The 56389-nt window shown below is 58.3% G+C and carries 52 protein-coding genes and 1 riboswitch (2 of these 53 running past the window's edge); of the genes, 35 read left to right on the top strand and 17 right to left on the bottom strand.

Features of this window, described 5'->3' with window-relative positions; all coding sequences use genetic code 11:
* The 3 genes from LOY56_RS18515 to gcl all read right to left on the bottom strand — a co-directional run.
* A protein-coding gene (locus LOY56_RS18515; RefSeq protein WP_258616335.1) for a 2-hydroxy-3-oxopropionate reductase crosses the window boundary here: on the bottom strand, positions 1 to 624 show its 5' portion. It extends 267 nt beyond the left edge of the window; 624 of the gene's 891 nt are visible here — the first part of the coding sequence; its start codon is at positions 622 to 624; the stop codon falls past the left edge of the window.
* Positions 625 to 775: 151 nt separating this feature from the next.
* Positions 776 to 1558 (bottom strand): hydroxypyruvate isomerase, encoded by a 783-nt coding sequence (gene hyi / locus LOY56_RS18510; RefSeq protein ID WP_258616334.1) that lies wholly within the window; start codon positions 1556 to 1558, stop codon positions 776 to 778.
* Positions 1559 to 1704: 146 nt separating this feature from the next.
* Positions 1705 to 3480 carry a glyoxylate carboligase gene (gcl, locus tag LOY56_RS18505; RefSeq protein WP_258616332.1) on the bottom strand — a complete coding sequence of 592 codons (1776 nt, stop codon included), beginning with the start codon at positions 3478 to 3480 and terminating at the stop codon, positions 1705 to 1707.
* Between the two features lie 266 nt (positions 3481 to 3746).
* Here gcl and LOY56_RS18500 point away from each other — a divergent pair, with 266 nt between their 5' ends.
* The 5 genes from LOY56_RS18500 (at position 3747) to LOY56_RS18480 (ending at position 8715) form a co-directional block, all read left to right on the top strand.
* Positions 3747 to 4187 (top strand): heme-binding protein, encoded by a 441-nt coding sequence (locus tag LOY56_RS18500; protein WP_258616330.1) that lies wholly within the window; start codon positions 3747 to 3749, stop codon positions 4185 to 4187.
* 344 nt (positions 4188 to 4531) lie between these two features.
* The gene (kynB, locus tag LOY56_RS18495; protein ID WP_258616328.1) at positions 4532 to 5197 is read left to right on the top strand and encodes an arylformamidase; all 666 of its coding nucleotides are present in this window, start codon (positions 4532 to 4534) and stop codon (positions 5195 to 5197) included.
* Positions 5194 to 6048 carry a tryptophan 2,3-dioxygenase gene (gene kynA, locus LOY56_RS18490; protein WP_258616327.1) on the top strand — a complete coding sequence of 285 codons (855 nt, stop codon included), beginning with the start codon at positions 5194 to 5196 and terminating at the stop codon, positions 6046 to 6048. Before kynB ends, kynA begins: the two co-directional genes overlap by 4 nt.
* A 98-nt stretch (positions 6049 to 6146) precedes the next feature.
* A complete protein-coding gene (locus LOY56_RS18485) occupies positions 6147 to 7550 on the top strand; it encodes an amino acid permease (protein ID WP_258616326.1) in 1404 nt (467 codons plus the stop codon).
* Positions 7551 to 7701: 151 nt separating this feature from the next.
* Positions 7702 to 8715: a helix-turn-helix domain-containing protein gene (locus LOY56_RS18480; protein ID WP_258616324.1), complete on the top strand. Its 1014-nt coding sequence runs from the start codon at positions 7702 to 7704 to the stop codon at positions 8713 to 8715.
* A gap of 117 nt (positions 8716 to 8832) precedes the next feature.
* Here LOY56_RS18480 and LOY56_RS18475 read toward each other — a convergent pair whose 3' ends face one another.
* A complete protein-coding gene (locus tag LOY56_RS18475; RefSeq protein ID WP_258616323.1) occupies positions 8833 to 9306 on the bottom strand; it encodes an Lrp/AsnC family transcriptional regulator in 474 nt (157 codons plus the stop codon).
* 209 nt (positions 9307 to 9515) lie between these two features.
* Between LOY56_RS18475 and kynU the strand changes: the two genes are divergently transcribed.
* The 3 genes from kynU to LOY56_RS18460 all read left to right on the top strand — a co-directional run bounded on the left by kynU (position 9516) and on the right by LOY56_RS18460 (position 13653).
* The gene (gene kynU, locus LOY56_RS18470; protein WP_258616321.1) at positions 9516 to 10766 is read left to right on the top strand and encodes a kynureninase; all 1251 of its coding nucleotides are present in this window, start codon (positions 9516 to 9518) and stop codon (positions 10764 to 10766) included.
* Between the two features lie 104 nt (positions 10767 to 10870).
* Complete coding sequence (locus LOY56_RS18465) at positions 10871 to 12184, top strand: OprD family porin (protein ID WP_258616320.1); 1314 nt, start codon at positions 10871 to 10873, stop codon at positions 12182 to 12184.
* Positions 12185 to 12243: 59 nt separating this feature from the next.
* A complete protein-coding gene (locus tag LOY56_RS18460; RefSeq protein WP_258616316.1) occupies positions 12244 to 13653 on the top strand; it encodes an amino acid permease in 1410 nt (469 codons plus the stop codon).
* Positions 13654 to 13791: 138 nt separating this feature from the next.
* Here LOY56_RS18460 and LOY56_RS18455 read toward each other — a convergent pair whose 3' ends face one another.
* The gene (locus LOY56_RS18455; RefSeq protein WP_258616313.1) at positions 13792 to 14397 is read right to left on the bottom strand and encodes a TetR/AcrR family transcriptional regulator; all 606 of its coding nucleotides are present in this window, start codon (positions 14395 to 14397) and stop codon (positions 13792 to 13794) included.
* 134 nt (positions 14398 to 14531) lie between these two features.
* Here LOY56_RS18455 and LOY56_RS18450 point away from each other — a divergent pair, with 134 nt between their 5' ends.
* Entirely contained in the window at positions 14532 to 15446 is a 915-nt protein-coding gene (locus tag LOY56_RS18450) for a DUF808 domain-containing protein (RefSeq protein ID WP_258616311.1), read from the top strand.
* A gap of 85 nt (positions 15447 to 15531) precedes the next feature.
* Here the strand turns inward: LOY56_RS18450 and LOY56_RS18445 are convergent, their stop codons facing one another.
* The gene (locus LOY56_RS18445; protein ID WP_258616309.1) at positions 15532 to 16320 is read right to left on the bottom strand and encodes a VacJ family lipoprotein; all 789 of its coding nucleotides are present in this window, start codon (positions 16318 to 16320) and stop codon (positions 15532 to 15534) included.
* Complete coding sequence (locus tag LOY56_RS18440; RefSeq protein ID WP_258616307.1) at positions 16313 to 17611, bottom strand: serine/threonine protein kinase; 1299 nt, start codon at positions 17609 to 17611, stop codon at positions 16313 to 16315. Before LOY56_RS18440 ends, LOY56_RS18445 begins: the two co-directional genes overlap by 8 nt.
* A gap of 223 nt (positions 17612 to 17834) precedes the next feature.
* On the opposite strand from LOY56_RS18440, the gene LOY56_RS18435 reads away from it, so the two are divergent.
* The gene (locus LOY56_RS18435; RefSeq protein WP_258616304.1) at positions 17835 to 18203 is read left to right on the top strand and encodes a hypothetical protein; all 369 of its coding nucleotides are present in this window, start codon (positions 17835 to 17837) and stop codon (positions 18201 to 18203) included.
* Between the two features lie 150 nt (positions 18204 to 18353).
* Here the strand turns inward: LOY56_RS18435 and LOY56_RS18430 are convergent, their stop codons facing one another.
* Entirely contained in the window at positions 18354 to 19949 is a 1596-nt protein-coding gene (locus LOY56_RS18430; protein WP_258616301.1) for a beta (1-6) glucans synthase, read from the bottom strand.
* Positions 19950 to 20235: 286 nt separating this feature from the next.
* Between LOY56_RS18430 and LOY56_RS18425 the strand changes: the two genes are divergently transcribed.
* The 3 genes from LOY56_RS18425 to LOY56_RS18415 all read left to right on the top strand — a co-directional run bounded on the left by LOY56_RS18425 (position 20236) and on the right by LOY56_RS18415 (position 23305).
* Positions 20236 to 21087, top strand: a complete 852-nt coding sequence (locus LOY56_RS18425) for a glycine betaine ABC transporter substrate-binding protein (RefSeq protein WP_258616300.1) — start codon at positions 20236 to 20238, stop codon at positions 21085 to 21087.
* 251 nt (positions 21088 to 21338) lie between these two features.
* Positions 21339 to 21650 (top strand): DUF485 domain-containing protein, encoded by a 312-nt coding sequence (locus LOY56_RS18420; protein ID WP_258616299.1) that lies wholly within the window; start codon positions 21339 to 21341, stop codon positions 21648 to 21650.
* Positions 21647 to 23305: a cation acetate symporter gene (locus tag LOY56_RS18415; protein ID WP_258616298.1), complete on the top strand. Its 1659-nt coding sequence runs from the start codon at positions 21647 to 21649 to the stop codon at positions 23303 to 23305. The genes LOY56_RS18420 and LOY56_RS18415 overlap by 4 nt, the downstream gene beginning before the upstream one ends.
* Positions 23306 to 24206: 901 nt before the next feature.
* Here LOY56_RS18415 and gltA read toward each other — a convergent pair.
* Positions 24207 to 25496 (bottom strand): citrate synthase, encoded by a 1290-nt coding sequence (gene gltA / locus LOY56_RS18410; protein ID WP_007898998.1) that lies wholly within the window; start codon positions 25494 to 25496, stop codon positions 24207 to 24209.
* A 363-nt stretch (positions 25497 to 25859) separates the two neighbouring features.
* On the opposite strand from gltA, the gene sdhC reads away from it, so the two are divergent.
* The 12 genes from sdhC (at position 25860) to LOY56_RS18350 (ending at position 40276) form a co-directional block, all read left to right on the top strand.
* The gene (sdhC, locus tag LOY56_RS18405; protein WP_258616296.1) at positions 25860 to 26234 is read left to right on the top strand and encodes a succinate dehydrogenase, cytochrome b556 subunit; all 375 of its coding nucleotides are present in this window, start codon (positions 25860 to 25862) and stop codon (positions 26232 to 26234) included.
* Positions 26228 to 26596 (top strand): succinate dehydrogenase, hydrophobic membrane anchor protein, encoded by a 369-nt coding sequence (gene sdhD / locus LOY56_RS18400; RefSeq protein ID WP_007977503.1) that lies wholly within the window; start codon positions 26228 to 26230, stop codon positions 26594 to 26596. The genes sdhC and sdhD overlap by 7 nt, the downstream gene beginning before the upstream one ends.
* A gap of 3 nt (positions 26597 to 26599) precedes the next feature.
* On the top strand, positions 26600 to 28372 hold the full coding sequence (sdhA, locus tag LOY56_RS18395; RefSeq protein WP_258616294.1) for a succinate dehydrogenase flavoprotein subunit: 1773 nt from the start codon (positions 26600 to 26602) through the stop codon (positions 28370 to 28372).
* An 11-nt stretch (positions 28373 to 28383) separates the two neighbouring features.
* Positions 28384 to 29088, top strand: a complete 705-nt coding sequence (locus tag LOY56_RS18390; RefSeq protein ID WP_038980237.1) for a succinate dehydrogenase iron-sulfur subunit — start codon at positions 28384 to 28386, stop codon at positions 29086 to 29088.
* 259 nt (positions 29089 to 29347) lie between these two features.
* Complete coding sequence (locus tag LOY56_RS18385; protein ID WP_258616293.1) at positions 29348 to 32179, top strand: 2-oxoglutarate dehydrogenase E1 component; 2832 nt, start codon at positions 29348 to 29350, stop codon at positions 32177 to 32179.
* A 42-nt stretch (positions 32180 to 32221) separates the two neighbouring features.
* Complete coding sequence (odhB, locus tag LOY56_RS18380) at positions 32222 to 33439, top strand: 2-oxoglutarate dehydrogenase complex dihydrolipoyllysine-residue succinyltransferase (protein ID WP_258616291.1); 1218 nt, start codon at positions 32222 to 32224, stop codon at positions 33437 to 33439.
* A gap of 99 nt (positions 33440 to 33538) precedes the next feature.
* A complete protein-coding gene (lpdA, locus tag LOY56_RS18375; protein WP_258616290.1) occupies positions 33539 to 34975 on the top strand; it encodes a dihydrolipoyl dehydrogenase in 1437 nt (478 codons plus the stop codon).
* A gap of 183 nt (positions 34976 to 35158) precedes the next feature.
* Complete coding sequence (sucC, locus tag LOY56_RS18370) at positions 35159 to 36325, top strand: ADP-forming succinate--CoA ligase subunit beta (RefSeq protein ID WP_008148602.1); 1167 nt, start codon at positions 35159 to 35161, stop codon at positions 36323 to 36325.
* Positions 36325 to 37206: a succinate--CoA ligase subunit alpha gene (gene sucD / locus LOY56_RS18365; protein ID WP_007898976.1), complete on the top strand. Its 882-nt coding sequence runs from the start codon at positions 36325 to 36327 to the stop codon at positions 37204 to 37206. Before sucC ends, sucD begins: the two co-directional genes overlap by 1 nt.
* Positions 37207 to 37626: 420 nt before the next feature.
* On the top strand, positions 37627 to 38940 hold the full coding sequence (gene brnQ / locus LOY56_RS18360) for a branched-chain amino acid transport system II carrier protein (RefSeq protein ID WP_258616285.1): 1314 nt from the start codon (positions 37627 to 37629) through the stop codon (positions 38938 to 38940).
* Between the two features lie 197 nt (positions 38941 to 39137).
* Positions 39138 to 39875 (top strand): DUF599 domain-containing protein, encoded by a 738-nt coding sequence (locus LOY56_RS18355; RefSeq protein ID WP_258616282.1) that lies wholly within the window; start codon positions 39138 to 39140, stop codon positions 39873 to 39875.
* Positions 39875 to 40276, top strand: a complete 402-nt coding sequence (locus tag LOY56_RS18350; protein ID WP_258616279.1) for an MAPEG family protein — start codon at positions 39875 to 39877, stop codon at positions 40274 to 40276. Before LOY56_RS18355 ends, LOY56_RS18350 begins: the two co-directional genes overlap by 1 nt.
* Positions 40277 to 40342: 66 nt before the next feature.
* Here the strand turns inward: LOY56_RS18350 and LOY56_RS18345 are convergent, their stop codons facing one another.
* Positions 40343 to 40606 (bottom strand): hypothetical protein, encoded by a 264-nt coding sequence (locus LOY56_RS18345; RefSeq protein ID WP_258616271.1) that lies wholly within the window; start codon positions 40604 to 40606, stop codon positions 40343 to 40345.
* Between the two features lie 157 nt (positions 40607 to 40763).
* On the opposite strand from LOY56_RS18345, the gene LOY56_RS18340 reads away from it, so the two are divergent.
* The 3 genes from LOY56_RS18340 to htpG all read left to right on the top strand — a co-directional run bounded on the left by LOY56_RS18340 (position 40764) and on the right by htpG (position 43675).
* A complete protein-coding gene (locus LOY56_RS18340) occupies positions 40764 to 41240 on the top strand; it encodes a PaaI family thioesterase (protein ID WP_258616268.1) in 477 nt (158 codons plus the stop codon).
* A complete protein-coding gene (locus tag LOY56_RS18335; RefSeq protein WP_258616260.1) occupies positions 41237 to 41689 on the top strand; it encodes a PaaI family thioesterase in 453 nt (150 codons plus the stop codon). The genes LOY56_RS18340 and LOY56_RS18335 overlap by 4 nt, the downstream gene beginning before the upstream one ends.
* Before the next feature lie 81 nt (positions 41690 to 41770).
* Positions 41771 to 43675 (top strand): molecular chaperone HtpG, encoded by a 1905-nt coding sequence (htpG, locus tag LOY56_RS18330; RefSeq protein WP_258616257.1) that lies wholly within the window; start codon positions 41771 to 41773, stop codon positions 43673 to 43675.
* 150 nt (positions 43676 to 43825) lie between these two features.
* Here htpG and LOY56_RS18325 read toward each other — a convergent pair whose 3' ends face one another.
* The gene (locus LOY56_RS18325) at positions 43826 to 44713 is read right to left on the bottom strand and encodes a pirin family protein (RefSeq protein WP_258616255.1); all 888 of its coding nucleotides are present in this window, start codon (positions 44711 to 44713) and stop codon (positions 43826 to 43828) included.
* Positions 44714 to 44774: 61 nt separating this feature from the next.
* Entirely contained in the window at positions 44775 to 45191 is a 417-nt protein-coding gene (locus LOY56_RS18320) for an OsmC family protein (protein WP_258616252.1), read from the bottom strand.
* Between the two features lie 176 nt (positions 45192 to 45367).
* Here LOY56_RS18320 and LOY56_RS18315 point away from each other — a divergent pair, with 176 nt between their 5' ends.
* Positions 45368 to 45832, top strand: a complete 465-nt coding sequence (locus LOY56_RS18315) for a DUF3859 domain-containing protein (protein ID WP_258616251.1) — start codon at positions 45368 to 45370, stop codon at positions 45830 to 45832.
* 70 nt (positions 45833 to 45902) lie between these two features.
* Here LOY56_RS18315 and LOY56_RS18310 read toward each other — a convergent pair whose 3' ends face one another.
* The 3 genes from LOY56_RS18310 to purM are packed head-to-tail and all read right to left on the bottom strand — an operon-like array spanning position 45903 to position 48333.
* The gene (locus LOY56_RS18310) at positions 45903 to 46616 is read right to left on the bottom strand and encodes a DUF3108 domain-containing protein (RefSeq protein WP_258616249.1); all 714 of its coding nucleotides are present in this window, start codon (positions 46614 to 46616) and stop codon (positions 45903 to 45905) included.
* Positions 46617 to 46624: 8 nt separating this feature from the next.
* Positions 46625 to 47275, bottom strand: a complete 651-nt coding sequence (purN, locus tag LOY56_RS18305; RefSeq protein WP_258616247.1) for a phosphoribosylglycinamide formyltransferase — start codon at positions 47273 to 47275, stop codon at positions 46625 to 46627.
* The gene (gene purM / locus LOY56_RS18300; protein ID WP_258616246.1) at positions 47275 to 48333 is read right to left on the bottom strand and encodes a phosphoribosylformylglycinamidine cyclo-ligase; all 1059 of its coding nucleotides are present in this window, start codon (positions 48331 to 48333) and stop codon (positions 47275 to 47277) included. Before purM ends, purN begins: the two co-directional genes overlap by 1 nt.
* A 390-nt stretch (positions 48334 to 48723) precedes the next feature.
* On the opposite strand from purM, the gene LOY56_RS18295 reads away from it, so the two are divergent.
* The 5 genes from LOY56_RS18295 to LOY56_RS18275 all read left to right on the top strand — a co-directional run bounded on the left by LOY56_RS18295 (position 48724) and on the right by LOY56_RS18275 (position 53382).
* Positions 48724 to 49776, top strand: coding sequence for a DUF2066 domain-containing protein (locus tag LOY56_RS18295; protein ID WP_258616244.1), 1053 nt, complete (start codon positions 48724 to 48726; stop codon positions 49774 to 49776).
* A 30-nt stretch (positions 49777 to 49806) separates the two neighbouring features.
* On the top strand, positions 49807 to 50880 hold the full coding sequence (locus tag LOY56_RS18290; protein ID WP_258616241.1) for an AI-2E family transporter: 1074 nt from the start codon (positions 49807 to 49809) through the stop codon (positions 50878 to 50880).
* Between the two features lie 230 nt (positions 50881 to 51110).
* Positions 51111 to 51815: a DnaA regulatory inactivator Hda gene (gene hda, locus LOY56_RS18285; RefSeq protein WP_007898944.1), complete on the top strand. Its 705-nt coding sequence runs from the start codon at positions 51111 to 51113 to the stop codon at positions 51813 to 51815.
* Between the two features lie 226 nt (positions 51816 to 52041).
* On the top strand, positions 52042 to 52680 hold the full coding sequence (locus LOY56_RS18280; protein ID WP_258616237.1) for a C40 family peptidase: 639 nt from the start codon (positions 52042 to 52044) through the stop codon (positions 52678 to 52680).
* 165 nt (positions 52681 to 52845) lie between these two features.
* Positions 52846 to 53382 (top strand): C40 family peptidase, encoded by a 537-nt coding sequence (locus LOY56_RS18275; protein WP_258616235.1) that lies wholly within the window; start codon positions 52846 to 52848, stop codon positions 53380 to 53382.
* A gap of 103 nt (positions 53383 to 53485) precedes the next feature.
* Here the strand turns inward: LOY56_RS18275 and LOY56_RS18270 are convergent, their stop codons facing one another.
* Together LOY56_RS18270 and LOY56_RS18265 are read right to left on the bottom strand one after the other, a co-directional pair.
* Positions 53486 to 54799 (bottom strand): sorbosone dehydrogenase family protein, encoded by a 1314-nt coding sequence (locus LOY56_RS18270; protein WP_258616234.1) that lies wholly within the window; start codon positions 54797 to 54799, stop codon positions 53486 to 53488.
* A 68-nt stretch (positions 54800 to 54867) separates the two neighbouring features.
* Positions 54868 to 55452 carry a hypothetical protein gene (locus tag LOY56_RS18265; protein ID WP_258616231.1) on the bottom strand — a complete coding sequence of 195 codons (585 nt, stop codon included), beginning with the start codon at positions 55450 to 55452 and terminating at the stop codon, positions 54868 to 54870.
* A gap of 156 nt (positions 55453 to 55608) precedes the next feature.
* A riboswitch (cobalamin riboswitch) is annotated at positions 55609 to 55843 on the top strand.
* 80 nt (positions 55844 to 55923) lie between these two features.
* Between LOY56_RS18265 and cobO the strand changes: the two genes are divergently transcribed.
* Positions 55924 to 56389, top strand: partial view of a cob(I)yrinic acid a,c-diamide adenosyltransferase gene (cobO, locus tag LOY56_RS18260; protein ID WP_008071512.1) — the 5' portion only. It continues 146 nt past the right edge of the window; the window shows 466 of its 612 coding nt (coding positions 1–466); its start codon is at positions 55924 to 55926; its stop codon lies off the right edge, out of view.

Raw genomic sequence — 56389 nt, 5'->3', positions numbered from 1 at the left:
GCCCATCAGCGCTTCACGGACCTTGGCCGGGTCGGCACCGTTTTTCGAGGCGAACAGCAGCGCTTCGGCCACAGCCTGGATGTTCAGGGCGACGATGATCTGGTTCGCCACTTTCGCGGTTTGACCGTCGCCGTTGCCACCGACCAGGGTGATGTTCTTACCCATGGCCTGAAACAGCGGCAGGGCGCGTTCGAACGCATCGGCATCGCCACCGACCATGATGCTCAGGGTCGCGGCTTTGGCGCCGACTTCACCGCCGGACACCGGCGCGTCGAGGTACTGAGCACCTTTCTCGTTGATTTCGGCCGCGAAGGTTTTAGTGGCGCTCGGCGAGATCGAGCTCATGTCGATCACGACTTTGCCTTTGCTGACACCGGCGGCAACACCGTCGGCGCGAAACAGCACGTCATCGACCTGCGGGGTATCCGGGACCATGACGATGATGAACTCGGCTTCCTGGGCCACTTCTTTCGGGCTCGCCAGCGCGACGGCGCCAGCGGCGACCAGATCGGCAGGGGCAGGGTCGTGGTGTGCCGACAGGAACAGGCTGTGACCGGCTTTCTGCAGGTTCAACGCCATTGGGTGGCCCATGATGCCGGTGCCGATAAATCCGATTTTAGCCATGAGAAAATCCTCTTGTTTTTATTGCTGCTTCAAGCAAATAGGGGACTGCTTTTGTAGGAGCCGGCTTGCCGGCGAAGAGGCCATCACATCCAGCCTCTTTGTTGGCAGTTACATTGCCTTCGCTGGCAAGCCAGCTCCTACAGGAGTTTCATTAGATTGCGTTATGGGTTTTCAACCAGCTCAGACCCGCCTCAGTGGTGGTCAGCGGCTTGTATTCGCAGCCAACCCAACCCTGATAACCGATGCGGTCCAGGTGTTCGAACAGGAAGCGGTAATTGATTTCACCGGTGCCCGGTTCGTTGCGCCCTGGGTTGTCGGCCAACTGGATGTGGTTGATCTCGCCCAGATGCGCAGCCATGGTTCGGGCCAGGTCGCCCTCCATGATTTGCATGTGATAGATGTCGTATTGCAGGAACAGATTGGCGCTGCCGACCTGTTCGCGAATCGACAGGGCTTGCGCCGTGTTGTTCAGGTAGAAGCCGGGGATATCACGGGTGTTGATCGCTTCCATCACCAGTTTGATGCCCGCCGCTTGCAGCTTGTCGGCCGCGTACTTGAGGTTGGCGACAAAGGTCTTTTCCACGGTGGCTTCGTCGATGCCTTGTGGACGAATACCGGCCAGGCAATTGACCTGGGTGTTGCCCAGCACCTTGGCGTAAGCGATGGCCAGATCGACACCGGCGCGGAATTCTTCGACCCGATCCGGCAGGCACGCGATACCGCGCTCGCCCTTGGCCCAGTCACCGGCCGGCAGGTTGAACAGCACCTGGGTCAAGCCATTGGCATCGAGCCTGGCCTTGATTTCGGCGGAGCTGAAATCGTAGGGAAACAGGTATTCGACACCCCTGAAGCCGGCCTTGGCGGCAGCGTCGAAACGGGCAAGAAAATCCTGCTCGGTGAACAGCATGGACAGGTTGGCTGCGAAACGCGGCATGGTGGTCTCCCGTATATGTGTGAGGGCTGATCGTTCCCACGCTCTGCGTGGGAATGCCGCCCCGGACGCTCTGCGTCCAGCCGTTATGTGACGCGGAGCGTCACTGGATGCATTCCCACGCAGAGCGTGGGAACGATCAACGATCATCAATCGAGCAGCGAAATCGCCGTTGGCGCATCGTTGCCGACCAACGCCAGGTCTTCGAATTCGTTGACGGCGTTGATCTCGGTGCCCATGGAAATGTTGGTCACGCGCTCCAGAATGATTTCGACGATCACCGGCACCTTGAACTCCTCGATCAGCTCCTGGGCCTTGCGCAGGGCAGGCTGGATCTGATCTGGTTCGAACACCCGCAGTGCCTTGCAACCCAGGCCTTCGGCAACCGCTACGTGGTCAACCCCGTAACCGTTGAGTTCCGGAGCATTGAGGTTGTCGAAGGACAGCTGCACGCAGTAGTCCATGTCGAAACCGCGTTGGGCCTGACGGATCAGCCCCAGGTACGAGTTGTTCACCACCACGTGGATGTACGGCAGCTTGAACTGCGCGCCCACCGCCAACTCTTCGATCATGAACTGGAAGTCGTAGTCGCCCGAGAGCGCCACCACCTTGCGGGCCGGATCAGCCTTGACCACGCCGAGCGCCGCCGGAATGGTCCAGCCCAACGGGCCGGCCTGACCGCAGTTGATCCAGTGACGCGGTTTGTAGACGTGCAGGAACTGTGCGCCGGCAATCTGCGACAGACCGATGGTGCTGACGTAGCAGGTGTCTTTACCGAACACCTGGTTCATCTCTTCGTAAACGCGCTGCGGTTTGACCGGCACGTTGTCGAAGTGGGTCTTGCGCTGCAGGCTGGCTTTGCGTTGCTGGCAGTCTTGCAGCCAAGCGCTGCGGTTTTTCAGCTTGCCGGCGGCTTGCCATTCGCGAGCGACTTCGATGAACACGGTCAACGCGGCAGCGGCGTCGGACACGATACCCAGGTCCGGGGTGAACACGCGGCCGATCTGGGTCGGTTCGATGTCGACGTGAATGAACTTGCGGCCTTCGGTGTAAACGTCGACCGAACCGGTGTGACGGTTAGCCCAACGGTTACCGACGCCCAGCACCACGTCCGACTTCAACATCGTCGCGTTGCCGTAACGGTGCGAGGTTTGCAGACCGACCATGCCCACCATCAGCGGGTGATCGTCCGGGATGGTGCCCCAGCCCATCAGGGTCGGGATCACTGGAATACCGGTCAGCTCGGCGAACTCCACCAGCAACTCGCTGGCGTCGGCATTGATGATGCCGCCACCGGCGACCAGCAATGGGCGCTCAGCCTGATCGAGCATGGCCAGAGCCTTCTCGATCTGCACGCGGTTAGCGGTCGGCTTGGCCAGCGGCAGCGGCTCATAAGCGTCGATGTCGAATTCGATTTCAGCCATCTGCACGTCGAACGGCAGGTCGATCAGCACTGGGCCTGGGCGGCCGGAGCGCATTTCATAGAAGGCTTTCTGGAACGCGTAAGGCACCTGGCCCGGCTCCATAACGGTGGTCGACCATTTGGTGACCGGCTTGACTATGCTGGTGATGTCGACGGCCTGGAAGTCTTCCTTGTGCATCCGGGCCCGCGGTGCCTGGCCGGTGATGCACAGGATCGGGATCGAGTCGGCCGAGGCGCTGTAGAGCCCGGTGACCATATCGGTACCGGCCGGGCCGGAGGTGCCGATGCACACACCAATATTGCCGGCCTTGGTGCGGGTGTAGCCCTCGGCCATGTGCGAGGCGCCTTCAACGTGGCGAGCGAGGACGTGATCGATGCCACCGACCTTCTGCAAGGCGGAGTACAGCGGGTTGATCGCGGCGCCCGGGATGCCAAAAGCGGTATCAACCCCTTCACGGCGCATCACCAGAACGGCGGCTTCGATTGCTCTCATTTTGCTCATTGCTTTGTGCCTCTTACGTTTTGTAATTGTATACAAGTGGCTTTGCGCAGAGTGTATTCACGGCGGACGGCGCAGGTCAATCCATTTTCTCAAGCAGCTGTTTCATTCGTCGGAAGCTCGAAGAACTGTTACTTTTCGTCTAATGTGGCGATTTTCGATAATTATTGTATACAAAAAAATAATCTATTGTGTTCTATTTGTCGCATCGGATTGCGCAACAGAAAGCAATCCAACGGCTTTCCCAATAACAAAATGAGGACGGCACCATGAGCGCTTTAACCTTGAACGTCGCAGTCAACCTGGCCACTCAGGCCCTCTGCGCAGGTCGCGCAATCTCTGCCGCGCCCTTGACCGTTGCCGTGCTGGACGCCGGCGGGCACTTGATAACGCTGCAACGCGAAGACGGCGCCAGCCTGTTGCGCCCGCAGATCGCCATTGGCAAGGCCTGGGGCGCCATTGCCCTGGGCAAGGGTTCACGTCTGCTGGCCCAGGACGCCCAACAACGCCCGGCCTTCTTCGCCGCGCTGAATAGCCTGGGGCAGGGCTGCGTCGTCCCGGTACCGGGCGGCGTGTTGATTCGGGATCAGGATGGGAATGTATTGGGGGCGGTCGGTATTAGCGGTGATTTGTCTGATGTTGATGAGCAATGTGCGATCCGCGCGATCGAGGGGCAGGGGTTGAAGGCGGATGCGGGGGTGGTTGGTTGATCTTCGGCGTCTGATTTACCGCTTTCGCGGGCTTGCTCGCGAAAGCAATCTCCCAGACTCGTCCAGCTAAAAGTCTGCGCCATTTCACGCAGCCATTCGCGAACTACTTTCCTCCGCGCTTTCGCCCAGGCTCCAGAAACGCAGCGGCCGGCATGCAATTGCGCAATGCCTTGCGGATGAGAACAGCTTTTTAGCTGCCTTCTTTTTTCGTTGAAATTTCCATCCGGTAAATTCCTGTTTTTTAGAATTTTGTGCGAAATATTTGGGTGCTGCTGAATATTTTCGCAAGAATATTCACAGGTATCACTCGTATCATTCTCTCGGAACAGGCCGAGAGTTTCGCAATGAAAACAACACTGTCGTGGTGGGATATCAGCCCGCCTTTGAGCACCGCTACACCTACCTGGCCGGGTGACACACCTTTTCAGGAAGAGCGCGTTTGGACGTTCGGACCAGAGTGTCCGGTGAATGTCGGGCGTATCACCCTGTCCCCTCACACGGGGGCCCATGTCGACGCGCCGCTGCATTACAGCGCTGATGGCGCGGCCATTGGCGATGTGTCACTCGATGTCTATATGGGGCCTTGCCGTGTGCTGCATTGCCTGAACAGCGGTCGGCTGGTGCACCCCGAGCAGCTTGAAGGTCGCTTGCAAGACCTGCCTGAACGGGTGCTGCTGCGCACCTGGCGACAAGCGCCGTTGAGTTCCTGGGATCCGGATTTCACCGCAGTCGCCAAAGAAACCGTCGACCTGCTGGCGAGCCTCGGTGTGCGCTTGATCGGTATCGATACGCCGTCGCTGGATCCTCAGCAATCCAAAACCATGGATTCGCACAATGCCGTAGCCCGACATGGCATGGCCATCCTCGAGGGCATCGTGCTCGATGACGTCCCGGAAGGGGACTATGAATTGATTGCGCTGCCACTGCGTTTTGCCAATCTGGACGCCAGTCCGGTCAGGGCAATTTTGCGTCCACTGAATAAACCGCAACTTGAGGAGTCGACTCAATGAACCAATGCCCCTATTCACCTGCAAACCAGACGGAAGAATGGCATAACGCCGAGCTGAATTTTTCCGACTCCATGAGCTACGGCGACTACCTGGATCTGGGGCGCATTCTCAGCGCACAGCACCCTTTATCTCCGGACCATAACGAAATGCTGTTCATCATCCAGCATCAGACGTCAGAGCTGTGGATGAAGCTGATGCTGCACGAGCTCAAAGCCGCCCGTGAACACATTCGACTGGGAGAGTTGCCACCCGCTTTCAAGATGCTGGCGCGGGTCTCGCGGATTTTTGATCAGCTGGTGCATGCCTGGACGGTACTGGCCACCATGACACCCACCGAGTACCACGCGATACGGCCCTTTCTGGGGCAGTCATCAGGCTTCCAGTCGTTCCAGTACCGCGAGATCGAATTCATTCTGGGCAACAAAAGCGCGACCCTGTTGCGCCCCCATGCGCATCGGCCGGAACTGTTGCAGGCGCTTGAAAAGGCGATCGCCACACCGTCGCTGTATGACGAGTCGATTCGCTTGATGGTCAGCGCAGGCTTGACCATCGACCCACAGCGTTTCGAGCGCGATCCGACCAGTCCGACGACGCATGATGCGTCGGTCGAAGCGGCTTGGCGCGAGGTCTACACCCACCCTTCGCGGTATTGGGATCTCTATCAGCTGGCGGAGAAACTCATCGACCTTGAGGATTCATTCCGTCAATGGCGCTTCCGGCATGTGACCACCGTCGAGCGGATCATTGGCTTTCAACCAGGGACCGGCGGCACAGAAGGTGTCGGTTATCTGCGCAAGATGCTCGATACCGTGCTGTTCCCGGAGTTGTGGCGAGTGCGCTCCACTCTCTGATTTGCCAAGCGTAATGTCTGAACGCTTGAACCGATCGGCAATTGAGTAAATTGATGCATTCAAACCATGCCTGACCATAACAATTAGAAGGTAACCAGATGGCGGATGAAATCTTGCGACAAGGCGAGCTCGAGCGAGGGCTGAAAAATCGTCATATTCAGCTGATCGCATTGGGCGGAGCGATAGGTACCGGGTTGTTTCTAGGCTCTGCCGGAGTACTCAAATCGGCCGGGCCGTCGATGATCCTCGGCTATGCGATTGCCGGGTTCATCGCCTTTCTGATCATGCGCCAGCTGGGCGAGATGATTGTCGAGGAACCGGTGGCCGGCTCCTTCAGTCATTTTGCCCACAAATACTGGGGCGGCTATGCCGGCTTTCTGTCCGGCTGGAACTACTGGGTGCTGTATGTGCTGGTGGGCATGGCCGAGTTGACGGCAGTCGGCAAGTACGTGCAGTTCTGGTGGCCGCAAGTCCCCTCCTGGGTCAGTGCGGCGGTGTTCTTCGTCCTGGTCAATTTGATCAATACGATGAACGTCAAAGTCTTCGGCGAGATGGAATTCTGGTTTGCAATCATCAAGGTCGTAGCGATCATTGGCATGATTGCCCTGGGCTGCTACATGTTGTTCAGCGGAACGGGCGGCCCGCAGGCCTCGGTCAGCAATCTGTGGAGTCACGGCGGTTTCTTTCCCAACGGCACCACTGGATTGCTGATGTCCATGGCATTCATCATGTTTTCCTTCGGCGGTCTGGAGCTGGTCGGCATCACCGCCGCAGAAGCCAGCGAGCCGGGAAAGGTGATTCCCAAGGCGATCAACCAGGTGGTTTATCGCGTGCTGATCTTCTACGTCGGTGCACTCACCGTGTTGCTGTCGCTGTATCCGTGGGATCAACTGCTACAAACACTGGGCGCTTCGGGCGATGCCTATGGCGGCAGCCCGTTCGTGCAGATCTTCTCCTTGATCGGCAGCGACACCGCAGCGCACATCCTCAATTTCGTGGTACTCACCGCGGCGCTCTCTGTCTATAACAGTGGCGTTTACTGCAACAGCCGTATGCTCTATGGCCTGGCCGAACAGGGTGATGCGCCCAAGGCGCTGATGAAACTGAACAAGCAGGGCGTGCCTCTACTCGCGCTGGGCGTATCTGCGTTGATCACCATGCTGTCCGTGCTGGTTAACTACCTCGCCCCGCATGAAGCGCTTGAGTTGCTCTTTGCTCTGGTGGTCGCATCGCTGGTAATCAACTGGGCGATGATCAGCCTGACGCACCTGAAGTTTCGCAAAGTCATGGGCCAGCAAGGCATCGTGCCGGGCTTCAAGGCGTTCTGGTTCCCCTACAGCAATTACCTGTGCCTGGCCTTCATGGCCATGATCATCTGCGTCATGCTGATGATTCCAGGGGTGCGTGCTTCAGTCTTCGCCATACCGGTGTGGGTGTTGATCATCTTCGGCTTTTACCGGATGCGTATGGCCAGGGATCGGGCCTTGCCGGTGGTTCAATAGCCTTCCCCCTGACAAAAGTCCCGACATTCAATGAGTGATGGGGCTTTTTTAAACGGATAAAACAGCCGTTTTGTGGTGTGGATCTTGCTCTTTTCAAGCCTGATACGCGCCATCAGAGCGCGCTGAAGAATATTGCCGTGGGTGCGCCGTGATGAGTAGCAACGCTGATCCGCAGTTTCGCGACATTCGTATCGATCACTATGACCTTGAGGGTGCGAGAAACTGGATGTCTGGTATCTGCGGGCCGCACCGCCTCCAGACCTCGTCGCCCGAGCGGATCCGCTTCCATCACAGCGCCAATGTGTTCAGGTCGATGGCCACGACCCTGGGCACTCTCTCATACGGCACCGATGTCACCATCGATATCGAAGACGCCGAACATTTCAGCAGCTACAGCCTGAGTTTGCCGCTGGTGGGCGAGCAGGAGCTGAGCAAGAACGGCACCCTGTTGAAATCCAACCGCGATCAAGGGGTGATCATTTCCCCGAATGAGAACCAGGTGCTGGCGATCTCCGGCGACTGTCGCAAAGTCCAGGTGGTGATCACCCGCGCCGCCATGAACGAGTCGCTGGAAGGCATGCTGCAGCGACCGCTGGATACGCCGCTGCGTTTCGAGCCGGTGATGGATGCGGTGGGCGGCGCGTCGGCCTCGTGGTGGCGCATGGCGCGTTATTTCATCGCGGAGCTGGAACGCAGCAATGAACTGTACGAACAGGTGGCTTTCACTCGGGACATCGAAAGCTCATTGATCAAAGGCTTGATCCTCGCCCAGCCGAACAACCACTCCGAAGAATTGCGTAACGTGCTCGGCGTGAAACTGCCGCACTACTTGATCAGGGCCAAACAATACATTCACGACAATGCTCGCGAAGCTTTGCACCTGGAGGACATCGAAGTCGCGACCGGGGTCTCGCGTTTCAAGCTGTGCGAGGCGTTCAAGAAGCATTTGGGCCTATCGCCGATGGTTTACCTGAAAAAGTACCGGTTGAACGCTGTGCGCCAGGAAATCCTCGAACACGGCTCGGCGCGCAATATTTCCGCGATCGCCATGGGCTGGGGCTTTACGCATCTCGGACGTTTTTGCGCCGAATACCGCAAGTTGTTCGACGAGTCCCCCAGCATGACCTTGCAGCGTAACGAAGCCCGGCGCATGCGCGGGGTCTGAATATCCCGGCGTCCAGTGTTTCAGGACCGCTTCGCGCTCCAGCGGGACGGTGCGGCGATCCGACAAGCTCCCTCGCCACAGTTCATCACCTGGCCATCGATATCCATTAACCGGCGCTCACTTACGCACCACCAAATCAAGCAACGTCTCCCGCTCCTTGATTTTCTGCAACACGATTTCCGAGCGAATATCAGTCACCCCCGCCGTGCGGTTCAGTTGGTTGACGATGAAGTCGGAGAAGTGTTTGACATTGCGCGCCTGGACCCTCAGCACATAGTTGCTCGCCCCGGTAATCACGTAGGCAGTGACCACTTCCGGCCACAACTGGACCTTCTTGATGAAGGTCTCGTGCCAGTCCTCGACGTCCTGTCGCAATGACACATGGACGATGGCTTCCAGTTCGACTCCCAGCTTTTCTGCGTTAAGCATCGGGCGATAGCCGGTGATGATTCCTTCACTTTCCAGCAGGCGTAAACGGCGCAAACAGGCCGACGGCGACAGGGCGACCTTTTCTGCCATTTCGTGATTGCTGATACGGCCATCCCGTTGCAAAAGATGCAGGATGCGCAGGTCTGTCGAGTCGAGAGTCATGGCTAGAATAAATCCGCGATATTTGGAGTTGGATTCGAATTTTCTTCGAGATAAATACTAGATGGCCGCTTACTTTGCACGAAAATTCTCTAAAACTTCGTTCATTATCTCTTCACCGTGAAGGCGCAAATATCGCCTGAAACACGACACTCACACCCGACTATCGCGATCTGCCCGGATGGCACTTCTTTCAAAAAACAGGACACTCAATGACTACAAGAAACGATTGCCTGGCGCTTGATGCGCAGGACGCTCTGGCCCCTCTGCGTCAGCAGTTTGCGCTCCCCGAAGGGGTGATCTATCTCGACGGCAACTCCCTGGGCGCCCGCCCGGTCGCAGCGCTGGCGCGTGCTCAGGCAGTGATCTGCGAGGAGTGGGGCAATGGCCTGATCCGCAGTTGGAACAGCGCCGGCTGGCGCGACCTGCCTGAACGTCTGGGCAATCGATTGGCGGGGCTGATTGGCGCCGGTGACGGCGAAGTGGTGGTGACCGACACCACCTCGATTAACCTGTTCAAGGTGCTCAGCGCCGCCCTGCGCGTGCAGGCTACGCGGGCGCCGACGCGGCGGGTGATCGTCACCGAGACCAGCAACTTCCCGACGGACCTGTATATCGCCGAAGGTCTGGCAGACATGCTGCAGCAGGGCTACACCCTGCGTCTGGTCGACAGCCCGCAAGAGCTGCCACAAGCGATTGATCAGGACACCGCGGTGGTCATGCTCACCCACGTCAACTACAAGACCGGCTACATGCACGACATGCAGGCCCTGACCGCGCTGACCCACGAATGTGGCGCGCTGGCCATCTGGGACCTGGCGCATTCCGCCGGGGCGGTGCCTGTCGATTTGCATCAGGCGCGCGCCGACTACGCCATCGGTTGCACCTACAAGTACCTCAATGGCGGTCCGGGCTCGCAAGCTTTCGTCTGGGTTTCCCCTGAGCTGTGCGATCTGGTGGCGCAACCGCTGTCCGGCTGGTTCGGTCATTCGCGGCAATTCGCCATGGAGTCGCATTACCAGCCGAGCAGCGGAATCGCCCGCTATTTGTGCGGCACCCAGCCCATCACTTCGTTGGCGATGGTCGAGTGTGGTCTGGAGATTTTCGCCCAGACCGACATGGCCAGCCTGCGCAGCAAATCCTTGGCCCTGACGGACCTGTTCATCCAATTGGTCGAGCAGCGCTGCGCCGCTCACGAGCTGACCTTGATCACTCCACGCGAACACGCCAAACGTGGCAGCCATGTCAGCTTCGAACATCCCCAAGGTTATGCGGTGATCCAGGCCTTGATCGCCCGTGGCGTGATCGGCGATTACCGCGAGCCGCGGATCATGCGGTTCGGCTTCACCCCGCTGTACACCCGCTTCACCGAGGTCTGGGATGCGGTACAGATCCTCGGCGAGATTCTCGATCAGAAAACCTGGTCGCAGGAGCAGTTCCAGATCCGCCACAGCGTCACCTGATATATCCGACGCCCTTGTCTTGCTGCTGAGGTTTCCCGGCGGCAGGGCTTCGGTCGCCTCCAATAAAGAGTTCTGTGAAAACACAATAATAAGGAGCACGCAGAATGAAACTGTCCCTCTGGCCCGCCTTGCCGCTCGCCATCACCGGTTGTCTCGGCCAAGTGGCCTATGCCGTACCCGCCAATGGCTTTGTTGAAGACAGCAGCCTGACCCTGACCCAGCGCAATTTCTATTTTTACCGAAACAACCTTAATAACCCTGGGGGGCAGAACTATCGAGAGGAATGGGCCCACGGGATCATGCTCGATTACCGTTCCGGCTACACCCAAGGCGCTGTGGGCTTCGGAGTCGATGCCTACGCGCAGTTGGGGCTCAAACTCGACAGCGGCAGGGGGCGTACCGGCACCAGTTTGTTGCCGGTCGATTCCAATGGACGCGCCGAGGATGAGTATTCCGAGGCCGGTGGCGCACTCAAGGCGCGGATCTCGAAGACCGAACTCAAATACGGCAACCTGACACCGCTCAACCCGGTGTTCGGCACCGGCTCGGCGCGTCTGTTCACCACCTACGCCAATGGCTTCCAGCTGACCAGCAGCGAGTTGAAAGGACTGCAACTCGATGTTGGGCACTTCACCTCGGGCAATGACAGTGCGTCAACCAACGACGATGGCGCCCTCAAGGCGCTCTATGCCGGGGTCGAGACCCGCAGCGTCGATTATCTGGGCGGCAGTTATGCCCTGAGCGATCAATTGAGCGTCAGCCTGTACGGTTCGCAGTTCACCGATATATGGCGGCAGTACTACGCCAACGCCAACTACAGCTATGCCCTGAGCAAAAATCAGTCGTTGAATCTGGACTTCAACCTCTATCGCACCCACGACGCTGGCCAGCGCCTGGCCGGCAAGATCGACAACACCACCGGTTCGCTGGCCGCCGCTTACAAGGTGGGTGCACACCGCTTGACCCTGGCCTACCAACGGGTCGATGGCGATGAACCGTTCGATTATCTCGGCTTCGATCAGCAGCCGGGTACCTCGATATTCCTTGCCAACTCGATACAGATTCTCGATTTCAACGCGCCCAATGAACGTTCATGGCAGCTGCGTTATGACCTGGATATGGCGCCATTCGGCGTGCCGGGCCTGAGTTTCATGTCGCGCTATGTAAGCGGTGACCATGTCGACGACAGTCACTACGACGGCGGCCCCAAGGGTGCCTATGGACGTTACGGCAGCGACGGCAAGCGCTGGGAACGGGACCTTGAAGCGCGCTACGTGGTGCAAGAGGGCAAGGCCAAGGACCTGTCGATACGGGTGCGTCAGGCCAGTGTGCGCTCCACCGGTCAGGTCGCTCGGGCAGACACCACCGACAACAACGAAGTCCGGGTGATCATCGAGTATCCGCTGAGTATTTTCTGATCCGCTAACCCCCACCGACTTGCTCTCGTCAAGAAAGACAATATTCAGAGGACAGGAAAATGACCGATAACACCGGTTTTGAAAGTATCTCCAAGCGTGAACAGGGCCTCAGGCGCCAACTCACTTCCGGTCAGATGAGCATGATCGCCATTGGCGGCGCGATTGGCACCGGGTTGTTCATGGGCAGTGCCTATGCCATTGGTTATGCGGGGCCGAGTGTTTTGCTCAGCTACGCGATTGGCGCGATCATCACGCTGCTGTTGATGGGCTGTCTGGCGGAAATGACGGTGGCCCATTCGACCTCCGGCTCGTTCGGCGCCTATGCTGAATTCTATGTCAGCCCATTGGCCGGGTTCCTGGTGCGCTATGCCTATTGGGCGGCGATTGTGCTGGCAGTGGGTACGGAGGTGACGGCGGTGGCGATGTATATGAAGTACTGGTTTGCCAACGTGCCGGAATGGATATGGATCGTTTCGTTTTCCAGCATCCTGATCGTGCTCAATGCCATCAGCGTGAAGACCTTCGGCACCTTCGAGTACTGGTTCTCGACCATCAAAATCGGTGCGATTGTCGGCTTCATCATCCTCGCGGTATATGTGGTGTACGGTTCCGGCAACCCGGATTACGGCGTGCACAATTACACGGCCCACGGCGGCTTCTTTCCCAATGGTCTGCAAGGCATGTGGATTGCGGTGATCGTCTCGATCTTCAGCTATCTGAGCGTGGAAATGATCGCAGTGGCCGCCGGTGAGGCGCAGGACCCTGAGCGGGCGGTGAAGAAGGCTTTTCGCGCGACCATCGTGCGGCTGGTGGTGTTCTACCTGCTGACCCTGGCCCTGATGCTGGCGATTGTGCCGTGGGTCCAGGCCGGTCAAGTGCAAAGCCCGTTCGTCACCGTCATGCAGACCATCGGTATTCCCGGCGCAACCGGCGTGATGAACTTCGTGATCCTGATTGCGGCGTTGTCGGCGATGAACAGTCAGCTCTACATCACCACCCGCATGATGTTCAGCCTGTCCCGCGGCGGTTATGCACCCAAGTCCATGGGGGTGTTGAGCAAGACCGGAATCCCGCTGAATGCCTTGTTGCTGTCGAGTTCAGGCATCGCCCTGGCGACGTTGCTCAACGTGCTGGACCCGGAAAGCTCCTTCACCTTGATGATGGCGATCTCGATGTTCGGCGCGATCTTCACCTGGTTCATGATCTTCCTGACCCACTACTGCTTCCGTCGCTACCACGAGCGCAACGGCGAACGGAAACTGTCCTTCCGCATGCGCCTGTTTCCCTACACCACACTGCTGGGGCTGGTACTGATGGGCGCGGTGATGATCACCACCTACTTCACCGAGGCCTTCAAAATGACCCTGGTATTCGGTGTGCCTTTCCTGCTGATCCTCACGGTTATCTACTGGATCTTCTTCAGAAAACCCAAGGCAGCCGTGGCGTTGAATCCGCTGCCGAAGGTTTAGAGGGAGGAAACATGCAATCCCGACCGGCAGTTTTCATGGACTGCCGAGTCGGTGGCGCCCATGTTGGGTGCAAATTGTGTGTGCACTGCACATCCAATGTGTGAGCGGGCTTGCTCGCGAAGGCCGCACCACGGTCTATCAGTCCAGCTCACACCCCTTGAGCACCAACCGGATAATCGTCTGCGCCGCCGCTTCATAGTCGGACTCATCCAGCTTGGCCTTGCCGGTCACCGCAGAGATCTGCCAGTCGAAGTCGGCGTAGGTCTGGGTCGCGGCCCAGATGCTGAACATCAGGTGGTTGGGGTCGATGGGGGCGATCTGGCCGCGGTCGATCCAGGTCTGGATGCAGTCGATGTTGTGCCTGGCCTGGCCGTTGAGCTGCTCGACCAGGTCGGGGCTCAGGTGTGGGGCGCCATGCATGATTTCGCTGGCGAACACCTTGGAGGCGAAGGGCAGGTCACGGGAGATGCGGATTTTCGAGCGAATGTAGCCGCTCAGCACTTCGCTGGGCACGCCGTCGGCGTTGAACGGCGTCGAGGCCTGCAGGATCGGCTCGATGATGCTTTCCAGGACCTCGCGGTAGAGGTTTTCCTTGGATTTGAAGTAGTAGTAGACGTTGGGCTTGGGCAGCCCGGCCTTGGCCGCGATGTCACTGGTTTTGGTCGCAGCGAAGCCCTTGTCGGCAAATTCTTCACTGGCGGCACGCAGGATCAGTGCTTTGTTGCGCTCGCGGATAGTGCTCATAAACCAAGGAGTTCCTTGCCTGTTCTGGCGGTTGCGCATGGTAGCACCGGCCTCGCGCGGCGCTCAAGAATGCCCCGTGTAGCCTCGGGTCGCGCTATGCTGCGCACCATTCATTCAAGAAGGAAACCTGATTCATGGCAGGAAGCAGTTTGCTGGTGCTGATCGACGACATCGCCACCGTACTGGACGATGTGGCGTTGATGACCAAAATGGCCGCGAAGAAGACCGCCGGCGTGCTTGGCGACGATCTGGCGCTCAACGCCCAGCAGGTTTCCGGCGTGCGTGCCGAGCGGGAAATCCCGGTGGTGTGGGCGGTGGCCAAGGGGTCGTTCCTCAACAAGCTGATCCTGGTACCGTCGGCCTTGGCCATCAGCGCTTTCATTCCGTGGATGGTCACGCCATTGTTGATGGTCGGTGGTGCTTACCTGTGCTTTGAAGGTTTCGAGAAACTCGCCCATAAATTCCTGCATAGCAAAGCCGAAGATCAGGCTGAACACGCAGAGCTGGTCGAGGCTGTGGCCAACCCGGCGGTGGATCTGGTGGCATTCGAGAAGGACAAGATCAAAGGGGCGATCCGCACCGATTTCATTCTCTCGGCGGAAATCATCGCCATCACCCTGGGCACCGTGGCTGACGCTTCGCTGACCCAGCAAGTGATCGTGCTCTCGGGCATCGCCATCGTCATGACCATCGGCGTCTACGGCTTGGTGGCCGGCATCGTCAAACTCGATGACCTCGGTTTGTGGCTGACCCAGAAACCTGGGCAGATGGCCAAAAGCATCGGCGACGGGATTCTGCGTGCAGCCCCGTACATGATGAAAAGCCTGTCGGTGATCGGCACCGCGGCGATGTTTTTGGTCGGCGGCGGGATTCTGACCCACGGCGTGCCGGTGGTTCATCACTGGATCGAGGGTGTCAGCGCGGGTGCCGGTGGAGCCGGGTTTATCGTGCCGACGTTGCTGAATGCGGTAGCCGGGATTGTGGCGGGTGCGGCGGTGTTGGTCGGGGTGATGGCTGTTGGCAAGGTTTGGAAAACGGTGAAGCCCTGAACCTGTGGGAGGTGGGTGGTAGTTGATTTACCGCGCATAAAAGAAGGCCATTCGATCTGCATCGAATGGCCTTTTTTGTTGCCGATTACTCGGCAACCTGCAACTTGCGCGACTCGGTGTACACGTAACGCACTTTCTCGTACTCGAACGGCGTGTTCAGCTGGCCGTAGCGGAAGCTGTTCTGATAGCGCTTGTCGATGATACGCAGCGCCAGGACTTCCGGATGGTTGGAGCTGACTTCGGCAACGTTCAGGAAGTTGATCGCCGATTCGCCTGTGTAATCCACTACCAAGCCTGCGGTATCACGCAAGTTTGACGGGCCGAGGATTGGCAGCACGAAATAGGCACCGCCCGGTACGCCATAGAAGCCCAGCGTCTGGCCGAAGTCTTCGCTCTGGCGCGGCAGCCCCATGGCGGTGGCCGGGTCCCACAGGCCGGCGACACCGATGGTGGTGTTGAGCAGCAGACGCGCGGTGGTTTCCAGCGAGCGCTGACCCTTGAATTGCAGCAAGCTGTTCACAAGGTTCGGTACATCGCCGACATTGTTGAAGAAGTTGCTGACGCCAGTGCGCAGGAAGCTTGGGGTGATGTAGCGATAGCCATTGACCACGGGCAGGAACACCCATTCGTCGAAACGGTAGTTGAAGTGATAGACGCGGCGGTTCCACTCTTCCAGCGGGTCGTAGATGTTCAGCGCGTTGAGCGTCGAGCGTTCGAACTCGCGCTGATCCAGCCCCGGGTTGAATTTGAGTTTGCTCAGCGGTTCCTTGAAGCCGTCACTATCGACCACCACAGGTGCGTTGGCTTTGCTGTTGTCGGCATTGGCGACGCCTGCACAGAGTAACGCTGCGATCAGCAGGGGGTATTTAGCCACGGAAAAACTCCAGCATGGCGTCGCTGTTGACGCGATAGTTGAGGTTGCCGCAATGGCCGCCCAATGGATAAACAGTCAAACGGTCGCCGAAGGTACGGCGCAGGAACCCCAGGTCGCCAGGGCCGAGGATCACGTCGTCGGCGTTGTGCATGACGGCGATTTTCGGGCTGTCGTGCAGGTAGTCCTTGAGCGCATACAGGCTGACCTGATCGATCAGTTGCAGCAGGCTGCCGCCATCGGTGCGGGCACGCCACATCGGGATGACCTGTTCGGTCAGGTAGCAGTCGAAGTCGCATTGCAGCGCGCGTTTGAGGAACGGCGTGAGGGTGGTGCCTTCGGTGATCGGGTATTTCGGTGGCGTGATCAGGCCGCGGCGGTTGATCAGGTCCGAGGTGAAGGCAATGTCGGCCGCCGAGAAACGGAACGAAGTGCCAATCAGCATGGCCATCTGCTCGTTGCTCAAGTGCTGCTTGGACTGCTGGAAGTCATAGAGCAGGGCATCGTTGAGGTCGATGTAGCCCTTCTGTTGGAAGTAGCGGGTCAGTTTGTCCAGTACCAGCTCATAGAAGGTGGTGGTGTTGTTGATACCCTTCACTTCTGTCTGGACAAGCTTGTCCAGATTGGTGACCGAGGTGTAAAGGTTGACCGGCGGGTTGAGCAGCAAGACTTTCTTGAAATTGAAGCTGCGACGGGTTTCATCCAGGTGCGCCACAAATGCCGCATCCAGGGCGCCGAGGCTGTAACCGGTCAGGAAATAGTCGGTGACCGGCAGTTTCGGATTCTGCGCCCGCACGGCCTGCATCACCCGGTACATGTCTTCGGCATCTTCCTTGGTCACGCCGGGGGTGGCGAAGCGCGAAGCGGCGGTCATGAAGTCGAAGCTGGTCGGCGACGACAGCTGCACCACGTGATAGCCGGCCTTGTAGTAGAGCTTTTTCAGGTACTCGTTGAGGGTGCTGTCATAGCGTGCACCGGTGCCGGAGATCAGGAAGATCAACGGTGCCGCTTGATCTTGCGTGGCGATGCGGTAGGTGAGTTTCTTCACCGGCCAGAAGTTGTCCGGCAGGCTGAATTCACGCTCCGGGCGCAATGTGACGCTGCGATCCTCCTGATTGATATCGTCGTCCAGCGGCAATTCCGGGCGTAACTCCGGCGGTGTCGTGGCGATGGTCGCCTCGAACGGGTTGGTCAGGGGGTAGCCGTAACTGGCGGCATCAATGTCGGCCGCCAGCGCGGACGCACTTAAAAACAAGCCGCCAAACAGGGCGGCGCAGCGCAAGGAACGGAGCATGACTAGATCCCTTAGAGGAAGGTGCGCAATGAAGTTCGCAGGCTATGACCACAGGATTTGCGCCAAAGTGCCATGACTGGAACCAAACAGGCCTGATTTCGGAGCAACGGTAGCTGGACGATACACTTTGCAGTGATTGGCTGGCCAGTTAACTGTTGTTAGCGCTTGCGTAAGGCTGTCGGGAGATTAAGCTGGCCGCCGATTTCGTTTATTGGAGTGTTTCATGTCCCGCCGTCTGCCCGTGATCCTGTTGCTCGTTCTTCTGCCGTTATGGCTGGCCGCCAGTTATGGCGCGCGTTATGGCTTCATGGAGGATGCGCAATGGGTTGGCATCTGCGTGGATGAGGTCAGTCGTTGGGAATGCCAGATTCGCTCGAACCTGGGCTTGATGATTCATTTCAAGGTGCTGGGCTGGTCGGCAGTGGTCGCTGCCGTGATCGGTTTTGTGCTACCGGGACGAGCGGGGTGGTGGCTGGCGGTGCTGGCGCTGGTGTTCGGGTTGCCGGCGCTGGCGTTGTACACCACCACGTTGGCGGTGTTTGCGGTGGTGATTGCGGCTTTGCGACTGGTCCGGGCGTCCCGTAGCTCCTGATGGGCAGCCTTCGCGGGCAAGTCGGATCGCCGCATCGCTCGCTCCTACAGTTTGAGTCGTTCATAAATAATGAAATCGACGCAACACTGTAGGAGCGAGCGATGCGGCGATCCGACTTGCCCGCGAAGAGGCCCACAAGCACGCTAAAGATCAGCCCTTGCGAACCCGCAAGCAGCGCCACAACGCCGCCACCATCAACCCACTCGCCAGCGCCCAGCCCCAAGCCTGCTGGTTCTGCAAACCTTCTTGATACAGCTGCGGCGCAATGCCGGCGCCGATGATGAAGGTCAGAACGGCGATTTCCCGGCGCGGCACGCTGACCGGGCGGCACAGATACACCAGCGCCGGCAGGATGAGCGCGACACTCGGGAAGCTGCGATAACGCGGGTCGAACACCAGTTCCAGCATCATCACCGCCGCGGCAAAACCTGCCGCTGTCAGACACCAGCCGGCCCGACGTTCCAGTACATTAAAGGCACGTTCACGCCAGCCGGTACGGGCGCTCAACGTTAGCGCGGCATGGGCCAGCACCCACAGATTCAATCCTGTCAGCAAGACGACCCACAGCCATTCACCGGCAAATCGTGTGGTGACGCGGGCCAGGTCACCCCAAGCGCCAATCGAACAGGCCGCCAGGGCACCCAGCAATGGCAGCACCAACGCCGCGCGGGTGCTGCGTACGCGACCGCCGAGGATCAGCGTGCCGATGAAGATCAATCCACCCACTGCCAGCCATTGCGACCAGTACGGCACATTCGAGACTGGCCCGGCGAGTACGCCCTTGTCCTGGCGATCGGCGTCGAACAATCCCCAATAACCCCCGACCGCACCTTCGCTGGCGCGCTTCCAGGGCTGGTCGAACGCCTCAATCAGGTTGTAATGCCAGCCTTGCTGCTCGGCCATGATCACAAAGCTACGAATGAACTTGGCTTCATTGACCCGGCTCGGCAGCGCAGTTTCACGCTGACGGCCTTCGCTTGGCCAGCCGGTTTCGCCAATCATCACGTCCTTGGGCGCAAATTTGTTGCCAAACACCTGGCGCACTTCGGCCACATGCTGCAGTGCGGCGTCGATGTTCGACGGATTGTCTTCCCAGTACGGCAGCAAATGGATGGTCAAAAAGTCCACCGCCGGGGCGACTTCGGGATGTTTGAGCCAGAACTCCCAGACGTCGGCGTAGGTCACCGGCTGTTTGACCTGGCTTTTGACTCTATTGATCAGCGTGACCAATTGCGTGCCGGTGACTTCCTTGCGCAGCAGGGTTTCGTTACCTACGATCACCGAGGTCACTACATCGGCGTTGGCATTGGCTGAGGCAATCAACAGGTCGACTTCCTTGGCCGTGTCCACCGGGTTGCTGTTGACCCAGGCGCCAATCATCAACTTCAAGCCGTGCTTGCGTGCCAGATCGGGCAGGGCCTCAAGGCCGGTCATGGAGTAGGTGCGGATGCATTCGAAACGGGTGGCCAGCAGCGCGAGGTCGGCGTCCATGCGCTCGGGGCGCAATTTGAACGGCACATCGAACGGCGATTGGTCTTTGTCGAACGGGGTGTAGGAGGCGCATTGCAGCTTGTGCGTCGCGCTGGCCACGTCCGGCAGGATCACCGGTTTGCCGAGTCCATACCAGAAGCCACCGAGGGCAAAAAGCCCCAGCAGGCAGGCAAATAAATAAGCAAAAAAAGGAAAACGGGATGTCGCGGGCATGGTCAGGCCGTCTAGGAACAAAGCCGCGCATGTTACCCGCATTTGTCCCGCGCTTGGTGGCCTGCATGATTTTGACATGCAAAGTTCGGGCGGGGTGGCGGATGGAGTTGCGACGGTTGCAATTAATGGCCTTCTGATGTCGTTTCTCGATGCCTTGAGGTCGCTGGCAGAGCAGGTCGTCGTGGGCGTCAGGTTGATCATCCAATCGTCAGTACTCCGCTGATGTTTGAACGAATTTGCAGTGAGGCGTGATGGGGGCGCTGTGCACCATAACAATACGTTGAGCGACTCGGCATCCGTCGAGCGCAGCACTTTCGGGGAAGCAACGATGAAGATGCGACGACTCTTGGGCGCAGGTGCCGCGTTGGTGCTGGCGATCAGCTCTACGGTGGCCAGCGCTGAAGGCAAGGCAGTGACGATCGGTTATGTAGACGGTTGGTCGGACAGTGTTGCCACGACCAACGTGGCTGCCGAGGTGATCCGGCAGAAACTCGGTTATGACGTGAAGCTGCAAGCGGTTGCCACCGGGATCATGTGGCAGGGCGTGGCCACTGGCAAACTCGACGCCATGCTGTCGGCGTGGCTGCCCGTGACCCACGGTGAATACTGGACCAAGAACAAGGATCAGGTCGTCGATTACGGCCCGAACTTCAAGGATGCAAAAATCGGTCTGATCGTGCCGGAGTACGTCAAGGCCAAGTCTATTGCCGATCTGAAAACCGACGACAGCTTCAAAAATCGTATTGTCGGTATTGATGCCGGTTCAGGCGTGATGCTCAAGTCCGAGCAGGCGATCAAGGACTATGGCCTGGACGGCTACACCCTCAAGGCCAGTTCCGGCGCCGGCATGATTGCCGAGCTGACCCGTGCCGAGAAGAAAAACGAATCCATTGCCGTCACCGGTTGGGTGCCGCACTGGATGTTCGCCAAGTGGAAACTGCGTTTCCTGGAAGATCCGAAAGGCGTTTATGGCGCGGCTGAAACCGTGAACAGCATTGGCAGCAAAGGCCTGGACGCCAAAGCGCCGGAAGTGGCGAAGTTCCTGAAGAACTTCCAGTGGGCGTCGAAAGACGAAATCGGCGAGGTCATGTTGGCGATTCAGGAGGGTGCCAAGCCTGAAGCCGCAGCGAAGGATTGGGTGGCCAAACACCCGGATCGCGTTGCCGACTGGACCAAATGATTTGACCTGAAGTGTCTAGTCAGTGCCTCTCGAGGCCCCTTGGCGTAAATGCCAAGGGGCCTTTTGCTTTTCTGTAGGAGCACGGCTTGCCGGCGAAGGCGCCCTCAAGATCGCTATCGCCGGCAAGCCGTGCTCCTACAGAGAGGGAAACCGTCATGTCGTTCTAATACTAAGGTCGTCTGGAACCTGTCCGGCAGCCGCATAGAGTGGATCACGTTCCAACTCAAATCTGTGCTGCGAGGATAAAAACAATGAACGACAGCATTTACCTCTCGATTCAAAACAGCTCGCGCTTCAAAGAGCTGGTCAGCAAGAGAGAACGATTCGCCTGGATTCTTTCAGCGATCATGCTTGGGCTGTACGCCGGATTCATCCTTTTGATTGCTTACGGGCCGCATATTCTAGGCGCGAAAATCAATCCCGAATCTTCGATTACCTGGGGCATTCCGATCGGTGTCGGGCTGATCGTTTCGGCCTTTGTCCTGACGGGCATTTACGTGCGACGCGCCAACGGCGAATTCGACGACTTGAACAATGCGATTCTCAAGGAGGCTCAGCAATGATCCGGCGTCTAATGGCTCTATTGAGCATCGCAGCCTTTGCACCTGGCGCCTGGGCGGCTGAAGCCCTGACGGGGGCGGTACAGAAGCAACCGCTCAACGTTTCCGCGATCCTGATGTTCGTGGCGTTCGTGGGAGCAACCCTGTGCATCACGTATTGGGCATCCAAGCGTAACAACTCGGCGGCCGACTACTATGCGGCGGGCGGCAAGATCACTGGTTTCCAGAACGGCTTGGCGATTGCCGGTGACTACATGTCCGCGGCGTCCTTCCTGGGCATTTCCGCCTTGGTGTTCACCTCTGGCTACGATGGCCTGATCTACTCGATCGGCTTCCTGGTGGGCTGGCCAATCATTCTGTTCCTGATCGCCGAGCGCTTGCGTAACCTGGGCAAGTACACCTTTGCCGACGTGGCGTCTTACCGTCTCGGGCAGACCCAGATCCGCTCGCTGTCGGCCTGCGGTTCGCTGGTGGTGGTGGCGTTCTACCTGATTGCGCAAATGGTCGGTGCCGGCAAGCTGATTCAGCTGCTGTTCGGTCTCGACTATCACGTAGCGGTGATTCTGGTCGGTATCCTGATGTGCATGTACGTGCTGTTCGGCGGCATGCTGGCGACCACTTGGGTACAGATCATCAAGGCGGTGCTGTTGCTGTCCGGTGCCTCGTTCATGGCGCTGATGGTGATGAAGCACGTCAATTTCGACTTCAACGCGCTGTTCTCCGAGGCGATCAAGGTTCACCCTAAAGGTGAAGCGATCATGAGCCCCGGCGGCCTGGTGAAAGATCCAATCTCGGCGTTCTCCCTCGGCTTGGCGCTGATGTTCGGTACCGCTGGCCTGCCGCACATTCTGATGCGTTTCTTCACCGTGAGTGACGCTAAAGAAGCGCGTAAAAGCGTGCTGTATGCAACCGGCTTCATTGGCTACTTCTACATCCTGACCTTCATCATCGGCTTCGGCGCGATCCTGCTGGTCAGCACCAACCCGGTCTTTAAAGATGCGGCTGGCGCGCTGTTGGGCGGCAACAACATGGCGGCGGTGCATTTGGCCAACGCGGTGGGTGGCAGTATCTTCCTGGGCTTCATCTCGGCGGTTGCGTTCGCAACCATCCTGGCGGTGGTGGCTGGTCTGACTCTGGCGGGTGCTTCTGCGGTGTCCCATGACCTGTATGCCAGTGTGATCAAGAAGGGCAAGGCCAACGAGAAGGACGAGATCCGTGTCTCGAAAATCACCACCATCGCTCTGGCGGTGCTGGCGATTGGCCTGGGCATTCTGTTCGAGAAGCAGAACATCGCGTTCATGGTGGGCCTGGCGTTCTCCATTGCGGCGAGCTGCAACTTCCCGGTGCTGCTGCTTTCCATGTACTGGAAGAAGCTGACGACTCGTGGTGCGATGATCGGCGGCTGGCTGGGTCTGGTCAGTGCTGTTGGTTTGATGGTGCTGGGGCCAACCATCTGGGTGCAGATACTGGGTCACGAGAAGGCGATCTTCCCGTATGAATACCCGGCGCTGTTCTCTATGGCCATTGCGTTCGTGGGGATCTGGTTCTTCTCGGTCACTGACAAGTCGGCCGAGGGTGTGAACGAGCGGGCGCTGTTCTTCCCGCAATTTGTTCGTTCGCAGACCGGGTTGGGGGCGAGTGGGGCGGTTTCGCACTAAGGCTTCTATATATAAGCTGCGTTAAAACGAATGCCCCGATCGAGAGATTGGGGCATTTTTTATTGGGCGGTTATCGCACTCTGTATGGTTTTTCCACGGAGGAGGCCTGTTCTTTGATCGTGACATATCCGTTTTTGCAGTAGCGCCGGTTGGCATCGCCCCTTGTAGGAGCGAGGCTGGCCCGCGAAGGCGGCCTGATAGTCCGACCGGGCTCTTTGATCGAGTACATATCCGTTTCTGCGGTAACGGCCACTTATGGTTCCGCTCTTACAGCGGGTCACTTTTGGCAAACGCCCCAAAAGTAACCAAAAGGTCTTGCCCCGCCATTCGGTGCCTCGCCCAGGCTCGGCATGCCCTCACTCCGGCATTGCTCCGGGGGCCCGCCGCCATCGGCCATCCATGGCCGGGGGCGGCTACCGCGGCATCCTTGCCGCGGTGCCCCCTACGCAACGCCTGCGTTCGGCCTCTGGGAAAGGGGCAACAGATCAAGAACAAAAGCCAAAGCAACGGCAAGATCAACAGCTTCGCGAGCAGGCTCCCACAGTTGGGCTAGGTACATCCCGGGAAGGTTAGCCGCGCACGGCCAGGGATGGCCGATCGCGGCGGGCCCACGGAGCAGTACCGGAGCGAGGGCATGCCGAGCCTGGGCGAGGCACCGAACGAAAGGGGCAAGAGCGCTTTGGTTACTTTCCGCCGGGCCGCGCAGGCTTTTCGAAAGTGACCCGCTGTAAGAGCGGAACCGCCAGCAGCCGTTACCGCAGAAAAGGATATGTACACAATCAAAGAGCCCGGTCGGCCCTCAGGCCGCCGTGTCATTCAACATCAGGCACAAACAAAAACGGCCCCTATCCAAATAGAGGCCGTTTCCGGTACAGCTCAAGACGTTATCGCAAGACAGATCTTATTCGCGGTCTTCCAGCTTGGTGATATCACGCGACTCGTAGCCGGTGTACAACTGGCGCGGACGACCAATCTTGTATGGGCTGGAGAGCATTTCTTTCCAGTGGGAGATCCAGCCGACAGTCCGCGCCAGAGCGAAGATTACGGTGAACATGCTGGTTGGAATGCCGATCGCCTTGAGGATGATCCCCGAGTAGAAGTCGACGTTCGGGTACAGCGAGCGTTCGATGAAGTACGGGTCGGTCAGGGCGATCTCTTCCAGGCGCATGGCCAGTTCGAGTTGCGGATCGTTGGTGATGCCCAGTTCTTTCAGTACTTCGTCGCAAGTCTGCTTCATGACGGTGGCGCGCGGGTCGCGGTTTTTGTAAACGCGGTGACCGAAGCCCATCAATTTGAACGGATCGTTCTTGTCCTTGGCCTTGGCGATGTACTTGTCGATGTTCGAAACATCGCCAATCTCGTCAAGCATGGTCAGAACGGCTTCGTTCGCACCGCCGTGGGCAGGGCCCCACAGTGCAGCGATACCGGCGGCGATACAGGCGAACGGGTTGGCGCCCGACGAACCGGCCAGACGTACGGTAGAAGTCGATGCGTTTTGCTCGTGGTCGGCATGGAGGATGAAGATCCGGTCCATGGCCTTGGCGAGTACCGGGCTGATCGGTTTGATCTCGCACGGGGTGTTGAACATCATGTGCAGGAAGTTTTCCGCGTACGACAGGTCGTTGCGCGGGTACATCATGGGTTGGCCCATGGAGTACTTGTAAACCATGGCGGCCAGGGTCGGCATCTTGGCAACCAGGCGGATCGCGGAGATTTCGCGATGCTGCGGGTTATTGATGTCGAGGGAATCGTGGTAGAAGGCCGAGAGGGCGCCCACTACGCCGCACATGACGGCCATCGGGTGGGCGTCGCGACGGAAGCCGTTGAAGAAGGTCTTCAACTGCTCGTGAACCATGGTGTGGTTCTTCACGGTGCCGACGAACTGGGCCTTCTGTTCTGCAGTCGGCAGCTCGCCGTTGAGCAGCAGGTAGCAGGTTTCCAGGTAGTCCGACTTTTCAGCCAGCTGTTCGATCGGGTAGCCGCGGTGCAGCAGAATGCCGTTGTCGCCGTCGATATAGGTGATCTTCGACTCGCAAGAGGCTGTCGACATGAAACCAGGGTCAAAGGTGAAACGGCCCGTGGCCGTCAGGCCCCGAACGTCGATAACATCGGGACCAACGGTGCCGGTTAAAATGGGCAGCTCGACGGGGGCTGCGCCCTCGATGATCAACTGCGCTTTTTTGTCAGCCATGTGGCCTCCTATTTATGCTTGAAATCATCAGACAGACCCCCCACGCAGGGCCCGCACCACTATAGTGAGATAAATTCGAATGTCAATTTGCCTAAAGTCTTGCTCCAGAAGGCTTTAACCGAACTTTTTCCTCGAAATTGACTGCCATTTACGCCTTTTACCTCACTTGTGCAATCAGCTATTAGGGGAAGGTGAACGCGTTGTCATTAGTAGCCTAACTGTCTATACTCGGCCACCGACCGCCAGGGGCTTTTGGGCCTGCTTTATTGGGGGTCGCATCCCTGGGTGGTGGTTACCTGACCAGTGCACTCCCCAACAACTTTGCCCTGATTGTTAGGGGCTCTTCAGTGTGAAAAAAAAGCCGTGAAAAGCCAACGACCTGTAAACCTAGACCTAAGGACCATCAAACTCCCCATCACCGGCGTTACGTCGTTTCTTCACCGTGTTTCCGGCATCATCCTCTTCCTGGGCCTTGGCTTCATGCTGTATGCATTGGGCAAGTCTCTGGATTCCGAGGAAGGTTTTGCCGACGTGAAGGCATGCTTGACCAGTCCGCTGGCCAAGTTCGTAGCATGGGGCCTCCTGTCCGCTCTTCTGTATCACCTGGTAGCCGGTGTGCGCCATTTGATCATGGACATGGGCATCGGTGAGACGCTGGAAGGCGGCCGCCTGGGCTCGAAAATTATCATCGCCGTTTCCGTGGTGTTGATCGTTCTGGCAGGAGTTTGGATATGGTAACCAGCGTTACGAACCTTTCGCGTTCGGGCCTCTATGACTGGATGGCGCAGCGTGTGTCTGCGGTTGTTCTCGCGGCTTATTTCATTTTCCTGATCGGATACCTCGCAGCGAATCCGGGCATTGGCTATGACCAGTGGCACGGCCTGTTCGCCCACAACGGGATGCGTATCTTCAGTCTGCTGGCCCTTGTAGCCTTGGGCGCTCACGCCTGGGTCGGCATGTGGACCATCGCGACCGACTACCTGACGCCAATGGCGCTGGGCAAGTCCGCGACTGCAGTACGTTTCCTTTTCCAGGCAGTATGCGGCGTTGCGATGTTCGCTTACTTCGTCTGGGGTGTGCAGATTCTCTGGGGTATCTGATCCATGGCTAACATTCCAACGATTTCTTTCGACGCCATCATCATTGGCGGCGGCGGTGCCGGCATGCGCGCAGCGCTGCAACTGGCACAAGGCGGTCACAAGACTGCCGTGATCACCAAGGTTTTCCCGACCCGTTCGCACACCGTATCGGCCCAGGGTGGCATCACTTGCGCCATCGCATCTGCCGATCCGAACGATGACTGGCGCTGGCACATGTACGATACCGTCAAGGGTTCCGACTATATCGGCGACCAGGATGCTATCGAATACATGTGTCAGGAAGGCCCTGCCGCGGTGTACGAGCTGGACCACATGGGTATGCCGTTCTCCCGTACCGAGCAAGGTCGTATCTACCAGCGTCCATTCGGCGGTCAGTCGAAGGATTACGGTAAAGGTGGCCAGGCCGCCCGTACCTGCGCCGCTTCCGACCGTACCGGTCACGCGCTGCTGCACACCCTTTATCAGGGCAACCTGAAAGCCGGCACCACGTTCCTGAACGAGTACTACGCTGTTGATCTGGTGAAAAACCGGGACGGCGCATTCGTCGGCGTGATTGCCATCTGCATCGAAACCGGTGAAACCACCTACATCCGTGCCAAGGCCACCGTACTGGCCACCGGCGGTGCAGGTCGTATCTACGCGTCGACCACCAACGCCCTGATCAACACCGGTGACGGCGTTGGTATGGCGCTGCGTGCCGGCGTACCGGTACAAGACATCGAAATGTGGCAGTTCCACCCGACCGGCATCGCCGGCGCCGGTGTACTGGTCACCGAAGGTTGCCGTGGTGAAGGTGGTTACCTGATCAACAAGCACGGCGAGCGTTTCATGGAGCGTTATGCTCCGAACGCCAAAGACCTTGCCGGTCGTGACGTTGTTGCCCGTTCGATGGTTAAGGAAATCATCGCTGGCAACGGTTGTGGTCCGAATGGCGACCACGTAATGCTCAAACTCGACCACCTGGGCGAGGAAGTGCTGCACAGCCGTCTGCCAGGCATTTGCGAACTGTCCAAGACTTTCGCGCACGTTGACCCGGTGGTTGCTCCTGTTCCGGTTGTTCCGACTTGCCACTATATGATGGGCGGCGTTCCGACCAACATTCACGGTCAGGCAATCACCCAGAACGACGAAGGCGTCGACGAAATCATCCCTGGTCTGTTTGCAGTGGGTGAGGTGGCTTGCGTATCGGTTCACGGTGCCAACCGTCTGGGCGGCAACTCGTTGCTCGACCTGGTGGTTTTCGGCCGTGCTGCCGGCCTGCATCTGGAAAAAGCACTGACCGACGGTATCGAATACGACGATGCTACCGACGCCGACATCAATGCTGCCCTGGCGCGCCTGTCCGCTCTGAACGAGCGTACCGAAGGTGAAGACGTGGCAACCCTGCGTCGCGAGCTGCAAAGCTGCATGCAGAACTACTTCGGTGTATTCCGTACCGGCGAATACATGCAGAAGGGTATTGCTCAGCTGGCTGATCTGCGTGGCCGTATCGCCAACGTCAAGATCAACGACAAGAGCCAGGCGTTCAACACCGCGCGTATCGAAGCGCTGGAACTGCAGAACCTGCTGGAAGTGGCCGAAGCCACTGCCATCGCTGCAGAAGTGCGCAAAGAATCCCGCGGTGCTCACGCCCGTGAAGACTTTGAAGACCGTGACGACGAAAACTGGCTGTGCCACACCCTGTACTTCCCGGGTGACAAGCGCGTGACCAAGCGTGCTGTGAACTTCTCGCCGAAGACTGTTCCGACTTTTGAACCTAAGATTCGGACTTATTAAGGGTGGCCGCCATGTTGCAAGTCAGTGTTTATCGTTACAACCCTGATCAGGACGCTGCGCCGTTCATGCAGGAATTCCAGGTTGATACCGGTGGTAAAGACCTGATGGTGCTGGACGTGCTGGCCCTGATCAAAGAGCAGGACGAAGGTTTCTCCTATCGTCGCTCCTGCCGTGAAGGTGTTTGCGGTTCCGACGGCATGAACATCAACGGCAAAAACGGTCTGGCGTGCATCACGCCGCTGTCCGCTGTCGTAAAACGTAACAAGCTGATCGTTCGTCCGTTGCCAGGTTTGCCGGTTATCCGTGACCTGGTCGTCGATATGAGCATCTTCTACAAGCAATACGAAAAGGTTAAGCCATACCTGCAGAACGACACGCCGGCTCCGGCCATCGAGCGTCTGCAATCCCCTGAAGAGCGTGAAAAGCTCGACGGTCTGTACGAGTGCATTCTGTGCGCCTGCTGCTCGACTTCGTGCCCGTCCTTCTGGTGGAACCCGGACAAGTTCCTGGGTCCGGCTGCTCTGCTGCAAGCCTATCGCTTCCTGGCAGACAGCCGCGACAACAAGACATCCGAGCGTCTGGCTTCGCTGGATGACCCGTTCAGCGTATTCCGCTGCCGGGGCATCATGAACTGCGTCAACGTTTGTCCGAAAGGCCTGAACCCGACTAAGGCCATCGGTCACATCCGTAACATGCTGCTTTCAAGCGGCGTGTGATTCAGCTGCTGTACCCGTAGAACCGCTGTGCCGTAGAGGCTGTGGCGCGGGCTTCAACCCGCGTCATGGCTATAACCAGAGCAGTAGCCACAAGCTGCAGCTCTTATTTTGAAGAAATGAGACAAGCAGGGGCATCCGGGCTGGTACCCGGACTATCAGCGTGATCCTAAGTGGCTTGTTTTGGTCGCTGCATTCGGACTTCTGCAAGTTTGCTCGGTGTCGACGCCGGTGGTGTTCCCCTAACCGAGGGTGACCAAGCATGCAAGAAAGCGTGATGCAGCGCATGTGGAACAGCGCCTACCTTTCAGGTGGAAACGCTGCCTATGTGGAAGAGCTCTACGAGCTCTACCTGCACGACCCTAACGCTGTGCCAGAAGAATGGCGCACCTACTTTGAGAAGCTGCCAGCTGATGGCAGCTCTGCCACTGATGTGTCGCACTCTACAATTCGCGATCATTTCGTCTTGCTGGCAAAGAACCAGCGCCGCGCCCAACCGGTTTCCGCCGGCAGCGTGAGCAGTGAGCACGAGAAGAAGCAAGTTGAAGTGCTGCGATTGATCCAGGCCTACCGTATGCGTGGCCACCAGGCAGCCCAGCTTGACCCGCTGGGGCTGTGGCAGCGTCCTGCACCTGCAGACCTGTCAATCAATCATTACGGCTTGACCAATGCCGATCTTGATACGACCTTCCGTGCCGGCGACCTGTTCATCGGCAAAGAGGAGGCGAGCCTACGCGAAATTCACGAAGCGTTGCAGCAGACATATTGCCGCACCATCGGCGCTGAATTTACGCATATCACCGATTCCGAGCAGCGTCAGTGGTTCCAGCAGCGTCTGGAAAGCGTGCGCGGCCGTCCGACGTACTCCGCCGACATTAAGGGCCATTTGCTCGAGCGCGTCACCGCCGGCGAAGGCCTGGAAAAATACCTCGGGACCAAATACCCGGGTACCAAGCGTTTCGGTCTGGAAGGCGGCGAGAGCCTGATTCCGATGCTCGACGAGCTGATCCAGCGTTCCGGCTCCTACGGCACCAAGGAAATCGTGATCGGTATGGCCCACCGTGGTCGTCTGAACGTGCTGGTCAACACCTTCGGCAAGAACCCGCGCGAGCTGTTCGACGAGTTCGAAGGCAAGAAGAAGGTCGAGCTGGGTTCCGGTGACGTTAAATATCACCAGGGCTTCTCGTCCAACGTGATGACCACTGGCGGTGAAGTTCACTTGGCCATGGCGTTCAACCCGTCTCACCTGGAAATCGTTTCACCAGTGGTCGAGGGTTCGGTTCGCGCCCGTCAGGATCGTCGTAACGACCCTACCGGCGAGAAGGTACTGCCGATTTCCATCCACGGTGACGCTGCATTCGCCGGTCAGGGTGTGGTGATGGAAACCTTCCAGATGTCGCAAACCCGCGGTTTCAAGACCGGCGGTACCGTGCACATCGTGATCAACAACCAGGTCGGTTTTACCATCAGCAACCCGCTGGACTCGCGCTCCACCGAGTACGCGACCGACGTTGCGAAGATGATCCAGGCGCCGATCCTCCATGTGAATGGTGATGATCCGGAAGCCGTGTTGTTCGTGACCCAGCTGGCCATCGACTACCGCATGCAGTACAAGCGCGACGTGGTGATCGATCTGGTCTGCTACCGTCGTCGCGGCCACAACGAGGCCGACGAGCCTAGCGGCACCCAGCCAATCATGTATCAGCAGATCACCAAACAGCGCACCACCCGTGAGCTGTATGCCGATCGTCTGACTCAGGGCGGTGTGCTGGATGCAGAGCGTGTTCAGGCGAAAGTCGACGAATACCGCAATGCGCTGGACAATGGTCTGCATGTTGTAAAAAGCCTGGTCAAAGAGCCGAACAAGGAGTTGTTCGTGGACTGGCGTCCGTATCTGGGCCACGCCTGGACCGCGCGTCACGACACTCGCTTCGATCTGAAAACCTTGCAGGAACTGTCCGCCAAGCTGCTGGAAATTCCGGAAGGCTTCGTGGTTCAGCGCCAAGTCTCGAAAATCTACGAAGACCGTCAGAAAATGCAAGCCGGCGGCCTGCCGATCAATTGGGGTTACGCCGAAACCATGGCGTACGCGACCCTGGCGTTCGAAGGTCACCCGATTCGCATGACGGGTCAGGACATCGGTCGCGGTACGTTCTCGCACCGTCACGCTGTCTTGCACAACCAGAAAGACGCGGGTACCTACATCCCGCTGCAAAACCTGTACAAGGGCCAGCCACGTTTCGACCTGTACGATTCGTTCCTGTCCGAAGAAGCCGTGCTGGCGTTCGAATACGGTTACTCGACCACCACGCCTGAGGCGCTGGTGATCTGGGAAGCCCAGTTCGGCGACTTCGCCAACGGTGCCCAAGTGGTTATCGACCAGTTCATCACCAGTGGCGAGCACAAGTGGGGTCGTCTCTGCGGTCTGACCATGCTGCTGCCGCACGGTTATGAAGGTCAGGGTCCGGAGCATTCTTCGGCTCGTCTGGAGCGTTACCTGCAGCTGTGCGCCGAGCACAATATTCAGGTAGCCGTGCCGACCACGCCGGCCCAGATCTACCACTTGCTGCGTCGTCAGGTGATTCGCCCGCTGCGCAAGCCATTGATCGTCCTGACGCCGAAATCGCTGTTGCGTCATAAACTGGCCATCTCGACCCTGGAAGATCTGGCCGAAGGTTCGTTCCAGACCGTTATCCCGGAAATCGATGCCCAAGACCCGAAAAAGGTCGAGCGCGTTGTTCTGTGTAGCGGCAAGGTCTACTACGACCTGCTGGAAAAACGCCGTGCCGAAGGTCGTGACGACATCGCCATCGTGCGTATCGAGCAGCTGTACCCATTCCCTGAGGACGACTTGAACGAAGTCCTGGCTCCGTACACCAACCTCAAACATATCGTTTGGTGTCAGGAAGAGCCGATGAACCAGGGTGCCTGGTACTGCAGCCAACACCACATGCGCCGCATCGTTGGCAATCACGACAAGTCTCTCGTACTCGAGTACGCGGGCCGTGAGGCTTCTGCTGCACCTGCTTGTGGTTATGCATCGATGCACGCTGAGCAGCAGGAACAACTGCTGCAAGACGCCTTTACTGTTTAACGCCTTCGCGCACCTGAAACCGAATTTAAGGACCCACAGATAATGGCTATCGAAATCAAAGCCCCCACTTTCCCGGAATCGGTTGCCGATGGCACCGTTGCCACCTGGCACAAAAAACCGGGCGACGCCGTCAAACGTGACGAACTGATCGTCGACATCGAAACTGACAAAGTCGTACTGGAAGTGTTGGCCACCGCTGATGGCGTGCTGGGCGCTATCGTCAAGAACGAAGGTGACACCGTTCTGTCGGACGAAGTTCTGGGCTCCATCGGTGAGGGCGGTGCTGCTGCCGCTCCAGCCGCCGCTGCTGCGCCTGCTGCCGTTGCCGCTGCTCCTGCCGAAGCGGGCGAAGACGATCCTGTTGCTGCACCGGCTGCTCGCAAGCTGGCTGAAGAAAACGGCATCAACATCGCTTCCGTTGCCGGCACTGGCAAAGGCGGTCGTGTGACCAAGGAAGACGTGGTTGCCGCTGTAGCTGCCAAGAAAGCCGCTCCGGCTGCCGCGCCTGCCAAGGCTGCTGCGCCTGCCGCTGCTGCTCCAGTGTTCGCTGCCGGCGATCGCATCGAGAAGCGCGTACCGATGACCCGCGTGCGGGCCACCGTTGCCAAGCGTCTGGTTGAAGCTCAGTCGAACATGGCGATGCTGACCACGTTCAACGAAGTCGACATGACCGAAGTCATGGCCCTGCGTTCGAAGTACAAAGACCTGTTCGAGAAGTCCCACAACGGCGTACGCCTGGGCTTCATGTCGTTCTTCGTCAAGGCTGCCACCGAAGCGCTGAAACGCTTCCCGGCTGTCAACGCGTCGATCGACGGTGCTGACATCGTTTATCACGGCTACGCTGACGTCGGTGTGGCTGTTTCCAGCGATCGCGGCCTGGTTGTACCGGTTCTGCGTAATGCCGAACTGATGAGCCTGGCTGAAATCGAAGGCGGCATCGCCACCTTCGGCAAGAAGGCTCGTGACGGCAAGCTGTCGATGGACGAAATGACCGGTGGTACGTTCACCATCACCAACGGTGGTACTTTCGGTTCGATGATGTCGACCCCGATCGTCAACCCGCCACAAGCGGCCATCCTGGGCATGCACAACATTCTGCAGCGTCCTATGGCGATCAACGGTCAAGTCGTTATCCGTCCGATGATGTACCTCGCTCTGTCTTATGATCACCGTTTGATCGACGGCAAAGAAGCTGTGACCTTCCTGGTTACCATCAAGAACCTGCTGGAAGACCCGGCTCGTTTGCTGCTGGATATCTGATAGAAGCAGCTGCAGGTTTCAAGCTACAAGCTGCAAGAAAGGGCAGCTTGGCTTGAGGCTTGCGGCTTCAAGTTTGCCGCAAAAAAGAGGATTTTTTGAATGTCGCAAAAATTTGACGTAGTAGTGATCGGCGCGGGCCCTGGCGGCTATGTGGCTGCCATTAAAGCAGCGCAACTGGGCCTCTCCACTGCCTGCATCGAGAAATACACCGACAAGGAAGGCAAACTGGCCCTGGGCGGTACTTGCCTGAACGTCGGCTGCATTCCATCCAAGGCGCTGCTGGACAGCTCCTGGAAATACAAGGAAGCCAAAGAAGGCTTCGCGATCCACGGTATCAACCACGCTGGCGTGACCATGGACGTGGCAGCGATGGTCGGCCGTAAATCCACCATCGTCAAAGGCCTGACCTCCGGCGTTGCGACCCTGTTCAAGGCTAACGGCGTTACTTCCCTGCAAGGCCACGGCAAACTGCTGGCCGGCAAGAAAGTCGAATTGACCAAGCCAGACGGCAGCGTTGAAATCATCGAAGCCGAGAACGTGATTCTGGCTTCGGGCTCGCGTCCGATCGACATTCCGCCGGCTCCGGTTGACCAGAAGGTGATCGTCGATTCGACGGGCGCGCTGGAATTCCAATCCGTACCCAAGCGTCTGGGCGTTATCGGCGCTGGCGTGATCGGTCTGGAACTGGGTTCGGTATGGTCCCGTCTGGGCGCTGAAGTGGTTGTTCTGGAAGCCCTGGAGAAGTTCCTGCCAGCCGCTGACGACGCCGTTTCCAAAGAAGCCTACAAAACCCTGACCAAACAAGGTCTGGACATCAAGCTGGGCGCTCGCGTCACCGGTTCCAAAGTGAACGGCGACGAAGTCGTTGTGAACTACACCGATGCCAATGGCGAACAGAACATCACGTTCGACAAGCTGATCGTTGCCGTTGGTCGCCGTCCAGTGACCACCGAACTGTTGGCTGCCGACAGCGGTGTGACCATCGACGAGCGTGGCTTCATCTTCGTTGACGACCAGTGCGCGACCAGCGTACCGGGCGTTTACGCGATCGGTGACGTGGTTCGCGGCATGATGCTGGCGCACAAGGCGTCCGAAGAAGGCATCATGGTGGTTGAGCGCATCAAGGGCCACAAAGCCCAAATCAACTATGACCTGATCCCGTCTGTTATTTATACTCACCCGGAAATCGCGTGGGTCGGCAAAACCGAGCAGACCTTGAAGGCTGAAGGCGTTGAAGTTAACGTTGGCACCTTCCCGTTCGCAGCCAGTGGCCGTGCCATGGCAGCCAACGATACCGGCGGTTTCGTGAAAGTCATCGCTGATGCCAAGACTGACCGCGTATTGGGCGTCCACGTGATTGGCCCGAGCGCTGCAGAACTGGTTCAGCAGGGCGCGATCGGTATGGAATTCGGCACCAGCGCTGAAGACCTGGGCATGATGGTTTTCTCCCATCCGACCCTGTCTGAAGCCTTGCACGAAGCAGCTTTGGCTGTGAATGGCGGCGCCATCCACATCGCCAACCGCAAGAAGCGTTAAGACAAGACAATAAGAAACCACGGCGGGAGGCCCGTCGTGAGCCTTGCGTGCAAGACTCACCGCGGAATGTCCGCCGGACGCAGCCTTGCGTAGCTCAGCTACGCAAGCAGCAGTCACAGGTGGTGCGGCACTTCAACAAGTGCAGCACCGAATGCGCAGTACCTAACGAAGACGGTAATAAGCATGAATCTTCACGAGTATCAGGGTAAGCAGCTGTTCGCTGAATACGGCCTGCCAGTATCCCAGGGTTTCGCCGTAGACACCCCGGAAGCAGCAGCAGAAGCGTGCGACAAGATCGGCGGGACCGAATGGGTTGTCAAAGCCCAGGTCCACGCTGGTGGTCGCGGTAAAGCGGGCGGCGTAAAGCTGGTTCGCAGCAAAGAAGACGCCAAAGCATTCGCTCAACAGTGGTTGGGCAAGCGTCTGGTGACTTACCAGACTGATGCCAATGGTCAGCCAGTCACCAAGATCCTGGTTGAATCGTGCACTGATATCGCTAAAGAGCTGTACCTGGGCGCTGTCGTTGACCGTTCGAGCCGTCGCATCGTGTTCATGGCTTCCACCGAAGGTGGCGTGGACATCGAGAAAATCGCTCACGACACCCCTGAGAAAATCCTCAAGGCCACCATCGATCCACTGGTTGGCGCTCAGCCATTCCAGGGTCGCGAGCTGGCATTCCAGCTGGGTCTGGAAGGCAAGCAGGTTGCTCAGTTCGCCAAGATCTTCGTAGGTCTGGCCAAGCTGTTCAAGGATCACGACCTGGCTCTGCTGGAAGTGAACCCGCTGGTGATCAAGGCTGACGGCGATCTGCATTGCCTCGACGCCAAGATCAACATCGACGCCAACGCCATGTACCGTCAGCCTAAGCTGAAGACTTTCCACGATCCGTCGCAAGACGATCCGCGCGAAGCGCACGCTGCCAAGTTCGAACTGAACTACGTAGCGCTGGAAGGCAACATCGGTTGCATGGTCAACGGTGCTGGCCTGGCCATGGGTACCATGGACATCGTCAACCTGCATGGCGGCAAACCAGCCAACTTCCTCGACGTGGGCGGCGGTGCTACCAAAGAACGCGTAACCGAAGCGTTCAAGATCATCCTGTCCGACACTAACGTCGCTGCAGTATTGGTCAACATCTTCGGCGGCATCGTTCGTTGCGACATGATTGCCGAAGGCATCATCGGCGCTGTGAAAGAAGTCGGCGTGAAAATCCCGGTTGTTGTTCGCCTTGAAGGCAACAACGCTGAGCTGGGCGCTAAAGTACTGGCAGAAAGCGGTTTGAACATCATCGCTGCTACCAGCCTGACCGACGCTGCTCAACAAGTCGTTAAAGCTGCGGAGGGCAAATAATGAGCGTCCTGATCAATAAAGACACCAAAGTTATCTGCCAGGGTATTACCGGTTCGCAAGGTAGTTTCCACACCCAGCAAGCCATCGAATACGGCACCAAGATGGTTGGCGGCGTAACGCCTGGCAAAGGCGGCACCGAGCACCTGGGTCTGCCAGTGTTCAACACCGTGAAAGACGCTGTAGCTGCCACTGGCGCCACCGCCAGTGTGATCTACGTTCCAGCTCCTTTCTGCAAGGACTCCATCCTGGAAGCAGCCTTCGGCGGCATCAAGCTGATCGTTTGCATCACTGAAGGCATTCCTACCCTGGACATGCTGGATGCCAAGGTCAAGTGCGACGAGCTGGGCGTAGTCCTGATCGGTCCTAACTGCCCAGGCGTGATCACTCCAGGCGAATGCAAGATCGGCATCATGCCAGGTCACATTCACTTGCCAGGCAAGGTCGGTATCGTTTCCCGTTCCGGCACCCTGACCTACGAAGCTGTGAAGCAGACTACTGACGCCGGTTTCGGTCAGTCGACTTGCGTCGGCATCGGTGGTGACCCGATCCCGGGTTCGAACTTCATCGACATCCTGAAGCTGTTCCAGGAAGACCCGAAGACCGAAGCGATCGTGATGATCGGTGAGATCGGCGGTTCGGCTGAAGAAGAAGCGGCTGCCTACATCAAGGCAAACGTGACCAAGCCGGTTGTTTCCTACATCGCTGGTGTGACTGCCCCTGCGGGCAAGCGCATGGGCCATGCTGGCGCAATCATCTCTGGCGGCAAAGGCACTGCAGACGAGAAGTTTGCTGCCCTGGAAGACGCAGGCGTTAAAACCGTGCGTTCGCTGGCAGACATCGGCAAGGCTTTGTCCGAGCTGACCGGTTGGGCGATCAAGTAAGCCTCGCGCTTAACTGACGCTTTACCAGGCAAAGGCCACCTTCGGGTGGCCTTTGTCGTTTCCGGGTGATCGTTCCCACGCTCTGCGTGGGAATGCCGCCAGGGACGCTACGCGTTCCGCCTTTGAATGTGACGCAGAGCGTCAATGGATACATTCCCGCGTAGGGCGTGGGAACGATCTGCGTCGAGGCAGGAAATTTAGATATGTAAAGGCGACATTGAAGTGTCGCGTATCGGATAGATCGCACTGTAACAGTGCGTTTGTCGTGCAAATTCGTTAGGCTAGCAGCCATTTTGCGTTTGCTGCCCACAAGGACGCTGCGCGCTAAACGGGTCAGTCCTATACGGGCCGACAGCATTTCCCTCACCCATAAGGGAAATCCCTCTCTAAATTCCGATTCAGTAGTGTGGTATTTCCTTAATGAAAGTGTTGAAAGGCCAGGACATCCTGGCACTGGGTTTTATGACGTTTGCCCTGTTCGTCGGGGCTGGCAATATCATCTTCCCGCCTATCGTCGGTTTGCAGTCCGGGCCTAATGTCTGGATGGCGGCGCTGGGTTTTCTGATCACCGCGGTCGGTCTGCCGGTGATCACCGTTGTCGCCCTGGCCAAGGTCGGTGGTGCAATGGATGCCTTGAGCAGCCCGATCGGTAAAGTCGCCGGTGGCCTGCTGGCAGCCGCGTGCTACCTCGCTGTTGGCCCGTTGTTCGCGACGCCGCGCACCGCGACCGTATCGTTTGAAGTGGGCTTGGCGCCGCTGACCGGCGAGAGCCCGCTGGCGCTGTTTCTCTATAGTTCGGTGTACTTCCTGCTGGTGTTCTTCATCTCGCTCTATCCGGGCCGTCTGCTGGACACCGTAGGACGTTTCCTTGCACCGCTGAAGATCATCGCTCTGGCCGTTCTCGGCATCGCGGCATTCGCATTGCCAGCCGGGGATATCGGCGTTGCTACCCCTGAATATGTCGCAGCACCGTTCTCTCAAGGGTTCATCAATGGTTACCTGACCATGGATACCCTGGGCGCATTGGTGTTCGGCATTGTCATCGTCAACGCGATCCGTTCCCGGGGCGTCGAGTCGCCAGCCTTGATCACCCGCTACGCGATCATCGCCGGGCTGATTGCCGGGGTGGGCCTGGCGCTGGTCTACGTCAGCCTGTTCCGCCTGGGTTCGGGCAGCCATGAAGTGGCAGTGGGCGCGACCAACGGCGCCGCTGTGCTGCATGCCTATGTGCAACACACCTTCGGCAGCCTGGGCAGTGGTTTCCTTGCGGTGCTGATCTCTCTGGCCTGCCTGGTGACAGCGGTCGGTCTGACGTGCGCCTGCGCCGAATACTTCAGTCGCGTGCTGCCGCTGTCCTACAAGACCCTGGTGATCATCCTGGCGGCGTTCTCCCTGCTGGTGTCCAATTTGGGCCTCACCAAGCTGATCGCGTTCTCGATTCCGGTACTCACCGCCATTTACCCGCCGTGCATCGCCCTGGTCGCTCTCAGTTTCTGCAAGGACTTCTGGCATGAGCAGGGCCGCATCGTCGGTCCGGTCATGTTGATGTCGTTCATCTTCGGCTTGATCGATGCCCTCAAAGGCGCCGGTCTGGCCGACTGGATGCCGACTCAACTGGCTCACCTGCCGTTGAGCGAGCAGGGGCTGGCGTGGCTGGTGCCGTCGGTCATGACGCTGGTAGTTGCGGTGGTTTGCGACCGTCTGTTGGGCAAGCGCGAAGAAGCGCTGGCTTAACACTTACGGCCCGCCACAGGCGGGTCTTGAGCTGCTTCCTGGCAAAAAATAGAAATGCCCCGTATCAAGCGATACGGGGCATTTTTTTATGCGCGTGATGCGGTGTCTTTTTCCTTGCGCTAACGTCGAAGAGTATCTGTAGGAGCGCGGGCAAGCCTCGCTCCTACATATTTAATCAATGTCTCTCAAGGGTCTGCATGTCATTCATCCACACCAACCTGATCCACATCCTTGCCGCGCTCTGGTTTGTCATCTGTTGGGGCGGTTACACCCGCTATGCGACATGGAAGGGCCGCGACACCGCGTGCCTGGCCAGCGTGCTGCACCTGTACCGTGAAGACTGGATGCGTCGCATGCTGTTGCGCGACAACCGCATTGCCGACGCCAGCGTGATTGGCAACCTGGAGCGTAACGCCTCGTTCTTCGCGTCCAGCACGTTGATTATCCTGGCCGGTATTCTCACGGTATTGGGGGCTTCCGACAGAGCCGTGTCGTTGCTGGCGGACATCCCGATGGTGCAACAGGCTTCCCAGGGCATGTCGGAAATCAAGTTGTTATGCCTGGCGCTGGTGTTTGTCTATGCGTTCTTTACGTTCAGTTGGTGCATGCGTCAGTACAATTTTGCGGCGATTCTCGTGGGCTCGGCACCGATGATCGGCGAGCGCCATGTGTCCGAGCAAGAGCGTAAAGCCTTCGCTTCCCGGGCGGCGCGTGTCATCTCCATGGCGGCCAACCAGTTCAACTTCGGTCTGCGTTCCTATTACTTTGGCATGACCATGCTGGCCTGGTTCGTCAGCCCCTGGTTGTTCATGTTGATGAGTGCCGGCGTCGTGTTTGTGTTGTATCGCCGTGAGTTTCACTCCGACGTTCTGGATGTGATGGTCTATACACCTACAGAGGCGCCATTGCCTGAAGCAAACAAGGAGGCTGCTTGATGAGTATTCCGTTTTGGTGTGTGTTGATCAGCGCATTGTTGATTTACGTGGCAAAGATTCCGGTGGCCAAAGCCATGAACGAGCAGGGCGGTTACGACAATCACCTGCCGCGTCAGCAACAGGCCCAACTAACCGGTTTCGGCGCCCGCGCATTGGCGGCCCATCAGAACAGTTTCGAGGCGTTCATATTGTTTGCGGTAGGGGTGTTGATGGCGCACACCACGCAGACGGCGGGATGGCTGATCGATGCGCTGGCAATCATCTTCGTGATCACGCGCGTCATTTACTTGCTGTGCTATTGGGCAGATCTGGCCTGGCAGCGCAGTCTGGTGTGGTTTGTGGGTTTAGTGTGTTCGTTGTTGCTGATGATTAGTCCGACTTTTAGAACAGTTTTGCTCTAATACTTATTGCCAATAAAAAGAAAACCCGCACTGGGCGGGTTTTCTTTTATCACACTAAAAACGTTTTTAGTTTTTAGGGGCTTCTGGCGCTGGAACCGGCGCTGGAGCGGCTTCTTTTACCGCTGCTTCGTTCGATTCGGCCTGAGCTTTGGCAGCTTCGGCGTTTTCTTTTGCTGCCTCATTCACTTTATCCTGAGCTTCGCTCATTTTTTCCTGAGCTTGTTCAGCATGTTTGGTGGCATCTTGAGCTTTGTCCTCGGATTTTTTATCGCAGGCAGCGAGACCGAGGGTAGCGGTCAACATCAAGGCAATAGCTAAAGTCTTACGCATGGGGTGTTTCTCCTTATGGAAAATATCTACTGGCCTTTCGAGCACAGCGATGAGGGTTAAGTTCCTCAAATTGCACAGATATATAAGTTTGTTTTGCTGCGGAACTTTTACTCTCGGGCTCGCTATTTTGCCCAGACACTAAGAAGCGTTTTATCCAATGACCGAAAACCCCGTTTTTGAGCGTGCGACTCGATTCCTGTCGGCATTGCGCCATTGTCAGGTACTCGGCATGCGCGTTCACAACGCCTGTAGCGAAGGGCTGACGGTGATTTTGCCGTACAGCCTACAAATCGTCGGCAACCCGCAAACCGGGGTGATTCATGGCGGTGCCCTGACCTCGCTGATGGACACCGCTTGCGGCATGGCCACTCTCTGCGTGCTGCCTGAGTTTGAAGTCTGTCCGACGCTCGACTTGCGCGTCGACTATATGCACGCCGCCGAGCCGCACAAGGACGTGTACGGCTTCGCCCAATGCTACCGGGTGACCACGGACGTGATCTTCGCGCGCGGTTTTGCCTATCAGGACGACCCCGAACAGCCCATCGCCCATGTGGTGGGCACGTTTATGCGCATGGGCAAGGGCATCAAAGGGACCAAAGGTTTCGCGGGTGCCATTGCCGGAGGTGCGAAATGACCGACACATTCAAGGAACAACTTCAACAGGCTCATGCGCAGGGGGACTATGCCTCGCTGCTGGACCTGATTCCCTACGCCAGGCTGATCGGTGTTGAATGCTCGCGTGTTGGGGATGAACTGCTGTTTCGTCTGCCGGCCAACAGGGACAACATTGGTAATCCTTTATTGCCGGCGATTCATGGCGGGGTCATTGCCGGGTTCATGGAGCTCTCGGCGGCACTGCACCTGTTGATTTTCACCGGCTCGCCCGGCGTGCCGAAGATTATCGACTTTTCCCTCGACTACCTGCGCGCGGGCCAGTTTCGCGATACCTGGGCCAAATGCCAGGTATGCCGACAGGGGCGTCGGGTGGCCAATGTGGCGATTATCGCCTGGCAACGTAGTGAAGCTGAGCCTATTGCCACGGCCCGGGCTCATTTCAAAATCGAAGAGCCCTTGAAATTCTGATCTCAGCCCCCAACTCTGATGACAACCCGCCGTAGACCCTCACGGTCTCGGCCATTGCCATCTGATTGGAGTTTGATGACCATGAGTGTGGAAACTCAAAAGGAAACCCTGGGCTTCCAGACCGAGGTGAAGCAACTGCTGCACCTCATGATCCATTCGCTGTATTCCAACAAGGAAATTTTCCTTCGCGAATTGATCTCGAACGCCTCTGACGCTGTCGACAAATTACGCTTTGAAGCCCTCGCCAAGCCTGAATTGCTGGAAGGCGGCGCTGAACTGAAAATCCGTGTGAGCTTCGACAAAGAGGCTAAAACCGTCACCCTCGAAGACAACGGCATCGGCATGAGCCGTGACGACGCGGTGACCCATCTGGGCACCATCGCCAAGTCCGGCACTGCCGATTTCATGAAACACTTGTCTGGCGATCAGAAAAAAGACTCGCACCTGATCGGTCAATTCGGTGTTGGTTTTTACTCGGCGTTCATCGTCGCCGATAAAGTTGACGTATTCAGCCGCCGTGCCGGCCTCGCAGCCAGTGAAGGCGTGCACTGGTCGTCCAAGGGCGAAGGCGAGTTCGAAATTTCTACTGTCGAGAAAGCCGACCGTGGTACCCGCATTGTCCTGCACCTGAAGTCCGCTGAAGACGAATTCGCCGATGGCTGGCGTCTGCGCAACATCATCAAGAAGTACTCCGACCACATCGCCTTGCCGATCGAGTTGCCGAAAGAAGTGGCAGCCGTTGAAGGCGAAGACAAGCCTGCCGTTGAATGGGAAACCGTCAACCGCGCCAGCGCCCTGTGGACTCGTCCTCGCACTGAAGTAAAAGACGAGGAATACCAGGAGTTCTACAAACACGTCGCTCACGATTTCGAAAACCCGCTGAGCTGGAGTCACAACAAGGTCGAAGGCAAGCTCGAGTACACCTCGCTGCTTTATGTGCCGACCCGTGCTCCGTTCGACCTGTACCAGCGTGAAGCGCCGAAAGGCCTGAAGCTGTACGTGCAGCGTGTGTTCGTCATGGATCAGGCCGAGTCCTTCCTGCCGCTGTACCTGCGCTTCATCAAAGGCGTAGTCGACTCCAACGACCTGTCGCTGAACGTGTCGCGGGAAATCTTGCAGAAAGACCCGATCATCGATTCCATGAAATCGGCGCTGACCAAGCGCGTTCTGGACATGCTGGAAAAACTGGCGAAGAACGAGCCTGAGCAATACAAAGGCTTCTGGAAGAACTTCGGTCAGGTCATGAAAGAAGGCCCGGCAGAAGACTTCGCCAACAAAGAAAAAATTGCTGGCCTGCTGCGTTTTGCGTCCACTCAGGGCGATGACGGCGAGCAGGTTGTGGGTCTGGCCGACTACCTGGCGCGCGCCAAGGAAGGTCAGGACAAGATTTACTACCTGACTGGCGAAACCTACGCGCAAGTCAAAAACAGCCCGCACCTGGAAGTCTTCCGCAAGAAAGGCATCGAAGTGCTGCTGTTGACCGACCGCATCGACGAGTGGTTGATGAGCTACCTCAGCGACTTCGACGGCAAGAGCTTTGTCGACGTGGCACGCGGTGACCTGGACCTCGGCAACCTGGATTCGGAAGAAGACAAGAAAGCCGCGGAAGAAGTCGCCAAGTCCAAAGAAGGTCTGGTTGAGCGTCTCAAAACTGCTTTGGGTGAGTCCGTTGCTGAAGTGCGGGTTTCCCACCGCCTGACCGATTCCCCGGCGATCCTCGCCATCGGCGAGCAGGACTTGGGCCTGCAAATGCGTCAGATCCTGGAAGCCAGCGGTCAGAAGGTTCCGGATTCCAAGCCGATCTTCGAATTCAACCCGGCTCACCCGCTGATCGAGAAACTCGACAACGAGCAGAGCGACGAGCGCTTCGGCGACCTGTCGCACATTCTGTTCGATCAGGCAGCCCTGGCGGCCGGCGACAGCTTGAAAGACCCGGCCGCTTATGTGCGCCGTCTGAACAAGCTGTTGGTTGAACTGTCGGTTTAACTGTGTTGTAAAAAAAAACCCGCTTCGGCGGGTTTTTTGATCGTTCCCACGCTCTGCGTGGGAATGCCTCTAGGGACGCTCCGCGTCCAGTGACGCGGAGCGTCACGGGCTGCATCCCTTTGCTGCGCATGGGAACGATCAGTCGATCAATCACAAGGGAGTTGGCGGGCTTCGGTGTTTCGGCAGCTCAATCCGCTCGCTTTCCCCCGGCACTGTCGGCCAATCCCCGGCCGCCCAGCGCCGACGTGCTTCATCGATCAATGCCGGATCGCTGGCCACGAAATTCCAGTTGATCCGTCGTGGCCCATCCAGCGGCGCGCCGCCAAACAGCACGGCATGACAGTCGCTCTCGGCGAACAGTGTCATCTCTTCCCCGACCGGCAACACCACCAGCGAGTGCGGTTCCAGCAGCTCGCCATCCAGTTGCACCTCACCGCTCAGCACATACAGTGCCCGTTCTGCATGCTCGGTGGGAATCAGCAATGTGGTCGCCGTTTGCAGGTTCAATTCGGCGTACAGCGTAGGAGAAAGCACTGGGACCGGCGATTCTAGGCAAAAGCCTGATCCGGCGATCATGCGTATCTTCACGCCAAGCATATCGCTGGCAGGTAGCGTGGCAGCCGGATGGTGGCTGTAATGCCCTGGGCCGTGTTCATGATCCTTGGGCGAAGCCAGCCAGATCTGCAAGCCGTGCAGGGTAAAGCCGCTGTCCTTCAATGCTTCGGGTGTGCGTTCGACGTGGGCAATCGCGCTGCCGGCGGTCATCCAACTGACATCGCCAGCATTCACCACCTGATCGGAACCGAGGCTGTCCTTGTGCTGGATTTGCCCTTCAAACAGGTAGGTGAGGGTGGACAGGCCAATGTGCGGATGCTGACGGATATTCATGCCTTTGCCCGCCGGGTAACGGGTTTCGAGCATGTGGTCGAAAAACACGAAAGGCCCGACGTTGCGGCATTTGGCTGACGGCAACGGGCGAAGAATCGGCTGGCCTTCGACATCTTCGGCGCGAGGGCGGATCACGAGTGGCGTGTTCATGGTGCATTCCAGGCTGAGCGGGTGACGCAGGGAGCATAACCCGCTTGCGCAGCCCTTGCCGCTATTGGCTGAAGGCACCTTCGGACAGATGGGTTTCGATGCTGACTTCAGAGAGGGTCATCAGTTTGTGGACCGGGCAGCGGTCGGCCACGCGGTGCAGCTCGTCGCGCTGTGCGTCGGTAAGTACGCCTTTGAGCGTGAGTTCGACGTGCAGGGCGTATTTGCCTTTCTGCTCTTCACTGTTGTCGCGCTTGACCTCAACCTCGACGCCCGTTAACGGGATGTTCTTTTTCTTCGCATACATTTTCAGCGTCAGGGCCTTGCAGGCGCCGAGGGCTGCATCGAAGTAGTCGTGTGGTTCAGGCGCGGTGCCTTCGCCGCCGGAGGTTTTCGACACATCTGCAAAGAGTTCGTGGTCATCGATCTGGACGCTGTGACGAAAACCTTCGGCAGAGACAGTGTTGACGGTGACAGTCATGGGAAACCTCGCGGGCAATAGGAAAAGTCATTCGATCAAAAAAAGACCCTGAAGTTATAGAGCATTCCTGTAGGAGTTGCCGAAGGCTGCGATCTTTTGATGTGCTCCGCCAATCTGTCATTAACCTGTCATCCCTGCGTCATACCCTCGCGCTCATCTCAATCAAGGAGCGCACCATGCACCTCACCCGCTTAGTCACCCTGGCCACAATAATGTTCGTCAGTGCTCTGGCCAGTGCAGAAGTCCGCGTCGAAGGCCCGGTGGAGTACGGCGTGTTCGCTGGTCAGAAAGCCGAACTGCAATCGGGCGAGCGGGTTTTGCGTCGCAGCAATGAACAGATCCAGCAAACCGAAATCGTCCCCGCCAAATTGGGCGCCAAATTCGGTATGCGCTACCAGTTGGCCGGCAAGGTCGCCGAAGACCAGCCGCTGACGTTGCTCTATTTCACGCCGGGCATTCGTACTCCGGATGGCGTGCGTCACGACAAGCTGGAAGTCACTCAGAAACTGGTACCTGGTGCTCCGCAGGACCTGATGGCCTTCGAGTTCACCGAAAGTCATGAAGTTGTTCCCGGTGAATGGCGTTTCATGGTGTTCCAGGGCGACCGTCTGCTGGCTCAACAACGCTTTACCGTGCGCTGATCGCTCTAATCCAACCCAATGCCAGACGAAAAAAAGCCCCGCGTTTGCGGGGCTTTCATTTTGTTGCGGATCAGCTGCCTTTGACCGTCTTGCCGTTGACCGTACCGTCGAGGAGCATGATGTTGTACTCCTTGCCGTCGGTTTCAACCTGTTGCAGACGGACCAGCAAGTAATCCCAATCCTTGGCGAACCACAGCACGGTGATGCGCTTGCTTTGAGTCGGATCGCGTACGCGTTCGACCTTGATCGCATCGATCTGGCCGGCCTTGGTGTCGACTTTCTCTGAACCCAGCACGCGGAAGTCATAGGTATCGACTTCGCCGTCATCGACGACTTGATAGCTCATGCTTTTCTTGCCGGCGGCTACGTCATGCTGCAGTGCCAGTTGATAGGTGGACTTGTCGACCATGCCGCGATTGAGTGGAAGCTTGACGGCATCACCTCGATCAGTACCGGTGACCATTTTGGTGGTCCAGTCAAAGTCCAGATCAGCTTTCTTGGCTTTGCCCAGGCCGCCGCGCTCGAAGTGGTAGGACTGTGGCAGCAGCGTGTCCTTGTCCAGCGTCAGGGTGCTTTCTTCGGTCAGGCTGGCAATCATCATCGACGCCTTGAAGCTGAGCTTCCAGACGCCATTGGTTCCCTTGGTCAGGCTGCGCTCGGCGGTGCCGCTCATGGGCAGCTGTTTCCAGTCGGCGGTGTAGCTGGCGGAGAAGGGTTGAAGGTCTGCGGCCTGCGCAAATGGCAGGGCGAGCAGAGCGCAAGCGAAGAGCAGGGCGCGACGCATAAAATCTCCTAGGTTAGAATCAAGTGGCCGCTGGCCGCGAGTAACTGTCCGTCCAGTAAAGCACCTTGTTCACCGAGTGATAAACGGCCTTCGGCAAACCAGCGTACGGCCATCGGGTAGATCAGGTGTTCCTGGGTGTGGACTCGCTGCGCCAGACTCTGCGGCGAATCGTGCAACTCTACCGGTATTACTGCCTGTACGACCAGTGGTCCGCCATCGAGTTCCTCGGTGACGAAGTGCACGGAACAGCCGTGTTCAGCGTCGCCGGCCTCCAGCGCGCGCTGATGGGTGTGTAACCCTTTGTGTTTGGGCAGCAGCGAGGGATGGATATTGAGCAGGCGACCCTGATAGTGGCGCACGAAGTCAGCGCTGAGAATGCGCATGAAGCCGGCCAGTACCACGAGTTTGGGGTTGAAGGCGTCGATCAGTTCGATCAGCGCGGCATCGAAGGCCTCGCGACCTTCGAAAGCCTTGTGATCCAGGGTGCGGGTGTCGATACCCGCGTCCCTGGCGCGTTGCAGGCCGTAGGCGTCGGCGCGGTTGGAGATCACCGCAGCGATGCGGGCCGGGCTGTCGCCGGTCCGCGTGCTGTCGATCAAGGCCTGCAAGTTACTGCCGGTGCCGGACAGCAGCACCACCACATCACAGGTTACGGACATTAATGAGCCTTAAGGTTCTTCAGGTCGACCTGAGCCGCGCCTTCGGCGGCGGTGGCGATCTGGCCGATGACCCAAGGCTGCTCGCCAGCTTCACGCAGTACGTTCAGTGCGGTTTCAACGTGCTCTTGAGCAACGCAGATGACCATGCCGACGCCGCAGTTCAGCACGCGGTGCATTTCGTTTTCGTCGACGTTGCCTTTCTCTTGCAGCCAATCGAACACCGCAGGGCGGGTCCAGCTCGCGACGTCAACCACCGCTTGAGCGCCTTTTGGCAGCACGCGCGGGATGTTGTCCAGCAGGCCGCCACCAGTGATGTGGGCCATGGCTTTGACGGCGCCCGTTTCTTTGATCAGCTTGAGCAGCGGCTTCACGTAGATGCGGGTCGGGGCCATCAGCAGATCGGTCAGCGGCTTGCCGTCGAGCTGGATGTTTTCGATGTCTGCACCGGACACTTCGATGATCTTGCGGATCAGCGAGTAGCCGTTGGAGTGCGGGCCGGAAGACGGCAGGGCGAGCAGGGCATCGCCGGCAGCGACTTTAGAACCGTCGATGATTTCGGCTTTTTCCACGACGCCGACGCAGAAGCCGGCCAGGTCGTAGTCTTCGCCTTCGTACATGCCAGGCATTTCAGCGGTTTCGCCGCCGACCAGGGAGCAGCCGGACAGTTCACAGCCAGCGCCGATGCCGGTCACGACCTGGGTCGCGGTTTCGACGTTCAGTTTGCCGGTGGCGTAGTAGTCCAGGAAGAACAGCGGCTCGGCGCCGCAGACCACCAGGTCGTTCACGCACATGGCAACCAGGTCGATGCCGATGCTGTCGTGCTTGTTCAGGTTCAGCGCCAGGCGCAGCTTGGTGCCGACGCCGTCAGTGCCCGATACCAGCACCGGTTGTTTGTAACCGGCCGGGATTTCGCAGAGGGCGCCGAAACCGCCCAGGCCGCCCATGACTTCCGGGCGCGCAGTGCGCTTGGCGACGCTCTTGATGCGTTCGACCAATGCTTCACCGGCGTCGATGTCTACACCGGCGTCCTTGTAGCTCAGGGAGGGTTGCTTGCTCATGATCCAGGCCTTTAGGGGGGATTCAGGGGTAACGACCGAGTCCAGTGGGGCCACTGAAGCAGGCGAAGGGCAATTGCCATCCGCGAATTTCAGGGCGCCCGGCTGTTGCCGGTCTGCGAAGGCGCGCGATTTTATCAGGCTTGAGGGGCAGCGGCCATCCTCGTGCCGACGGGTAGAGGCATATCGCGTTAAAAAAACCGATATTGCGCGTATTGGTGGCGTCCCACATGGCTGTATAAGGTATTGACGCTAACCGTCTATCGTTATGACAGTGCGAAAACTTAATGTGATCGTGTGAATGTTTTGCTTGAGTGTGTGGTCACAGCCTAGCTCAATCGTCTTCATGTTCATGCGGTTTGTTCCAGCCGCTCTTGTCGTCAGGAATCTTTCATGCGTTTTCTTAAATGCTTGTTCGTGGGCTGTTTATCCGTGGTCAGCTTGACCTGCCATGCCGAAACCGTCAAAGGCCTCTATCAAGTGCGCGAGCCGGTCAGTAGTCAGACGCCGGAGGAGCGCGATCAGGCGACTCAGCGGGCGCTGGATACGTTGGTGTTGCGCCTGACCGGCGACCCCAAGGCGGCGCAAAGCCCTGGTCTGGCGGCTGTGCGCAAAGACCCTCAACAGATCATCAGTCAGTTCGGCTATGACGCCGGGCCACCGGAGGTGCTGAAAGTCGATTTCGATCCGGCCACCACCGAACAGGCCTTGCGGCGTGCCGGGTTGGCTGTGTGGGGTGCCAATCGGCCGTCGATCCTCGGCTGGTGGTTGAACGATTCCAGTGAAGGTTCGAGCCTGGTCGGCGATGGCCAAGCCAGTGCCACGCCACTGCTTCGAGCGGCGCAACATCGTGGGCTGCCGCTGCGGTTGCCGCTGGCGGACCTGAACGAGCAGATTGTCGCCACTGCGCCGAATCTGGAAAGTGCAGACCCGGCACCGCTGCGGGGCGCATCCGACCGTTACAATGCCGACGCTCTGCTGGCGGTGCATGCCCGTGAAGAGGGTGGCCAATGGCAAGCCAAGTGGCGTTTGTGGTTGGGCGATAAGAAAGAAGCCGGTAGCGTGCAGGGCGCCGATGCCGCCGCGCTGGCCGACGCGGTGATGCTGGCGGTCAGCCAACGCCTGGCACCACGTTTTGCCGCTAAGCCGGGCGCATCGAGCGAGCAACTGCTGGAAGTGCAGGGGATGAATCTGGAGCACTATGCGGCGCTCGGGCGTTTGCTGGAGCCTTTTGGCGCACGTCTGCAGAGTGTCGATGGCGACCGTGTGCTTTATCGGGTCAATGGCAGTGCCGAACAGCTGCGGGCGCAGTTGTCTTTGGCCAAGTTGCAGGAAATTTCGGCCGGTGAGGCGCCGGCCCCCGCGACGGCTGTTCAACCCGTGGCGGCTGGCTCGACACCGGTCGCAGCCCCGGCACCGACGCCGCAGTTACGTTTTCGCTGGTAGTTTTTCTTTATATAGAAGCAGGAGTGGTACATGGCCGATACACGGCGTTGGTTCTGGCTCGGTGGGGTGGTCCTGCTTTGCGCGTTTGTTTACCTGTTGCACCCGATCCTGACGCCGTTCCTGGTGGCGCTGTTGCTGGCCTATCTGTTCGACCCGCTGGTGGATCGTCTGGAAAAGTACGGTCTGTCACGGACCTGGGGCGTGGTGGCGGTGTTTGCGTTGTTCACATTGATCGTCACCGCGTTGCTGTTGGTGTTGGTGCCGATGCTCGCCAGGCAGCTGTTTCGTTTGTATGAACTGGCGCCGCAAATGCTCGACTGGTTGCAGCACACCGCCGTGCCGTGGGCGCAATCGAAGATCGGGTTGTCGGACGGCTTCTGGAAGTTCGATAAGCTCAAGGCGGCGTTCAGCGAGCACATGGGCCAGACCACCGATGTGGTCGGCGTGGTGCTGAGTCAGGCGACGGCTTCAGGCCTCGCGCTGATCGGCTGGCTGGCCAATCTGGTGCTGATTCCGGTGGTGAGTTTTTATCTGCTGCGCGACTGGGACCTGATGATGGCCAAGATCCGCAGCCTGCTGCCGCGTGATCGTGAAGTGCGCGTGATGTCCCTGGCGGAAGAATGCCATGAAGTGCTCGGGGCGTTCGTGCGCGGGCAGCTGCTGGTGATGCTGGCGCTGGGCGTGATCTATGCCGCAGGCTTGATGATCGTCGGGCTGGAGCTGGGGCTGTTGATCGGTCTGATTGCCGGGTTGGCAGCGATCGTGCCGTACATGGGGTTTGTCATTGGGATTGGGGCGGCATTGATTGCCGGTCTGTTCCAGTTCGGTGGCGATTTGTATCCCATGATCGGTATTGTCGCGGTGTTCATGGTCGGCCAGGCGCTGGAAGGCATGGTCCTGACGCCGTTGCTGGTGGGCGACCGGATCGGTCTACACCCGGTGGCGGTGATCTTCGCCATTCTGGCCGGCGGCGAGTTGTTTGGTTTTACCGGAGTGCTGCTGGCATTGCCGGTGGCGGCCGTGATCATGGTCCTGGTGCGTCACGTGCATGATTTGTACAAGGATTCGGATATCTATGGCGGTGTCGACGAATCCGGACTGTAAGTTTTTTTGATCGCTTATAGCGGGCAATCTGGTTTCGTGCCAGGTTTGCCCGTATCCCTCGCGTGGCTGTCACATGCGCCGCCAAGGAAACGGTCATAAAACCAGTGAGTTAACGCAAACCTTTGATTTTGCTTGTGGTCTGTCGCATTGTGCGGTCAGCCTCACGGGTATAAACTTCGCAAACTTTACACAGAGGCCACTAACGGTTCCTTTGGAATTGTTCAGTCCGCATGAAACCGATTCAGCTGCCCCTAGGTGTGCGTCTGCGTGATGACGCTACCTTTATCAATTACTACCCAGGCGCCAATGCCGCTGCACTCGGCTATGTCGAGCGGCTCTGCGAAGCCGACGCCGGCTGGACGGAAAGCCTGATTTACCTCTGGGGCAAGGACGGGGTAGGGCGCACGCATTTGTTGCAGGCAGCGTGTCTGCGCTTCGAACAACTGGGGGAGCCGGCAGTGTACCTGCCGTTGGCCGAGTTGCTGGACCGCGGCATCGAAATCCTCGACAACCTCGAACAATATGAGCTGGTCTGCCTGGACGATCTGCAGGCGGTCGCCGGCAAGGCAGATTGGGAAGAGGCGCTGTTTCATCTGTTCAATCGTCTGCGCGACAGCGGTCGGCGTCTGCTGATCGCCGCCTCGACATCCCCGCGCGAACTGCCGGTGAAGCTGGCGGACCTCAAGTCACGGCTGACGCTGGCACTCATCTTCCAGATGCGTCCACTCTCTGACGAAGACAAATTGCGTGCCTTGCAATTGCGCGCATCCCGCCGTGGCCTGCACCTGACCGATGAAGTCGGGCATTTTATCCTGACCCGTGGTACCCGCAGCATGAGTGCGCTTTTCGAGTTGCTCGAACGTCTCGATCAGGCCTCCCTTCAAGCTCAGCGCAAGCTGACAATCCCGTTCCTGAAAGAAACCCTTGGTTGGTAAAAAACTGATCAAGCTCAGGTTTTACGCGGGTTACGGCCTGTTTTCAGCGTCAACGAATCCGCTTTCCCGCACGGTGGCAGGCTGCATAAAGGTTCAAAATGGGCTTAGGCGCTTAGATGTAAACGTGAAACCGAGAAGTCACATAAAGATCGATTGAATTTGCAAATGAGGTTGATAGCGGGCATAGTCGCGGCTTCTTTTATAACTATCAGCCACGGTCGTGCCCATGCTAAATCGCTTCGCACCCCTCGTGCCTCTCGCACTCGTCACCCTGTTATTCGGTTGCGCTGCTCACTCGCCAGTGACTCAGCAAGTGCAACAGCAGCAGGTTTCAAATTCAGTTACCGCGCAGTCTTCTTCCGTTCTTTTCCAGGAAGAGCTTGCCAACGATAAGGAACTGGCAGACTTCGCCGGCGGCAAGTCGTACCAGCTTCCGGTTCTGGCCGACAGCATTCTCGAACGTGGCATGTCCCTGATCGGTACCCGTTACCGTTTCGGTGGCACCTCCGAGGCGGGTTTCGACTGCAGCGGCTTCATCGGTTATCTGTTTCGTGAAGAGGCTGGCATGAACCTGCCGCGCTCCACCCGCGAAATGATCAACGTTGATGCTCCTCTGGTTGCTCGCAGCGCCCTCAAGCCAGGTGACCTGCTGTTCTTCGCCACCAATGGTCGTCGCGGTCGTGTCAGTCACGCCGGGATCTACCTGGGTGATAACCAGTTCATCCACTCCAGCAGCCGCAAAAGCGGTGGTGTCCGGATCGATAGCCTGGGCGACAGCTACTGGAGCAAGACCTTCATCGAAGCCAAGCGCGCACTCGCGATGGCGCCGAATACGGCACCGGCTATCGTCACTGCACGCAAGTAAGCGGACAGTTTGTAAGGCGAAGTTAAAGTCTTACTTGAAGTTTGCCGCGTAGCCGCTAGAATCCTGATCTATTATTGATGGCAAACCGCCTGCGTTCTGCGCAGGCGGTTTTCTTTTCTGCCTTCTCGGTGGAAAAAGCCGCAGCCAGATCAGGATGTTCTGTTTATGACGATGTCGGCCCGCCTCGCACTCATGTTCTTCGCAGCGCTGCTCAGCGCCTGCGCCAGCCGCACACCGCCACCTGCGCCGGTGGTTCGCGCTCCGATTGTTTTCGGTCCTTCCCAAGCCTTTTCTCCTGCGGCAGAAGACGTGCTGTTCCGTGCGCTGGGTCTGGTGGGAACGCCGTATCGCTGGGGCGGCAACACGCCGGATTCCGGGTTCGATTGCAGCGGTCTGATCGGTTATGTGTATCGCGATGTCGCCGGCATTTCCTTGCCGCGCTCCACCCGCGAGATGATCGGGATGCAAGCTCCCAGTGTCGGCAAGGAAGGCCTGCAAACCGGCGACCTGATTTTCTTCGCCACCCAGGGCGGCTCCCAGGTCAGCCACGCCGGGATCTACGTCGGCGAAGGCCGCTTCGTCCACGCCCCGGCCACGGGCGGCACGGTCAAGCTGGACAGCTTGTCCAAGGCTTACTGGCAGAAAGCCTATCTGAGCGCCAAGCGCGTCTTGCAGCCTGAACACTTGGCACATAATCCGTAGTGTATGTAGGCGTCTGCCGGAAAAGATCGCAGCCTGCGGCAGCTCCTACGTTGGGATGACGTACACCCTGTAGGAGCTGCCGCAGGCTGCGATCTTTTGACGTTTACTTGGCTGCGGAAACGCGCCACACCTTGTTCCCCACATCATCCGCCACCAGCAAGCCTCCTTGCTGATCGATCACGACACCCACCGGTCGGCCCATGGCTTTTTCCTCGTCATTGAGGAAACCAATGAGCACATCCACCGGCTGCCCGGTCGGTTTGCCGGCGTTGAACGGCACGAAAATCACTTTGTAGCCACTGTGCGGTTTGCGGTTCCACGAGCCGTGCTGGCCGATGAAGGCACCTTGAGTGAACGGCGCGGGCAACTTGCTGCCTTCGGCGAAGGTCAGGCCCAGTGACGCGGTGTGTGGCCCCACCGCGTAGTCTGGCGCAATGGCCTTGGCTACCAGATCAGGGTTTTGCGGCTCGACGCGAATGTCGACGTGCTGGCCGTAATAGCTGTAAGGCCAGCCGTAGAACCCACCGTCCTTCACGGATGTGATGTAGTCCGGCACCAGGTCGCTGCCGATTTCGTCACGCTCGTTGACGGCAGTCCACAGTGCGCCGCTCTGAGGTTCCCAGGCCAGGCCGTTTGGATTGCGAATCCCCGAGGCGAAGATCCGATGGTTGCCGGTGGCGCGGTCCACTTCCCAGATTGCCGCGCGGCCTTCCTCCTGATCCATGCCATTTTCACCGACGTTGCTGTTCGAGCCCACGGTGACGTACAGCTTGCTGCCATCCTTGCTGGCGATGACGTTTTTGGTCCAGTGGTGATTCAGTGTGCCGCCGGGCAAATCGACCACCTTGGTCGGTTGCGACTTGATCGCCGTCTCGCCGTTTTCGTAGTGGAAGCGCAGCAGGCGATCAGTGTCGGCAACGTACAGGTCATTGCCGACCAGGGTCATGCCAAAGGGCGAGTTGAGGTTTTCCAGGAACACCGTGCGGGTTTCGGCGACACCGTCGTGGTCTTTGTCCCGCAGCAGGGTGATGCGGTTCGGGCTGGGGACCCCGGCGCCGGCACGGCCCATGACTTTGCCCATGACCCAACCGCGAATGCCTTTGCCGTCATCGGGTTTTGGCGGCGCATTGGTTTCGGCCACCAGCACATCGCCGTTGGGCAGTACATAGAGCCAGCGCGGGTGCTCGAGGCCTTCGGCAAACGCCGCCACTTGAGTTCCTGCCGCAGCGACAGGTTTCTTGCCTTCAGGCCAGCCGATCGCCGGGGCGATGTTCACCGTCGGGATCAGGGTTTTATTCGGTTCTGGTAGCTTGGGTGAGGGACCTGTGCCGTCCGAGACTTGCAGTCTGGAAGTTTCACCACAAGCGGCGAGCCCTCCGGCGAGCGCGATGATGAACATGAGCTGGGGTTTGCGCATTACTGATCTTCCCTATGAATGCATTGACGTAATCATAGAGAAGCGTAGACGCTCGATGGTTCAACCGGTCAGCCGTGGGCTTCTTTGAAGAGTACGGCGATCCCTGGGTGGTAATTGCCGGCTTCATTGTGCAACTTGCGGTACGCGTAAGGGAAATACCAGGCCACGGCGCAGCTGTGTTCTTTTTGCAGGTCGTCGACCATGTCCTGGAGTTCTTCCGGGGTGGCGCTGTGCTGAGCTTTTTGTGGGGCGACAAACAGACAGCCGAGTTTCAGATCGCTGGCGTAACTGATTCGCTTCGCGTCACTGGTGATGTCCGCCAGCGCCTGAGTCAGGTTCAGGCTATTGACCCGCGGCCAGCGCTGGGTGGTCTGGAGATACGCACGCTGTTCGCTGCTGGCGATAAACAGATCAGCGCGGGCGTTACGTTCGCCTTCTTCGTTCTGCTTGCGGGTCGACGTGTGTTGCAGCGTGACCATTTCTGCCATCCAGGCCGCGGCGCAGAGCAGGCCGAGGTTGGCGTTTTCGTCGTGCCAGTAAGGTGTATCGTTATCGCCGCGCACGGCGTTGTAGCGGTCGATACAGTCAAACCAGCGTTCCAGCACCGGCCGCAGGAATTCCAGCTTCGGATTGCTGATGATCATGCCTTGCATGTGGCTCACCCTTGTTATTGTGTATTGTGAGGTTGTGGCTCTTTGATATCACTGCTGGCAGTGTGGCACAAGATTGGCGTCGGTTAATTGATCGACGGCAGTTATTCGCTCAGCGGCGCCCCGGCTTTAATTGACGCTCCATCCCCAACCCTCTAACCTTCGCGGCTTGTTTCAGGTGCTCTGTGACCTTGGTCGACAGAGTGAAACAGGGAAGCCGGTGAGTGACTATCTTCAAGCAACGAAGAGTCATGATCCCGGCGCTGCCCCCGCAACGGTAAATGAGTGAAGACTGCGCCAAGAGCCACTGTGTCGACTGTCGACATGGGAAGGCGCGCAGCCAGGCCAACGCCGCTCATGAGCCCGGAGACCGGCCTGATTCATCCAACGGCATCACGGTGGGCGATGCCAGGCTTCTTGCCGTCTATGCTTGTGCCTGCCCGCCGTTATCCAGCCTCAACGGAGAGCTCCCCCATGACTGATACCCCCGATCGTGACGAACGCCATCTGGCGCGCATGCTGCGCAAAAAAGCGGTGATCGACGAACGCATCGCCAACTCGCCGAATGAATGCGGTTTGCTGCTGGTGCTTTCCGGCAACGGCAAAGGCAAAAGCAGCTCGGCGTTCGGCATGCTTGCGCGGTCGATGGGCCACGGTATGCAGTGCGGCGTGGTGCAGTTCATCAAAGGGCGCACCAGCACCGGCGAGGAGCTGTTCTTCCGGCGCTTCCCGGAGCAAGTGCGTTTTCATGTGATGGGCGAGGGCTTTACCTGGGAAACCCAGGACCGCCAGCGTGACATCGCCGCCGCCGAAGCCGCGTGGGCGGTGTCCCGCGAATTGCTGCGTGATCCGGCCATTGGCCTGGTGGTGCTTGATGAATTGAACATCGCCCTCAAGCACGGCTACCTCGATCTCGATCAGGTGCTCAGCGACTTGCAGG

The organism is Pseudomonas sp. B21-048, from assembly GCF_024748615.1.
Classification (GTDB): domain Bacteria; phylum Pseudomonadota; class Gammaproteobacteria; order Pseudomonadales; family Pseudomonadaceae; genus Aquipseudomonas.
The sequence above is the reverse complement of the archived record's forward strand: the minus strand, read 5'-3'. Positions and strand labels throughout refer to the sequence as shown.

What these genes read in the sequence shown, in the direction of transcription:
- LOY56_RS18325 (WP_258616255.1), bottom strand. Translation starts at nt 44,713, where the DNA reads ATGAACACGCCACTCGTGATCCGCCCTCGCGCCGAAGATGTCGAAGGC.
- LOY56_RS18465 (WP_258616320.1), top strand. Translation starts at nt 10,871, where the DNA reads ATGAAACTGTCCCTCTGGCCCGCCTTGCCGCTCGCCATCACCGGTTGT.
- LOY56_RS18290 (WP_258616241.1), top strand. Translation starts at nt 49,807, where the DNA reads ATGGCCGATACACGGCGTTGGTTCTGGCTCGGTGGGGTGGTCCTGCTT.
- sucC (WP_008148602.1), top strand. Translation starts at nt 35,159, where the DNA reads ATGAATCTTCACGAGTATCAGGGTAAGCAGCTGTTCGCTGAATACGGC.
- LOY56_RS18440 (WP_258616307.1), bottom strand. Translation starts at nt 17,611, where the DNA reads ATGCTCCGTTCCTTGCGCTGCGCCGCCCTGTTTGGCGGCTTGTTTTTA.
- LOY56_RS18315 (WP_258616251.1), top strand. Translation starts at nt 45,368, where the DNA reads ATGCACCTCACCCGCTTAGTCACCCTGGCCACAATAATGTTCGTCAGT.
- LOY56_RS18455 (WP_258616313.1), bottom strand. Translation starts at nt 14,397, where the DNA reads ATGAGCACTATCCGCGAGCGCAACAAAGCACTGATCCTGCGTGCCGCC.
- purN (WP_258616247.1), bottom strand. Translation starts at nt 47,275, where the DNA reads ATGTCCGTAACCTGTGATGTGGTGGTGCTGCTGTCCGGCACCGGCAGT.
- LOY56_RS18355 (WP_258616282.1), top strand. Translation starts at nt 39,138, where the DNA reads ATGTCATTCATCCACACCAACCTGATCCACATCCTTGCCGCGCTCTGG.
- LOY56_RS18485 (WP_258616326.1), top strand. Translation starts at nt 6,147, where the DNA reads ATGGCGGATGAAATCTTGCGACAAGGCGAGCTCGAGCGAGGGCTGAAA.
- LOY56_RS18425 (WP_258616300.1), top strand. Translation starts at nt 20,236, where the DNA reads ATGAAGATGCGACGACTCTTGGGCGCAGGTGCCGCGTTGGTGCTGGCG.
- lpdA (WP_258616290.1), top strand. Translation starts at nt 33,539, where the DNA reads ATGTCGCAAAAATTTGACGTAGTAGTGATCGGCGCGGGCCCTGGCGGC.
- hyi (WP_258616334.1), bottom strand. Translation starts at nt 1,558, where the DNA reads ATGCCGCGTTTCGCAGCCAACCTGTCCATGCTGTTCACCGAGCAGGAT.
- LOY56_RS18295 (WP_258616244.1), top strand. Translation starts at nt 48,724, where the DNA reads ATGCGTTTTCTTAAATGCTTGTTCGTGGGCTGTTTATCCGTGGTCAGC.
- LOY56_RS18345 (WP_258616271.1), bottom strand. Translation starts at nt 40,606, where the DNA reads ATGCGTAAGACTTTAGCTATTGCCTTGATGTTGACCGCTACCCTCGGT.
- brnQ (WP_258616285.1), top strand. Translation starts at nt 37,627, where the DNA reads ATGAAAGTGTTGAAAGGCCAGGACATCCTGGCACTGGGTTTTATGACG.
- sdhA (WP_258616294.1), top strand. Translation starts at nt 26,600, where the DNA reads ATGGCTAACATTCCAACGATTTCTTTCGACGCCATCATCATTGGCGGC.
- gcl (WP_258616332.1), bottom strand. Translation starts at nt 3,480, where the DNA reads ATGAGCAAAATGAGAGCAATCGAAGCCGCCGTTCTGGTGATGCGCCGT.
- LOY56_RS18335 (WP_258616260.1), top strand. Translation starts at nt 41,237, where the DNA reads ATGACCGACACATTCAAGGAACAACTTCAACAGGCTCATGCGCAGGGG.
- LOY56_RS18435 (WP_258616304.1), top strand. Translation starts at nt 17,835, where the DNA reads ATGTCCCGCCGTCTGCCCGTGATCCTGTTGCTCGTTCTTCTGCCGTTA.
- LOY56_RS18390 (WP_038980237.1), top strand. Translation starts at nt 28,384, where the DNA reads ATGTTGCAAGTCAGTGTTTATCGTTACAACCCTGATCAGGACGCTGCG.
- gltA (WP_007898998.1), bottom strand. Translation starts at nt 25,496, where the DNA reads ATGGCTGACAAAAAAGCGCAGTTGATCATCGAGGGCGCAGCCCCCGTC.
- LOY56_RS18415 (WP_258616298.1), top strand. Translation starts at nt 21,647, where the DNA reads ATGATCCGGCGTCTAATGGCTCTATTGAGCATCGCAGCCTTTGCACCT.
- kynU (WP_258616321.1), top strand. Translation starts at nt 9,516, where the DNA reads ATGACTACAAGAAACGATTGCCTGGCGCTTGATGCGCAGGACGCTCTG.
- LOY56_RS18280 (WP_258616237.1), top strand. Translation starts at nt 52,042, where the DNA reads ATGCTAAATCGCTTCGCACCCCTCGTGCCTCTCGCACTCGTCACCCTG.
- LOY56_RS18460 (WP_258616316.1), top strand. Translation starts at nt 12,244, where the DNA reads ATGACCGATAACACCGGTTTTGAAAGTATCTCCAAGCGTGAACAGGGC.
- LOY56_RS18480 (WP_258616324.1), top strand. Translation starts at nt 7,702, where the DNA reads ATGAGTAGCAACGCTGATCCGCAGTTTCGCGACATTCGTATCGATCAC.
- purM (WP_258616246.1), bottom strand. Translation starts at nt 48,333, where the DNA reads ATGAGCAAGCAACCCTCCCTGAGCTACAAGGACGCCGGTGTAGACATC.
- LOY56_RS18265 (WP_258616231.1), bottom strand. Translation starts at nt 55,452, where the DNA reads ATGCAAGGCATGATCATCAGCAATCCGAAGCTGGAATTCCTGCGGCCG.
- sdhD (WP_007977503.1), top strand. Translation starts at nt 26,228, where the DNA reads ATGGTAACCAGCGTTACGAACCTTTCGCGTTCGGGCCTCTATGACTGG.
- sucD (WP_007898976.1), top strand. Translation starts at nt 36,325, where the DNA reads ATGAGCGTCCTGATCAATAAAGACACCAAAGTTATCTGCCAGGGTATT.
- LOY56_RS18475 (WP_258616323.1), bottom strand. Translation starts at nt 9,306, where the DNA reads ATGACTCTCGACTCGACAGACCTGCGCATCCTGCATCTTTTGCAACGG.
- odhB (WP_258616291.1), top strand. Translation starts at nt 32,222, where the DNA reads ATGGCTATCGAAATCAAAGCCCCCACTTTCCCGGAATCGGTTGCCGAT.
- kynB (WP_258616328.1), top strand. Translation starts at nt 4,532, where the DNA reads ATGAAAACAACACTGTCGTGGTGGGATATCAGCCCGCCTTTGAGCACC.
- LOY56_RS18270 (WP_258616234.1), bottom strand. Translation starts at nt 54,799, where the DNA reads ATGCGCAAACCCCAGCTCATGTTCATCATCGCGCTCGCCGGAGGGCTC.
- LOY56_RS18385 (WP_258616293.1), top strand. Translation starts at nt 29,348, where the DNA reads ATGCAAGAAAGCGTGATGCAGCGCATGTGGAACAGCGCCTACCTTTCA.
- LOY56_RS18340 (WP_258616268.1), top strand. Translation starts at nt 40,764, where the DNA reads ATGACCGAAAACCCCGTTTTTGAGCGTGCGACTCGATTCCTGTCGGCA.
- LOY56_RS18450 (WP_258616311.1), top strand. Translation starts at nt 14,532, where the DNA reads ATGGCAGGAAGCAGTTTGCTGGTGCTGATCGACGACATCGCCACCGTA.
- LOY56_RS18320 (WP_258616252.1), bottom strand. Translation starts at nt 45,191, where the DNA reads ATGACTGTCACCGTCAACACTGTCTCTGCCGAAGGTTTTCGTCACAGC.
- hda (WP_007898944.1), top strand. Translation starts at nt 51,111, where the DNA reads ATGAAACCGATTCAGCTGCCCCTAGGTGTGCGTCTGCGTGATGACGCT.
- LOY56_RS18350 (WP_258616279.1), top strand. Translation starts at nt 39,875, where the DNA reads ATGAGTATTCCGTTTTGGTGTGTGTTGATCAGCGCATTGTTGATTTAC.
- htpG (WP_258616257.1), top strand. Translation starts at nt 41,771, where the DNA reads ATGAGTGTGGAAACTCAAAAGGAAACCCTGGGCTTCCAGACCGAGGTG.
- LOY56_RS18500 (WP_258616330.1), top strand. Translation starts at nt 3,747, where the DNA reads ATGAGCGCTTTAACCTTGAACGTCGCAGTCAACCTGGCCACTCAGGCC.
- LOY56_RS18275 (WP_258616235.1), top strand. Translation starts at nt 52,846, where the DNA reads ATGACGATGTCGGCCCGCCTCGCACTCATGTTCTTCGCAGCGCTGCTC.
- LOY56_RS18420 (WP_258616299.1), top strand. Translation starts at nt 21,339, where the DNA reads ATGAACGACAGCATTTACCTCTCGATTCAAAACAGCTCGCGCTTCAAA.
- LOY56_RS18310 (WP_258616249.1), bottom strand. Translation starts at nt 46,616, where the DNA reads ATGCGTCGCGCCCTGCTCTTCGCTTGCGCTCTGCTCGCCCTGCCATTT.
- LOY56_RS18430 (WP_258616301.1), bottom strand. Translation starts at nt 19,949, where the DNA reads ATGCGGGTAACATGCGCGGCTTTGTTCCTAGACGGCCTGACCATGCCC.
- kynA (WP_258616327.1), top strand. Translation starts at nt 5,194, where the DNA reads ATGAACCAATGCCCCTATTCACCTGCAAACCAGACGGAAGAATGGCAT.